Origin of the sequence: Kitasatospora sp. NPDC059462 (assembly GCF_042749955.1) — a bacterium.
In the GTDB taxonomy this organism is placed as follows: domain Bacteria; phylum Actinomycetota; class Actinomycetes; order Streptomycetales; family Streptomycetaceae; genus Kitasatospora.
In genome coordinates this window covers 1-52,705 of the sequence record NZ_JBHYUU010000037.1, presented here as the reverse complement: position 1 = coordinate 52,705, position 52,705 = coordinate 1, and the positions used below count along the sequence as shown (strand labels likewise).

Sequence of the window (52,705 nt, the reverse complement as noted above, 5' to 3'; positions counted from 1 at the left end):
GGGGCCCGCCCCGGGGCCCGGGGGGCCGGCGCCGGCCCCCGGGGGGGGGGGCCGCCCCCCCCCCGCCCGCCCCCCCCCCGGCCCGTACCGATCAGAGCCGACGAGTGGAAGGGAAGACTATGAACACGGCGATAGCCGTCGGTCGTGTGGTCGAGTTGATCGAGGCGCAGGTCGATGCCGCGCCGGAGGCGGTCGCGGTCGTCGCCGAGGGGGCCCGGCTGAGCTACGGCGAGCTGGACCGGCAGGCGAACCGGATCGCCCGGAGGCTGATCGCCCTGGGCGTGCGGCCGGACCGGCCGGTCGGGGTGCTGCTGCCGCGCGGCCCGGAGTTGCTTCCGGCGCTGCTCGGGGTGTGGAAGGCGGGCGCGGCGTACCTCCCGCTCGACCTGGGGCTGCCCGCCGGGCGGCTGGAGTTCATGCTGGCGGACAGCGGGGCGGCGGTACTGATCTGCCGGGCCGACGCCGCCGGGCGGGTGCCGGCGGGCTTCGCCGGGGCGGTGCTCGAACTCGGGGAGGACGGTCCGGCCGTGGAGTCGGACGACAGCTCCCGGCCGGAACGGGCCTCGGACCCCGAGCAGTTGGCGTATGTGATCTACACCTCGGGTTCGACCGGCACTCCCAAGGGCGTGATGGTCACCCATCGTTCGCTGCTGAACGTGGTGCGCTCGGTCACCGAGGACGTGGGGGCCGGCCCGGCGGGCACCTGGCTCGCGGCCACCTCGGTCTCCTTCGACATCTCGGCGCTGGAGCTCTACTCGGCGCTGCTGGACGGCGGCCGGGTGGTGCTGGCGCCGGACGCGGAGGCGCGCAATCCCGCGGCGCTGCTGCGGCTGGTCGCCGACCGGGGCGTCAGCCACGTGCAGGCCACGCCCTCGGGCTGGCGGCTGCTGCTGGCCGCCGGGTTCGACCGGCCGGATGTCCACGCGCTGGTCGGCGGGGAGGCCCTGCCGGTCGCGCTGGCCGGTGAACTGCGGCGCAGGGTGCGCCGGTTGACCAATGTGTACGGCCCGACGGAGACGACCGTCTGGTCCTCGTTCTGGGAGGTTCCGCAGCGGCCGGCGGAGGTGCTCCTCGGCGGCCCGCTGGCCAACACCCGGCTGCACGTGCTGGACGGCGCGGGCCGCGCGGCGGGTGACGGCGGGACCGGCGAACTCTGTATCGCCGGGGACGGGTTGGCCCGTGGCTACGCCAACCGGCCGGATCTCACCGCGGAGCGCTTCGTCCCCGATCCATGGGGCGAGCCGGGGGCCCGGATGTACCGCACGGGTGATCTGGTGCGGCGCGGGCCCGGCGGCGCGCTGGTCTTCCTCGGGCGGATCGACACCCAGGTCAAGATCAGCGGCTACCGGATCGAACTGGGCGAGATCCAGGCCAGGTTGATCGATCACCCCGGGGTCCGCGACGCCGTCGTCACGGTGTGGGAGCCGAGCGAGGGCGACCTCCGTCTGGTCGCCTACCTGGTGCCCGTGGACCGGGCGCCGGAGGTGGCCGCGCTGCGGGCGCACCTGGCCGTGAGCCTGCCGGACTACATGATCCCGAGCACCTTCCTGGCGATCGCCCGGATTCCGCTCAGCATCAGCGGGAAGGTCGACCTCCAGGCGCTCCCGGCGCCGGCCCGGGCGTCCCGCCGGCCCGCGGGACGCGCCCGATGAGCCCTGCCGCGGGCACCGCGGGCACCGCAGGCACCGCCGAGACCCCCGACGCCCAGAACGCCCCCGACACCCCGGACACCCCGGACACCCCCGACGCCCGCGCCGCCGCGGACGCCCCCGACCCCGCGGACGCCCGGCAGGCCCCGCCCTCCGACCATCCGCCGCTGCACCGCAACCGGGACTTCACCCGGCTCTGGCTGAGCGCGGGCATCTCCCGGTTCGGCTCCTGCATCGCCATGGTGGCCTTCCCGCTGCTGGCGCTCTACCACACGGGGTCGGCGGCCCACGCCGGGCTGGTGGGCTTCGCGGCGGCGCTGCCGAACCTGGTCGTCCAGCTGCCGGCCGGCGCCTTCGTGGACCGCTGGGACCGCCGTCGGGTGATGCTCTGGTGTGACGTCATCGGGCTCCTGACGGTGGCCAGTGTCGCGGTCGCCGTCGCCCGGGACGAGGTGTGGCTGCCGCACCTGATGCTGGCCGCGTTCGTGGAGATGAGCCTGGCCACCTTCTACGACCTCGCGGAGCGCGCCGCGGTGCGCAGCGTCGTCTCCACCGAGCAGTTGCCGACCGCGATGTCGCGCAACGAGGCGCGCGGTTCGGCCATCGGTCTGCTCGGCCAGCCGGCCAGCGGTCTGCTGCTGTCGGCCGCCCACTGGCTGCCGTTCGGCTTCATGGCGGCGGCGAACCTGCTGGCGCTGGGCATGCTGGCGCGACTGAGGCGCGACCTCCGGGCGGTGGTGGGCGAGCGGTCCGGCCGGCGGCTGTACACGGACATCAGGGACGGGGTCAGCTGGCTGTGGCGGCGGAAGTTCGCCCGGTTCCTGGTCGGGTTCTTCGCCGGCAGCAATCTGATCTTCCAGGTGCTCGCGCTGACCGTGATGGTGATCATCCAGCGCAACGGCGGTTCACCGGCCGACTTCGGGATCGTGGCGGCCGCCCGCGGGATCGGCGGGATCGCCGGCTCGCTCGTCGAGCCGCACCTGTCGCGGCGCTACCGGCTGCACACCGTGCTGGTGATCGTGACGACGCTGTGGGTGGTCCTGATGCCGTTCGTGGCGCTGCTCCACCGGCCGGTGGCGCTGGCGCTGGTCCTGGGCGGTCTGAGCTTCGCCTCCGGGATCCTGAACGTGGCCGCCTGGGTGTTCCAGGTGCAGAACACGCCGGACGAGATGCAGGGCCGGGTCAACGGCACCGCGCGGTTCCTCGGCGCGGGCTTCAACTCCCTCGGTGCGCTGGGCTGCGGCTACCTGCTCGACGCGATCGGGACGACCCGGACCTCGATGCTGCTGTGGGCGGCGGTCGCGGCCCTCGCCGCCGTGGTCGGCTTCAGCCGGACCGCGCGCACCGAGAAGGATGTGGATTGATCCGCATATGACTCATATAGCTGATGTATAGGCATTCTTCGCATCATCGTTCAGTGCATTCATCTCGTCCTTCGACCGGTTGTCCCGGAGGGATCCCCATGACGCAAACGGGCGGCAAGTGGTTTCAGGGGTACGGCGCCGCGGCCCGTCCCGCTCTGCGGCTGGTGTGCTTTCCGCACGCGGGCGGCGTACCGACGTTCTTCCACGGCTGGGCGGCGCACCTGCCGGAGGACATCGAGCTCCGGGCGGCCTGCTACCCGGGGCGCCAGAGCCGCATCCACGAGCGGCCGGTGGAGTCCATGACGGCGCTCGCCGACGAGGCCGCGCAGGCGCTGGCCCCCCTGCTGGACACCCCGGTGGCCTTCTTCGGGCACAGCATGGGCGCGGCGCTGGCCTACGAGGTCGCCCGCCGGCTCGACGAGCTCCACGGGGTCCAGCCGGTGCGGCTGTTCCTGTCGGGCCAGCCGGCGCCGCACCGCAGGGAGCCGAGCCGGCTGCACCTGGAGGACGACGCGACGCTGGTCGCGGCGGTGCGCCGGCTCGGGCTGTCCTCGGCCGACGCGATGGCCGATCCGGAGCTGCTGACCCTGACGCTGCCGGCGCTGCGGGCGGACTTCCGGGCCGTCGAGACCTATGCGCCGGAGCCGGCCAAGGTCCGCTGCCCGGTGGTGGCCTACAACGGCGACCAGGACCGGGACTGCCCGCCCGGGACGGTCCGCGCCTGGTCGGAGCTGACCAGCGGCCGGTTCGAGTACCGGGCCTTCCCCGGCGGGCACTTCTACCTGGAGGCGCACACCGCCGCGCTGCTGCGGCACCTGGTGGGCCACCTCAGGGACGATCTGCGGCTGGCCCGGGCGGTCCGGGCCGCCGGGTCGCCGGTGCGGGCGGGGGGCGCGTGATGGCGCAGCAGGTCCTCCCCCTCTCGCACACCCAGGAAGCGCAGTGGTTCCTGTACCGGCTGGCGCCGCACAGCGGGGCGTACAACACCGGGCTCGCCGTGCGGATCCGCTCGGCGGTCGACCTCGCCCGGCTGCGGCACGCCGTCGCGGCGCTGGGCGAGCGGCACACGATGCTGCGCTCGCGCTTCGACGTGGTCGGCGGCCGGCCGGTGCGGATCGAGGAACCGCTGGGCGAGCCGGTGCTGACGGTGCGCGAGCTGCCCGGCGCGGACGACCCGGCGCTGCGGGCGGCGGTCCGCGAGGAGCTCGGCCGGCCGTTCGTGCCGGAGTCGGGCGCGCCGTTCCGGTTCGTCCTGCTGACCCGGGGGCCCGCCGACGCGGTGCTGCTGGTCGCGGGGCACCACATCGCCACCGACGCGGCGTCCAACGCGCTGCTGCTGGGCGATCTGCTCAAGGGGTACGAGCACCCGGCCCCGGCCGGACCGCCGCCGGCGGGCCGCTACCACGACCACGTCGACAAGGAGCGCCGGCTGCTCGCCTCGGCCCGCGGCACGGCGATGGGCGGCCACTGGCGCGAGGTCTGCGCCGAGGTCCCGGCGGCCGAGCTGCCCGCCGACCACCGGCGGCCGGACAGCCAGTCCTTCGCCGGTGACACCCTGCGGGTGACCGTGCCGCCCGAGCTGGCGGGGCCGGCGCTGTCGGCGGCCGCCGAGTGGGGGGTCACGCCGTACGCCTTCCTGCTGGCCGCCTTCCAGGTGGTGCTGCACCGCTCCACCCGGCAGCGCGAGTTCCTGATCGGTGCCCCGGTCACCACCCGGCTGAGCAGCCGGATGCGCGAGGTGGTCGGCAACTTCATGAACACCATCGTGCTGAAGGCGGCGTTCGCCGACGGGGCGACGTTCCGGGACACCGCCGTCGCCGCCAACGAGCAGATCCGCGGCGGCATGGACGCGGGGCGCTACCCGTTCCCGCTGGTCGCCCGCGAGTCGCGCAGCCGGCGGGCCGCCGGGCGGTCGGCGCTGTTCCAGATCACCTTCAACATGCTGTCCACCGCCCATGCCGCGGCCGGGCTGCGCCCGCTGCTGGACACCGGGGACGAGGACCGGGTCACCCGGTGCTCCGGGCTGCTGCTGAGCCCCTGGCACCTGCCCCAGCAGGAGGGGCAGGTCGACCTGGCGGTCGACGTGCTGCAGAGCGCCGAGGCGTTCGCGGTCGACTTCCGCTACGACACCCGGCTGTACGAGCGGGCGACGGTCGAGCGGCTGGCCGGTCACTATCTGCGCGCGGTCGAGCTGGCGGCCCGCACCCCGGACGCCCGGGTCGCCACGGCACCGCTGTGGCACCCGGTGGGCACGGGACGGCCGGCCGGTCTCGCCGGCCTCACGACGACGAGGTGAACCGCTCCCGTACCGGGTCCGCGGCAACCATGGAGAAAGGAATTGCGGGATGGGCGACTACCTGGTCGACCGGCTCAGGCGGTACGCACAGGACCGGCCGGAGCGGGACGCGGTCAGCTTCGTGCAGGTCAGCGGGTCCAGCCGGACGACTCTGACGCTGGGCTTCGCCGAGCTGGACCGCCGGGCGCGCTCGGTCGCGGCCCGGCTGCGCACCCGGTGCGCCGAGGGTGACCGGGTCCTGCTGCTGTACCCCACCGGGCTGGACTTCGTCGAGGCGCTGGTCGGCTGCATGTACGCCGGCCTGGTGGCGGTGCCGGCGCCGCTGCCGGTGAACAACGGGCGCCGGGGGCCGCGCACGGCCGCGATCCTGCGCAACGCCGGGCCCGCCGTGGTGCTGACCGACAGCCGGTCGCTGGCGGACGTCGTCGAGGCCGTCGCGGAGGCGGGCGCGCCGGAGCTCGACTGCGTCGCCACCGACACCTTCGAGCCGGACGCGGACGCCGCCGGGCCGCAGCCGTGGATCGGCGCCGACACCCCGGCCTTCCTCCAGTACACCTCGGGCTCCACCAGCGACCCCAAGGGCGTCGTGGTGACCCACCGCTCGCTGGCCGACAACATCCGGTACATGGAGCGGACGTTCGGCCTCGACGAGTCGATCACCTCCTGCAGCTGGCTGCCGCTCTACCACGACATGGGCCTGGTCGGGATGCTGCTGGCCCCGCTGTTCCTGGGGACCGGTACGGTGCTGCTGTCGCCCGGCGACTTCCTGCGCCGGCCGTACCTGTGGCTGCAGCTGATCGACGAGCACCGGGTGACCAACACGGCGGCCCCGAACTTCGCCTACGAGCTGTGCGCGCGGCAGGTGACGGCGGAGAAGGCGGCGGCGCTGGACCTCTCCAGCCTGCGGACGGCGGTGAACGGCGCGGAGCCGATCAACCCCGGTACGCTGGCCCGCTTCAACGAGCGCTTCGCGGTCTCGGGGCTCCGGCCGGACGCCGTCGCGCCCTGCTTCGGCATGGCCGAGGCGACGCTGCTGATCACCGCCACGCCGCGCGGCCGGCGGGCGCCGGTCATCGAGGCGGACCGGGCGGCCCTCGAACGGCACCTCCTGGTCCGCGCGGGAAGCGGCGCCGCCGGTGCCGACGACGCCGACGGCCCGGACGCCACGCACGGCCCGGACGGCACGCAGGGCCCGGACGGCACGCACGCCCCGGCGGAGGCGGACCGGCTGCCGCTGGTGAGCAGCGGCCGGGCCGACTGGATGGACGTGCGGATCGTGCACCCGGAGAGCCGGGTCACCCTGCCCGAGGGCGCGGTCGGCGAGATCTGGGTGCGCGGCGAGAGCGTGTCACCGGGCTACTGGAACAACCCGGAGGAGTCCGCGCGGGCCTTCGGGGCCGTCACCGCCGAGGGGGAGGCCGGATTCCTGCGCACCGGCGACCTCGGGGCCTTCGAGGACGGCGAGCTCTACGTGACCGGCCGGATCAAGGACATGCTCATCATCCACGGCCGCAACCTCTACCCGCACGACATCGAGCGCGAGGTCGCCGCGATGCACCCGGCCTTCCGGGGTCTGTCGGGCAGCGTCTGCTCGGTCCCCACGGACCAGGAGGACCTCGTGGTGATGCAGGAGCTGCGCATCCCGCGCGGCGAGGAGGTCGACCCGGGCGAGCTGGCGCGCCGGATCCAGGAGGAGCTGGCGGGCTCGCTCGGGGTGCGGCTGCCCAGCGTGGTGCTGCTGCGCCCGGGGCACGTGCACCGCACCACCAGCGGCAAGGTGCAGCGCTCCCTGATGCGGGAGCTGTTCCTGAGCGGCGGGCTGAAGCCCGTCCACGAGGAGCTGAGCCGGCCGGTCGGGCGGCGCTACCGGGCGGCGGCCGTGGCGGGGGGTGCCGCGTGAGGGCGCCGGACACCACCGTGGCGGCCGCGTTCGACCGGCTGCTGGGCGACCCGCACGACGCCGGGCGGCTGTTCTCCTACCCGCGGTGCGCCGAGCTGGACGAGCGGGAGGAGTTCCCGCTGGAGATCTGCCGCGAGCTCGACGTCCTGGGTCTGCCCGCCCAGTACGTGCCCGCCGGGTACGGCGGGGCGCTGGACAGCTTCCCGGAGGCGGTGCAGCTGGTCCGCGCCCTGGCCCGGCGCGACCTCACGGTCGCCGTCGCCCACGCCAAGACCTTCCTCGGCGCGGTCTCGGTCTGGGTCGGGGGCAGCCCGGAGCAGGCCGCGGCGCTCGGCGCCGACGTCGCCCGGGGCACCGTGGTCTCCTGGGGCCTGACCGAACGCGAGCACGGCAGCGACCTGCTGGCCGGGGAGGTCCGGGCCGAGCGCGTCCCGGGCGGCTACCGGATCTCCGGGGAGAAGTGGCTGATCAACAACGCCACCCGGGGCGACCTGGTCAGCGTGCTCGCCCGGACCTCCCCGGAGGGCGGCCCGCGCGGCTTCAGCGTCCTGCTGGTCGACAAGCGCCGGCTCGGCCCGGCGCAGTACCGCCCGCTCCCGGCGGCGCGGCTGCACGGGATCCGCGGCGCGGACATCAGCGGCGTCGTGTTCTCCGGGGCCGAGGTGCCGGGGACGGCGCTGGTCGGCGCCGAGGGCGACGGCATCGAGACGGTGCTCAAGAGCCTCCAGCTGACCCGCACCCTGTGCGCGTCGCTGTCGCTCGGCGCGGGCGACCAGGCCCTCGGCATGGCCACCGGCTACGCGCTGACCCGGCTGAACCACGGGCGGCGGCTGATCGACCTGCCGCAGTCGCGCCGGCTGCTCGCGCAGTCCTACGCGGACCTGCTCGCGGCGGAGGCGCTGACCCTGGTGGCCGGCCGGTCCATCCACGCGCTCACCGAGGAGCTCGCGCTCGTCTCGGCGGCGACGAAGTACCTGGTCCCCACGCTGGTGGACCAGGCCCTCGGCCGGCTCGCCCGGCTGATCGGCACCCGTTCGCTGCTGCGCGGCGACACCTTCGCCGACGGCCGCTTCCAGAAGGTGCTGCGCGACCACCGGATCGTCGGGATCTTCGACGGCAACTCGGTGATCAACCTGCACGCGCTGGTCAACCTTTTCCCGCTGATCGCCCGCGGCCACCGGCGCGGCGCCGCGCCCGGCGCCGGGCTGCGGACGGCGACCACCCTCACCGAACCGCTGCCCGCGTTCGACCCGGGCCGGCTGGACCTGCTGCCCCGCGACGGCTGCGGGCTGCTGCGGGCGCTGCCCGCGGCGGTCGAGGAGCTGCGCGCCCTCGCCGACGCCGGCACCGTCCCCGCCTCGCTCGCCGCGTGCGCGGCCGACGTGGCCGGCGCCGCCGACGAGCTGATCGGCCGGATCACCGCGTACCGGCCCGTGCCGGCGGGGGCCCCCGCCGAGGCGTTCGAGCTCGCCGAGCGCTACGCCCGCTGCCTCGCCGCCGCCGCGGCGGTGCACCTGTGGCTCCGCAACCGGGAGTCGGACCTCGCCCTGGCGGGCCACGGGCTCTGGGACTCCGGGCTGTGGCTGGAGGGCTGCCTGGTGCGGCTGCTGCGCTCGCTGCGCCCGGTCCGCACCGCGTACCTCGCCGCCGACGGCGGACAGGACCCGGAGCAGGCCGTCGACCGGCTGGTGGAGCCGCTCGTCGACCAGTTCACCGCCGGGCGGCTGCCCTCGCTGCTGCCCTACCAGCTCACCGGAGCCGCCGTATGACCGCCCTCGACACCGCCTCCCCGGCCCGGCCCGCACCGGCGGGCCCGCTCGGCGACCTGGAGACCCCGGACCCGCTGGAGCTGCTGCTCGGCGACCCGACCGACCCCGGCAACCCGGTCGGCTACCAGGCGTTCGTCGACGCCGACGAGCACGGCGACTTCCTGCCCGCCGGCCGCAAGGCCATGGAGGCCTACGGGATCGGCGCGGAGTTCGTGCCGACGGCGCTCGGCGGCCGGCTCGTGCAGGCCGACCGGCTCGCCCGGGTGCTGCGCACGGTGTTCCGCCGGGACGGCGCCCTGGGCCTGGGGTTCGGCGCGATCAACCTGATCGCCTCCTCCACCGTCTGGGCGGCCGGTGACCAGGCGCAGCGCCGGTGGCTGGCCGACGTCCTGCTGGGCAACGGCCAGACCGCCGGTGCGATCACCGAACTCGCCCACGGCGACGACCTCGCCCGCACCCGGCTGACGGCCACCCCGCGCGGCGCCGAGCTGGTGCTCGACGGCCGCAAGGAGGTGATCAACAACATCGCCCGGGCGCACGCGATCACCGTCCTGGCCAGGACCAGCACCGAGCCCGGCAACCGCAGCCACTCGCTGCTGCTGGTGGACCCGGCCGCGGTGCCGCGCGACCGGCTGCGCTTCCTGCCCCGCTTCCGCACCTCCGGCATGCGCGCCACCCACCTGGGCGGGGTGGAGTTCCTGGAGTGCCCCGTGCCCGCCTCGGCGGTGGTCGGCGAGATCGGCGACGCCATGGAGACGGTGCTGCGCTGCTTCCAGGTCACCAAGTCGGTGGCGAGCAGTGCGATGGTCGGCGCGCTGGACACCATGCTGCGCACGGTCACCGACTTCACCCTGCGGCGCCGGCTGTACGACCGCACGGTGGCCGAACTGCCCCACGCCAGGGCGCAGCTGACCGCCGCCTTCACCGATCTGCTGGTCTGCGACAGCCTGGCGACCACGGTGTGCCGCTCGCTGCACGTGCTGCCCGGCCAGACCAGCGTCTACGCGGCGGCCGCCAAGTACCTGGTCCCGATGCTCGCGCAGAACGCGGCCGACGGCCTGGCGGTGCTGCTCAGCGCCCGGTCGTTCCTGCGCGAGGGCCCGCACGCGGTGTTCCAGAAGCACCTGCGGGACCTGCCGGTCGCGGCGCTGGCCCACTCCGGGGCCACCATCTGCCAGGCGACGATGATCCCGCAGCTGCCGAGGCTGGCCCGCAAGAGCTGGTTCTCCTCCGCCGCGCCGGACCCGGTCCTGTTCCGGTTCGGCGAGCCGCTGCCCGAGCTGGACTTCGGCCGGCTGGCGGCCGGCGCCGGGCCGGACGACCGGCTGATCGCGACCCTGCCGGCGGCCGACCTCTCGGGCGACCCGGCGCTGCGGGTGCTGCACGGACGGCTGCTGGAGGAGCTGCGGGCCCAGAAGAACGGCTGGACCGGGCTGCCGCCGCGCAACCGGACGCCGTTCGCCGGGCCGGTCGCCTTCGAGCTCGCGGAGCGCTACGCCGTCCTGCTGGCGGCCGCCGCCTGCGTGGGCGTGTGGCAGCACAACCAGGACCACCCCAGCGCGTTCGTCCGCGACCCGGCGTGGCTGGTCTGCGCCCTCGACCGGCTCACCGCGCGGCTGGGGTACGACCCCGTCGACGGCGCGCGGGAGGCCGGCCACAAGGTCTTCGCGGAGCTCACCGCCCGGTACGCGGCCAACACCGGCTTCGACCTGATCGGCCGCCGGCTCTGCTGAACCGGCGCCACCGCACCACCGCGCCACCGCCCTCCCCACCACCCGGAATCCCGAGAGAGGAACCCGATCATGACCGCCCCCGTCGAGGAAGCCGTCGACTGCCCCACCCCGGAGGAGATCCGCGCGCTGCTGATCCACCACGTGGTCTCCTTCCTGGAGTGTCCGGAGAGCGACATCGACCCGGACGTCCCCCTGATCCAGTACGGCCTGGACTCGATCTTCGCGCTCACCCTGTGCGGGGACATCGAGGACGAGTACGACATCGACATCAAGTCGACCCTGGTGTGGGACCACCCCACCGTCAACGGCATCACCGGCTACGTGCACGGGATCCTGAGCGAGAAGGCGCGGGAGATCTGATGGCCCTCGACACCGCCGTGACCACCGGGCCGCTGGACCTGGCCTCCTTCGGTCCGCGCATGCTCACCGACCCCTACCCGGTCTTCGCCGAGCTGCGCGAGCGCGGACCGGCCCACCGGGTGCGGCTGTTCGACGGCAGCGAGGCGTGGCTGATCGTCAGCTACCCCGAGGCCCGCGCCGCGCTCGCCGACCCCCGGTTCCGCAAGGACTGGTCGGCGGCCGACCCCGCGCTGCGCAAGGAGGTGATGGGCGACGGCAGCGAGGGCGGTTCGCGGCCCAAGGTCGGCCGGCACATGCTGTCCGCCGACCCGCCGGACCACACCCGGCTGCGGAACCTGGTCTCGCGGGCCTTCACGCCGCGCCGGATCGAGCTGCTGCGCCCGACGATCCAGCGGACCACCGACGAACTGCTCGACGCGATGCTGCCGCAGGGGCGCGCCGACCTGCTGGACGCGCTGGCCTACCCGCTGTCGATGGCGGTGATCTGCGAGCTGCTCGGCGTCCCGGTGCCGGACCAGGAGCAGTTCCGCCGCTGGTCGGGTTACCTGGTGGTGAACGACCGGAGCCCGGCCGCCGCCGAGGCCGCCCAGCGCTTCCACGCCTACCTCCGGGAGCTGGTCGCCGCCAAGCGGGAGTCCCCCGGCAGCGATGTGCTGAGCGCGCTGATCCAGGTCCAGGACGACGACGGCGACCGGCTGTCCGAGGAGGAGCTGCACGCGACGACCCTGCTGCTGCTCCTGGCCGGCCACGAGACCACCCTCAACATGATCGGCAACGCGGTGCTGTCGCTGCTGCGGCACCCGGACCAGCTGGCGGCGCTGCGCGCGGACTGGTCGCTGATCGACGGCGCCATCGCCGAGTCGCTGCGCTACCAGGGCCCGTTGAAGACCGCCAGCGTCCGCTTCGCCGCCGAGGAGGTGCGGGTCGGCGACACGGTGATCCCCGCCGACGGCAGCCCCGTGCTGGTGGCCCTGGCGGCGGCCGACCGGGACCCGAACCGGTACCAGGACCCGGACCGCTTCGACATCACCAGGAACACCAACGGGCACCTGGCGTTCGGGCACGGGGTGCACTACTGCCTCGGCGCGCCGCTGGCGCGGCTGGAGGGGGCGGTGGTGGTCCGGTCACTGCTGGAGCGCTGCCCGGACCTGGCGCTCGACGTGCCGGTCGAGGAGCTGGGCTGGCGCGGCGGCATCGCCCTGCGGGGCATGACCGAACTGCCGGTCCGCTTCACGCCCGTGCGCGGGTGACGACCGGTCCCGGGGCGGGGGCCCCGGGCACGGGGGCTGTAGCCAGTACCAGGGCGAGAACGGGCACCAGGGGGAGCGACCGCGCCCCGCGATTCGGGAATCGTGGGGGGTACGCCGCCGACCCGCCCGCGCAGAGCAGGAGAGATCCCCGTGACAGCCGTTCCGCCCGCCACCCCGTCCCGGCGCCGTAGCACCGTCGGGCGGGTCGTGGCGGGCACGGCGGCGGTGGTCTCGGCCGCGGCCCTGGCCGGCGCCGCCGCCCGGTGGCCGGCCGCCGCCGCGCCCGCCCCCTACGTGCGGCGCGGGCGCTTCGACCGGCCGCTGCCGCTGCTGTCGCTGCGCCGGCTGGACGGCCTGCTGCGGGCCCGGGCGGGCGAGCGGCTGCTGGAGATCGGCCCCGGTTCGGGGCGCCAGGCCCTGCACGTCGCCCCGCAGTTGGGCCGGGAGGGGCGGCTGGACATCGTCGACGTGCGGCACCGGGCGCTGGACCGGGTCGTGCGCAGGGCGGCGGGCAGCGGCATCGGCACCATCGTGCCGTGCCTGGCCGACGTCCACCACCTGCCGTTCGGCGACGCGGTCTTCGACGCCGCCTACCTGGTCACGGTGCTCGGCGAGCTCCCGGCCCCGACGGGGACGCTGGCCGAGCTGCGGCGGGTGCTCAAGCCGGGCGGCCGGCTGGTCGTGGGCGAGTGCTTCCACCGGCACCAGCTGCGGGTGCCCGCCCTGGCCGCGCACGCGGCCCGCGCCGGGCTGCGGGTGGAGGCGCTGAGCGGCCCGTCCTTCGCCTACTTCGCGCTCCTCCAGCCGCTCCCCGGCCGCCGCTGACGGCCGGGGCACCGTCAGCGGGCGCGGTTCGCGTAGGCCTGGGAGACGGCGACGAGCTCCCGGGCGTCGGCGCCGAGCCCGCTCGCCGAGGGGAACGCCACCCGGGTGGCGGACAGCGCGGCGTTGGGGTCCTCGACGGCCGGCTTCAGGGCGAGGGCCTCGGCGATGTGGCGGGCGAGGCGGTCGGCGGGCCCGCCGGCGAGGTCGTCGGCGGGGGCGACGCGCGCCAGGTAGGGGCTCAGCCGCACCAGCGCGTCACGGCACTCGATGAGGCGGCGGTAGAACCGGGCGTGGGTGTGGCGCAGCCCCAGCCGGCCGAAGCGGGTGCGCTCCGGCTCCCGGGTCAGGACGAGTTCGGGGTAGGCGTCGGCGAGGACGGTCCACAGCGGGGCGAGCCCCTCGTACATCCGGCGGTGGTGCAGCACCGAGCGGACGTAGGCAACCAGTTGGGCGCCGGCCGCGTAGCAGAGGCCGGCCAGCACCAGGCCCGTCCCCCAGTCGTCCGGCGACCAGCCGCCGGTGTCGAACGCGGGGTGCGGCCCCGGTCCGCCGGTCCGCAGGCCCGCCCGGACCATCCGCGCCGCCGAGGCGAGCGCGACCACGCCGAGCCCGAGCGTCACCGTGCGCAGGCCGAGCGCCAGGTGCCGCCCGGCCGGGCGGGCGTAGCGCCCCGCCCACAGCGCCGAGGCCAGGCAGGCGTACAGCAGGTAGCCGTTGCCGATCACGGCGAAGGCCGCGAGGGAGGTCCGCGCCGCCCCGGGGGTGCCCGGCGGGTGGCCGCGCAGGGCCTCGGGGGTGGCGAGGGTGCACAGCGCCAGGGCGGCCACCACGGCGCCGAGCAGTGCCGCCTCGAACCGCATCCGGGCCCGGTTCTCCCGGTACCCGCCGCGCAGCGAGGAGACGAAGAAGACGGTCAGCGCCGCCAGTCCCGCCATGGAGGCCGCGCCGGAGGCGAGTTCGCCGACGCCGGCGGCGGTGACCGCGTCGGTGGCGCTCAGCACCGCCGGGAAGCCGAGGAGCTCACCGGCGGTCAGCAGGAGCAGCGAGGCCACCAGGACGCGCAGCGCGCGGTCGAACGGTGCGCGCGCCAGGTCGACCGCCTTCCACACCGATCCGGCGACCAGTACGACGGTGGCGGGTTCCCGGAGGATCACGTCCGCCCCCAGCGGGAGCCGAGGGCGGAGCGCAGCACCCCGGGCGCCGTGGCCTGCGGACCGCGGGGCGCGAGGTCGCCGGTGACCACGGCCCACTCCTGGAGGATCGTGGCGACCAGTTCGGCCTCGCGCTCGTTGTCCTCGTCGTAGCAGGTCCGCAGGAAGCCCCGGCGCCGGTGCTCCCAGGGGTACTCCGGGCCGAGGTCGGGGAAGGCCGCGGCCGCGGCCGCGGCCCCGGCCCCGGTCCCGTCGTCCTGGTGATCCGCGAGCAGGTGGCCGATCTCGTGCAGGATGATGTGGTCCTGGTGGACCCTGGTGGTCTCCTGCTGGTAGAAGATGCAGTCGTCGTCGTCCCGCGACATCCAGACCCCGAACGGTCCGGGGACCGGCAGCGGCCACGGGATCAGCCGGATCGGCTTGCCCCGGTACTCGCCCAGCCGTCGGCACAGCTCGTCGACCCGCAACGGGGGCTGGATCTCCAGCTTGCGCAGGAGACGCTTGCAGGAGCGGCGGAGATCGCGTTCGCGTACAGACACGCGTCCATGCTCACACCGCGGGGTCCGCCGCTCCAGCCTGGTCGAGACTTGCCATCATCTTTAGCAACTGTTCCCGCATCGCGGGCGTCATCGCCCCGGCCCGCATGGCGATCGCCCGCACCTGGTGGCTCGCGAGCCCGCGCTGCAGCAGCTCGTCCTCGGCCGAGGACTCGGCGACCAGCCACTGCACCGTGACCCGCGGGGCCCCCGGCTCGCGGTGGTCGTCGAAGAACTTGGCGAGCCCTTCCAGCACGCTCAGCGTGGGGTTCGTGTGCGAGCCGTTGCGCAGCATCGCCAGGTAGCTGCGCGACAGCGTCGCCGGGTGCGACGGGTCGTCGGTGACCGCCTTGGCCACCTGCGCCGTCGAGTACTCCCACTGCCGGCCGTGCGCGTCGGTCCGCCGTGTGCGCGCGAACAACGCATTCAGCCTCTCGGCGAGCGACCGCCCGCCTTCCCTTTCGTCCACCACCGTGTCCGCACCTCCCGGCCGGATCGCCGTCCGCCCGCCCTTGAACCGGATCCCCGGCTCGGCCTTGTTCCGGGCGCTCCCAGACTACTTGACCATGCAAACCGTCAGCTGCCAATATCTTGGCCATTCCGCCAATGAGAGAAGCGTGGGGTCGAAGATGTTCTCAGGGCGGGTGACAGCTCCATAGGGCAGTGCGGAGAGCCGCACATGACAGCGCATGGGGGCGACATGGAGTTCCGACTGCTCGGCCCGGTCGAGGCCGGCCGGTGTACCGGGCCGATCGAGATCCTGGGCACCAAGGAGAACACCCTGCTGGCGGCGCTGCTGCTGGCCCGGGGCAAGGTCGTGTCCGACGAGCGGCTGACCGAACTGCTGTGGGGCTGGGACCCGCCCAAGACGGTGAGCGCGCAGATCTACACCTACATCTCGCGGCTGCGCAAACGACTCGGCCCGGAGGTCGAGCTCGTCCGCCGCCAGCCCGGCTACCTGCTGGACGTCCGCGGCTCCCGGGTCGACGTCACCGAGTTCGAACGGCTGGCCCGGCTCGGCGCCGTCGCCCTCCAGGACGGGCGCCACGCCGACGCCGCCGAACTGCTGCGCGACGCGCTCGGCCTGTGGAGCGGTACCGCCCTGGCGAACGTCACCCCCCACCTCACCCAGGCCTACGGGCCGCAGCTGGAGGAGACCAGGGCGGCCACCCTGGAGCAACGCATCGAGGCCGACCTGGCGCTCGGCGCCCACCACGGCCTCATCGCCGAACTCACCGGACTGGTGGCCGAGTTCCCGGTCCGGGAACGGCTGAGGGCGCAGCTGATGACCGCCCTGTACCAGTGCGGGCGGCAGAGCGACGCGCTGGCCGTGTTCCACGAGGGCCGCCAGGTCCTCTCCGAGGAACTGGGCATCGACCCCTCGGCGGTCCTCACCGACACCTACCAGGCGGTGCTGACGGGCAGCCTCGACGCGGGCGTGCCGCTCCCCGACCCCGAGGCCTCCCCGGTGCCCGAGCCGCTCCCGTTCCCCGGCGCGCCGGTCACCCTGCCCCCGGACCTCCCCGACTTCGTCGGCCGCCGGCGGGAGTTCGAGCGGCTGTGCGCCCTGCTGCGGCCCGCGCCCGGCGCCGGGGGACCCGGCGGGCCGCGCCGGTTCCTGGTGGCCGGCATGGGCGGCGTCGGCAAGACCGCCCTCGCCCTGCACGCGGTGCACCACCTGCGGGAGTCCTTCCCCGACGGCCGCCTGCACGTCACCCTGTGCCGGGCCGACGGCGAGCCCAAGGACCCCCGGGAGGTCCTCACCGGCCTGCTGCGCGCCCTGGGCGAGCGGCCCGGCCCGCCCGGGGAGGACCTGGACGACCTGGTCCGGCGCTACCGCGCCGCCACCTACGACAAGCGCATGCTGATCCTGCTCGACAACGCCGTCGGCGACCGCCAGCTGGAACCTCTGCTGCCGAGCACCCCGGGACCCACCCTGCTGATCACCGGCCGCACCGTGCTGGCCGGGGTCCCCCGGGAGCACACCCTGCCGCTGGGACCGCTGGACGATGACGACGCACGCCTGCTGCTCTCCGCCGTCCTGGGCGCCGGCCGGGCCGCCGAGTCCCCGGCCGACCTCGACGACCTCGTCACCCACTGCGCCGGTCTGCCGCTGGCCCTGCGGATCGCGGGCGCCCGGTACGCCGCCCGCCCCCGGGGCTCCGCCACCCGGCTGGCCCGGCGGCTTGCGGACCGCACCGCCCGGCTCGACGAACTGCGCCTGGGCGACCTCGACGTGCGGCAGAGCCTGCTGCTGTCGGTGCGGCGGCTGGCCCCGGACAGCCAGGCCTTCCTGCGCCGCCTCGCCCGGGTCCGGCGGGGCTCCTTCTCCGCCGCGGAGGCCGCGACCGCCCTGGCGGTGCCGGCCGGGGCCGCCGAACGGATGATGGAGGGCCTGGTCGACGCGTCGCTGATGGACGTGGCCGGAGCCGACCGCGAGGAGCGGCTGCGGTACCGCTTCCACGAGCTGGTGCACCTGCTGGCCGCCGAACCCGCCCCCGAGCCGGCCCCGGTGGTGCGCCTGCCCGTCCAGGTCCGCTCGTTCGTGCAGGCCCCCCGGACCACCCGGCTCACCCCCAAGGGCGCCGTCCGCCCGCCGCTGGCCCTCGGCCGCACCGGCAGCACGCGCTGACGCGCGCGGCGGGCACCGGGGCCATCCGGTCGTATAGGGAAAATACAGGCCGGGCTGTGACGGTGACGGCCATGCAGATCAATCGGAACATCCTGAAGGCGGCCCTCACCGCAACGGTGACGGGCGCCGCGCTCCTGGTCCCGGTGATGCCCGCGGGCGCCACCACCACGGCCACCACCACGGCCACCACCGTCACCGCCGGTTCCGGCGTCGCGACCGAGCTGCCCTGCGGGGAGTCCCGCGACTCCAGCTACCGGTACTGGCGGAACTGCGAGACCCACCCCGTCAAGATCAGCGCGTACTACATCGACGGCTGGACCGACCGCTTCTGTGTGGCGGCCGGCGCCACCCAGACCATGTCCGACCCGGGCCTGCTCTGGGTCACCAAGCTCGGCGACAGCTGCTGAGACCGCGGGCCGGCCGCAGTCACCCCCGGGGCCCCAGGCCCGACCGCGGCCGGCCCGCTCCCTCCCCGGCGCGGGACCGGGAGCGGGCCGCCGGGGCGTCGCACAGCGGGAAGGTCCAAGGCCTTCCGGCCATGGGACGAGCCGACCAGGTGCCCGCCCCGCCGGCCCGCAGCGCCAGCGGTTGCCGCCGGCGGAGGGGGGCCTTAGGTTCGCACCCGGACGGCCTCCGCGGCGGTGACGCCCGCCCGGGCCGGGAGCGGAGGAGCCGAGGTGCGGATGCTGTCGAGCAGGTGGAGCCGGGCGGCGGCCGTCGGGGTGCTCGCCGGGGTGACGGCGACCGGCCCCCTCGGGCAGCCGGCCCGCGCGACGGCGCCGGACTCCCTGGTGACGCTGCGCCAGGCAGCCCGTCCGACGATGTTCCTCACCTCCACGGCGGAGGGCGACCAGGCCTACGCGAAGGCCGAGGCACCGGACCACACGGCCCAGCGGTGGCTGCTGCGCCCGGACGGGAACGGCGCCTACACCATCAGGGACCCGAGCGGCAGCTCGTGCCTGGCCACCAACAGCACGGAGGACTACAGCTGGGTCGCGCTGATGGCCTGTGACTCCGCCCAGTACTCCCATCGGCTGTGGAAGCTGGTGCGCGAGGGCACCGGATTCCTGATCGCCGACGCCGGGGGCACCTCGGCCCGTTTCGACACGTTGAGCAACGAGAGCGACCAGATCATCCTGTGGCTCTACGGCAACTACCCGGACGACCAGATCTGGCTGCCGGTCTTCGAGCCCCGATGAGGTGAAGCCCCGCGCGCCGCGCCGGGGACGACGACGGCGGCTCCTAGGCTCGGGCCCGTGACGACGGTAGTCCGCCGGTGGCTCGCCCTCTCCCTCGCCGCCGCACTCCCCCTCGCCGCGGCCGGCTGCCAGGCACCGGCCTCCGCCGATCCGGCCCCCACCGCCGACTGGGTCACCGTCCGGCCGGCCTCGGACCCCACCAAGGCCCTCACCGACCCCGGCGGCCCCCTGGTCGTGCGGGGCTTCGACGCGCAGCTCACCGGCCAGCGCTGGTTCATCGGCCGCCGGGCGGGCACGGGCCCGTACATCATCGGCGACGGCGGCATCCGCTGCGTCTCCGCCCCGGACGGCGGCCAGGGCACGCCGGTCGTGAGCGCCGACTGCGCCGGGTCGCAGATCACCCACTGGCGGTTCGTCCCCCGGGCGGGCGGCTTCCGGATCCGCAGCGACGAGACGCCGTTCTGCCTCGCTGCCCCCGACGCCACGAAGCCGGTGATGCTCTGGCCCTGCGACTCCGACGGCGCCGACGACGTGTGGCTGCCGGTGATCGAGCCCGCGTCACCGTCACCGTCCGCCCAGCCACCCGACAGGAGCCGTCCATGGCCGCGATGACACTGAAGGACCTGCGGGCCCGGCTCTCCGAAGCCCAGGGCGGGACCTTCACCCTGACCGGCACCGAACTCGGCGTGGGCGCGTCCGGCACGGTGTTCGGCAGGTACCTCACCGGCGGCACGCTCACCATCACCGGCGCGGCCACGGACCAGGACGAGCTGACGGCCTCCGGCGCCGTCACCCTGCCGGGCGAGCACGGCGCGACGACCGTGACAGCCGTGTTCACCGCCGCCTCCGACAGCGTCGGCGGCTACACCCTCACCTTCCCGCTCGCCTCCGGCTGGACCGTCACCACCGACGACGGAACGGTCCACGACTACGGCACGCTCCAGAAGGCCGGCACGCTCACCTCCCCCGCGCTGCTCCTCCAGGGCCAGGACTCCACCGGCAGCGGCGTCCTCACCGCCACGACGGACGGCACCCCCTACACCTTCGCCCTCGACGGCTCCGGCACGGTCACCACGCCCGGCGGCCTCACCCTCGCGAAGAGCGCCAAGGCGTTCGGGTTCGAGCTGGCGCAGGACCTCGACATCGCGCTCACCGACCTGTGGATCGGCAACGATCCGGCCAGGAAGGCGACGGTGATCACCGGCACCCTCCAACTCGCCAAGGGCCACCAGGTCGGCTGGGTGGCGGTGCTGCAGTGGATCGACCCCCTGCTGTGGGGAATCACCGTGGTCACCGCCGAACTGGGCTGGGACATCCCCTCGCTCTCCCCGCTGTCCCACCTGATCCCGTCCACGGCCGGGCTGGTGGTCTCCGACGCCGGGCTGACCTTCGTCCGCAGGAAGCTCGACCAGGACAAGCTCGGCGAGTTCCGCCAGATCCTGCGGGAGACCGTCGGCGCCACCGGGCGCCAGGTGCCCGGGCTCCCCGGAGCTCCGCTGGAGGCCGGCGCGATCGCGACGCTGGGCTACACGCTCGGCAGCGTCCGCACGGAGGCGTTGAAGGTCCAGCTCGGCGCGCTGTCCAAGGACACCGGGTCGGAGTTCCCGCCCGAGGCCGACGCCGAGCAGCACCCCCGGCCCGCCTCGGAGGGGCCGCTGCGGCTGGACACGGTGAGCCTGGGATACCAGGGCGGCACCCTCACGATCGCCGTCGACCTCACCCTCGCCCTGGGCCCGGTCGTCTTCCAGTTCCACCGGCTCGGGCTGGCCTACTGCCTCCTGGGGACCGGCCACGGCACGCAGAAGCCGACGATCGGCGGCCTGGGTGTGGAGGTCGAGGCCGGCCCGGTCGAGTTGCTGGCAGCCCTGCGCCACCGCTCCGACGCGCAGTTCGACCCGCTCGTCGAGGGCGCCGGGCTGCTGACCCTGCCCTCCCTGGCGGCCACCGTCGTCGGGGCCTACGCCCGCCCCACCAGCGACCCCTTCTCCTCCTTCTTCCTGTTCGGCAGCCTCTCCGTCGGCAAGGAGAGCGGGGGCCTGGGCCCACCGTGGTTCCGGGTCAAGGGCGTCTGCCTGGGCGGCGGCTACAACAGCCGGGTCCGGCTGCCCGGTGTCGCGGAGCTCGACAAGTTCCCGCTGCTGCGCGGCGTGGACGACCCGGCGGTGTTCGGCGGCCTCGATCCGCGCCCGATGGACGTGCTGAACGTCCTCACCGGCGGTGCGCCGCCCTGGGTGGCCCCGGAACGCGGCGAGTACTGGATCGCCGGCGGGCTGCGGGCGAGCATCGTCGAGTTCGTCGACCTGCGCGCCACCCTGCTCGTCGAGTTCGGCGACGACCTGGTGGTCTCGCTGTCCGCGCTGGGCATCTGCGACCTGCCCAGGAAGCCGGCCGACGCGGTCACCGGCGACGCCGGGGAAACCCCGAAGGTGGCGCACATCGAGCTCGCCGCCGCCGCGTCGTACGTGCACTCCCGGGGACTGCTGCAGCTCTCCGCCGAACTCGGCTCCAACTCCTGGGTCGTCTCCGAGTACGCCCGGCTCACCGGCGGCCTGGCGGTGTGCTCCTGGATCGATCCCAGCCCGTACCACGGGGACTTCGTCGTCAGCTTCGGCGGCTACCACCCGGCCTACGACAAGCCGGACCGGTACCCGGCCGTGCCGCGGCTGGGCCTCAACTGGACGATCGACGACAGGACCCACGTCCGGGGCGAGGCGTACGCGACCGTCACGCCCAACGGGCTGATGTTCGGCGCGTCCCTCGCCCTGGTGTACGAGTCGGGCTCCTTCAAGGCATGGCTGACCGCGCACCTCGACGGCCTCTTCGAGTGGAACCCCCTGTACGCCGAGATCACCGTCGGGGTCACCATCGGGGTGCAGGCCACCGTCTCGGTCGCCTTCGTGCACGTCACCGTCAGCGTGGAGGTCGGCGTCGACCTCGACTGGTGGTCGCCCCCGGCGGGCGGCCACGCCGACGTCCACCTCTGGTTCCTCTCCTGGGCCTTCGACTTCGGCGACCCGAGCCCCGACCACAAGGCGGTGTCCTGGACCGCCTTCCAGAGCCGGCTGCCGCCCCAGGCCTCCGCCAAGCGGACCTGGACCGAGATGAAGGAGATGCCGACCACCCCGGACGAGGACGAGCAGGCCCTCGCCGATCCGCAGGCCCCGCCGCCCTGGATCACCGGCAACCGCCGGTTCGTCTTCGGCACCTCCGCCGCCGTACCGGCGACCCGGCTCTTCCTCGGCGACCGCCTGATCACGGATCCGGGCGCGGACGCCGACGACAAGCTCTACATCCGCCCGCTCGACCGGGAGAGCGACTCGGTGCACACCGTCACGGTCACCGGCGCGGACGGCACGGCGGTCGACACCTCCGCCTGGCCCGCCACCGCCGTGCCGGGCACCGGCCCCGTCTCGCTGTGGGGCCGCGGCGACCTGACGCTCAACGGCTCCGGACTGGTCGGCCACTACGACGGTCTGCGCATCGCGTTCCCGGACCCGGCCCTGGCCCCCGACCCGTTCACCGCGCCCGCCGAGCGATTCGCCCGCGATCCCATGACCGGCCCGATGCCCTACGACGGCACCGACGTCCCCGACGGCCCCGCGCCCCGGCAGGTGGCCGACACGCCCCGGACGATCGCCGGCCAGATCGCCGACGACACCCGCACCGCACGGCGGTCCGGGCTCCGCACCCGGCTCGCCGCCCTCGGCTACGCCCCCGGCGACGACGACCCCCTCGTCCGCTACCCGGCGTTCGCGGGGCACGACCTGACAGCCGCTCCGCTGCTCCTCCCGGAAGGCACCTGACCCGCCGATGACCACGCTCCCCAGCACCGACTACGCCTTCCGGGACAACGCCGTCCCCCGGGTCGAGGCCGGCCTCTACCGGGTCACCGTCACCCACGACCTCCCCGACATCGACGACCCCGCCGCCAAGGCCTACTTCGGGGATCCCGTCGTCCGCACCCTGGACGTCCGCACCCCGCGCTTCCGCCTCCCGCCCGGCGCCGTGCACTCCGCCCACCCCGCGCACGGCTGCGTCGGCACCTTCGACGACGTCCTGCCGCACCTCACCCTCGACCACCCCGAACTGCCCTGGCAGACCGCGCTCGGCGGCACGGCCCCCCGAAAGACGCCGTTCCTCGCCCTGCTGCTGTTCGGCGCGGGGGAACTGCCCGGCGACCCGGAGGCGACCGGGCGCACCGACACCCGCAAGGTCAGGGACCTCCTCGCCACGCCCCCGGCCGAAGCCGTCGTCCCCGTGATCGATCCCGCGAGCATCGAGGCGGACGTCCTGGACAGCGACTGCGCCACGATCGACGTCCCAGCCGGGCTGTTCGCCCGGGTCGCGCCCCGCCTCGACGAACTGCACCTGCTGGCCCATCTGCGCCTGGGCGGCGACGAGCCGCAGTCCCTCCCGGCGCTGGCCGCCCGGGCCCGCTCCCGCTCCGTCCACGGCGTCGTGCGCGCCGCGCCCCGGCACGCCGGGCCGGTGGACGCGGACGACCCGCAGCAGCCCGGCCTGCACGGCGTCGTCCTCGCCAACCGCTTCCCCGATCCCGCCGGCGGGCAGTACGCCGTCCACCTGGTCTCGCTCGAAGGGCACGCCGAGCGGCTGCCCACCTCCGACACCGCCACCGGCGCGGGCGCTCCCCCGCTGCGCCTGGTCGCCCTGCACTCCTGGACCTTCCGCTCGCTCCCCGACGTCGGCCCGCACTTCGGCGCCGTCATGGCGCGGCTCGCCGCCGCCGGCTCGCCCCACCCCGAGGCCCTCACCCTGCGGCTGGACCCCAAGGACGCGGTCGGCGACCTCGGGGACCGGCTCACCCGCGGTTTCGTCCCGGTCTCCCACCAGCTGCCGACCGGCGAGCACAGCTACGCCTGGTACCGGGGGCCGCTCACCGCCACCCCCGCCGCCGTGCCGCCCACGCCCACCGCGCCCTACAGCGCCGACGCCTGGCTGGTCTACGACCAGCACGACGGCGTGTTCGACGTCGGCTACGCCGCCGCCTGGACCCTCGGCCGCTCCCTCGCGATGGCCGACGACGCCTTCACCACCGCGCTGATGACCTGGCGCGGCGCCGTGCGGCAGGCCCTCGGCCGGGCCCTGACCGCCCGTCCGGGCCGCCGCCACGGCAGCCTCAGCGGCACCGGCGCGGTGCTGGCCGGCAGGCGGGACGCCGCCGCGCTGCTCGACCCGCGCGCCGCCCGGGGCGTGTTCCAGGCCTCGGTGCCCGGTGGCCGGCTGGCCGGCCTCGTCCCCCAGGCGCGGCCTGCGCACGGCCCCGGCGCACTGGGAGACCACCCCGGGCCGCCGCCGGGCCCCGGCGACCACGGCCCGGCCTCCGACCGGCTGCGGGCCTGCCTCGCCGACGAGGGGTTCCGGCGGGCCCTCGGGGCGGTCGCCGCCACCTCGGAGGCCGCCGTCCTGGACTGGCTCGACCGGCTCGCCCTGCTCCGGCCCGTCCCCTTCGACCACCTGGTGCCCGACGGCCGGGCCCTGCCCGACGAGAGCCTGCGGCTGTTCCACGTCGACCCCGGCTGGCAGAGCGCCCTCGTGCACGGCGCCCTGAGCGTCGGCTCCGGCACCTCGCTGGACCTCGCCGCCAACGACCGGATCGCGGCGGCGGCGCTCGCCGGGCTGCCCCGGGCGGTGACCGGCTTCCTGGTCCGCTCCGCCCTGGTGCCCACCTGGCCCGCCCTGCGGGTCCGGGTCCGCGGCACGCTCCCCGGCGGCGGCAGCGGCGCGCTCACGGTGGTGCGCGCCGACGTCCTCGCGCCCGACGTCCTGCTGATCGCCGTCGACGGACTCCTCGACGCGATCGACGTCGCGGAGCCGCCGCAGGCCATGCACCTCGGCTACCGGTACGACGACGGCACGCACGGCGACCACCTGCAGCTGCGCGAGCTCGTCACCGGCGTCGGCACGCTGCTCGGCCTCTACCAGCCGCTCGCCGGCCACTTCCGCGAGTCCGGCGCGGGCCTGCCCCGGGTGCTGCGGACGGCGGACCTCGGCACGGACCTGCGGACGCTGCTCGGCGCCCACGCGCCCGACGGCCCGCTCGGTCCGGCCGGCTTCGCCCTGCAACTCCTCGCCGCGCCCCTCCAGATGACCTTCCAGCACCCCTCGTCGTGAAGGGACGCCACCCGGTGCACACCCCCTCGCCCGTCCCGCTCGTCGTCCCGATCGAGGTCGACGCCCTGCTGGTCAACCCGCCCATGCTGCAGAGCCGCACCTTCGAGCGGTGGCAACCGGACTACCGGCTGCTGCTCCAGGGCGAGTCGCCGGACAACTCCACGCTCACCTCCGACATCCGCCAAGGGGTGTACCTCCAGTGGCAGTTGCCGGGTGCGCTGCGCCACAGCCGGCTCGGCCCGGCGTCCGGGCACGCCGCCGAGTTCCCCCGCATCCCCAACCGGTGGCTGGTCGTGCGCGGCTGGGGTCCGGCCGACGGCCGCACGGCGCGCGGCTGGATCGTGGAGAGCGACCGCTACGGAGACGGCTGCACCACCCCGTTCCTGAACCCCGGCTGGACACCCGGTGCAGGTGCGGCCGCCGACGGGCCGGCCGGGCCGACCCGCTTCATCGGCCGCGCCGTCCCGCTGGAGAACTGGGACGGTGACCCGCACCCGGCCCCCTCGTTCGTCACCGCCGCCGGTCCCGGCCAGGTCGCCTTCACCACCTTCCAGCCGCACAACGAGAACGTGCTGTCCCTGCACGACCCCCTGGACGACGTGGAGCCGACCGCGGACCTCTGCTACCTGGTCACCGGATGGCACGCGGACCCCGACGACGACCCGCTCAGCGTGACGGCGGACCCGTCCGAGCTCCACTGGACGGTCGCCGGCGGCCGGCTCCCCGCGCCCCCGAACGCGGCGCTCTACACCGGACGGGTCCTCGGTCTCACCTGGGACCTCAACGGCGACCGCTGGACCGACACCGGCCGCATGCCGCCCTCGCCCCGGCCCGCCGGCGTCAACGTCGACGTCGGCGTGGGCAGCAGTTCCGCCGACGCCCTCACCGCGCTGCTCTGCGCCACCCGGGCGCCCCGGCCGGAGATCGCCGCGCTCGAAGCCCTCCAGTACGGCCTCCTGGACAGCCTGGACCACGACGGCCCCGCCGTCGTGGACGACGCCGTCCACAGCTCCTGGTTCGCCGCCGCACCCGGCGGCTGGTCCTGGGAGATCCGCGACCGCGACCGCGGCGACGACACCGGGCCGGTGGCGAGCACGGTCACGGCCGGGGAGGAAGAACTGCTCGACACCCTCGACCGGGCCCAGACCGCGCACGACCAGGGCGACCGCGCCCTCACCGCGCTCCGCCGACAGCTCTACGACGTCTGGCTGCTCATGTTCGACCCCGGTCTGCCGGACCAGTACGGCGACGCCTTCCCCGCCGCCGTGGACCCCGGCGTGCCGCAGAGCCTCGCCGCCCGCGTCGCCGCCGCGGCGGCGGACATCGAGCGCCGGCGCACCGCCACCGGGGACCCCGACCACGTGCCCTGGGGCGACACCCCCGCCACGCTCGCCGCGGCCGCGGACGCCTATCTGGCCCTGCACGGCGGGGACGTCAGGGCCCGCGTCCTGCGCCGCGTCCCGCTGCCCGGCTTCCACCGGGCCGCCGATCCGGTCGTGATGCTGCACGGCATCTCACCCGCGCCGCTGCCCGATCTGCGCACCGAGGTCGAGTGCCGGCTCGCCGCCTCCCTCGTCACCGCCGTCGCCGGCGCCGTTCCCGGGCCCGAGGCCGGCCTTCCCGGCACCCTGGACCACCACCCGCACGCCGACACGGTGCACCGGCTGCTCACCGAGTTCTGGATCCTCGACCGCGCCCTGACCGCCGGCGTGCTCGCCGCCGCCGTCGCCGACCCCACCAGGGTGACGGGCATCCTGCCGCAGTACGGCACCACCGCCTGGACCCAGCCGTGGAAGCCCCTCTTCCTCACCTACCGGGCGTTCCACTACTCCCTGCCCTACCAGGACTCCGATGGCACCCACTGGACCTTCGACGGGCACACCTACACCTGGAACGGTTCCCCGGTCCCGTCCCCCGAGGACTACCGGGAGGAGCACGCCCGCGTCCTGCTGACCCCCCACGCCGTGTTCAACCTCGCCGCGCAGGTGCGGCGCTACCGGGAGAACAACCCCGGCGTGCTGACGCCCGAACTCCTGGACCTGGAGGCCGAGGTGACCGGCTGGGACGTGATCAGCCAGGTCCTGGGCGGGATGACCCGGCGGATGGCCCTGCGCGATCCGGCCACCCGGATGCACCCGTACGACCCGAAGGCCGCCGCCGGCCCCGGGTCGCTGCCCGCACTCCTCGCGGGAGAGCACCACACCGCCCCGACACCCGGCCGGCCGCCCGCCGGCGACGTCTGGGCCCCGTCGCAGCTCCTCCAGACCCGCAGCGGCCAGTTCTACTTCTCGGAACTGCACGTCGTGGACCAGTTCGGCCAGGTCTGCAACGTCATCGACCCCGACACCACCACCGGCACGCCCGGCAAGGGCGACACCGCCCTGCGCAGCGCCGAGAAGCGGCTGTACGTGTCCGCCTCCGCCTCCCTGGACGACGGCCGTGCGGTCGTCCCGCCCGCGTTCCGCATGGTCTCCCTGCGCCCGCGCCTGCTCCAGGCCGCCCGGCTGTGCACCGACTGGCTCTCGGCCCGGTCCGACGACGTCGTGGTCGCCCCCCACTCCTCGGCCACGCAGATCTGCGGCTGGCTGCTGCCGAACCACCTGGACCGGGCCCTGGCCGCCCACGGCCCGGACGGCGGCCCGCTCGGCGAACTGCGGACCGCCGACGACGACAGCCTGTTCTGGGAGCCCGCCCCCGGCAGCGCCTTCCCGTCCCTGGACTCCCTGGCGGCCCCGTTCCCGCACCTGCACGGCTTCCTCACCGCGCTCGCCGCCCGCGCCGACGCCGGAGCCGCGTTCACGGCCCTGCTGGCCGCCGTCGACGAGACCCTCCACACGGTCACCCCCCTCGGCGGCTGGGACGACCGCACCATGACCGTCCTGGTCGGCCGCCCGCTCGCTCTCGTCCGGGGCCGGCTACGGTTCGAACTGGACGGCCCGCCGCTCCACGACCCCAGTTGGGAGGCCTGGCAGTACGTCGTCGGCCTCAAGCAGGGCCCGCCACCGCCACCGGACTTCCTCGGCTACCCGTGGAACGTACGGCTGGGCGCGGCCGACAACCTCCGGGACGGTCTGATCGGCTACTTCGAGGGCACCGACTACGGCCTGCTGCGCGCCGTCGCCGTTCCCGACCGGCCGACGACGACCTATCTGAGCCGGATCGGCACCGGCTTCACCCTCGACATCGCGGGAGCCGCACCGGTCCGGCACGTGACGATGCTCGTCGACCCGCGCGCCGCCGTCCACGCCGCCACCGACATCCTGCCCACCGTCGCCTGGCAGCTGCCCGCCGCGCGCGTCACCCCCGCCCTGGCACGGATGGAGGTCTCCTACCGGGTCGGTCCGCTGCTCGCGCGCACCGAGCCGGCCGCCGACGGCGACGAACGGCTCATCGCTCCCCGGCCGTCCACCCGGCACGGCAGTTGGACCTTCGCCCGGCCCCGGCGCGACGGTTCGCCCGGCTGGACCGAACTGCCCGTCGGCCCGGCCGACCCGGTGGCCCGGATCGCCCCCACGCCCCCCGTGGCCCGCAACGGCCGGATGGTGCTGCGCGGCGCGGTGTCCGAGCGCTCCGCCGGCCGCTCCGGCCGGGACCGCTGAGGGGGCCGCCGTGTTCATCGGCCGCACCGCCGGCTCGACCTGCGTCCTGGACTACGCGCTGTTCACCCGCCCCGTCCCGCTCCAGGTCAACTACGCGGGAACGGGGGCCGCCCCCACCGGCAACGGCCGGATCGTGGTGACCGTGTCCAACAGCACGGGGAACACGGTGAACATCGCCTCACTGACCTTCACCGTCGAGGTCGGCCCCGACCCGAAGGACCTGACCCGTCACCCCGAGGGCATCCGGCCGACGGCCGCGCCGGACGACTGGACCCTCTCCCCGGTCGGCGGGACGTTCACCGCCCTGCCGAAGGACGCGACGGCCGGCTACATCCCCTTCGGCGCCGGGACCAGTTACGCGTTCACCTTCGACACCATCGACGTCAACACCGCGGTCGGGGTCACCACCGTCACCATCGCCGAATCGCAGTACGACAAGCCGCCCGTCAAACACACCTCCTTTCTCGTCGGAAAGGCCCCCTACGGCTTCGAGTTCGGCAACTTCCGTCCACAGACCGTCGACCAGGCGGACGCGAAGGGCCATCACGCGGCCGTCCGGCCGGGCGACCGGGTGACCCTGCTGTGGGAAGGCTCGCAAGGGGCCACGTACGAGATCGTCCACGACCTCGAACCGCCCTGCGCCGTGGCCCCGGGAACGTACTCCTGGCAGTCCGGGCCGGTCTACCGGGACACCACGTTCCATTTGCGGGCCACCCTCACCACCCCCGGCGGAACGGTCCAGGTCAGCCACTACCTCGACACCACCGTCACCGTCCTGGGGCCCGTCACCCTCGGCACCCAGCAGGACCCGACCGACCTCCTGGTCACCGGGACCTCCACCACCTGGGGCGACTCCCGCACGGACGGCCGGCTGACGGTCTCGGGCGAAGCGGTCGTCGAAGGCGATCTGGCGGTCTCGGGCGTGGCGACCCTCGACCGGGACACGACCGTCCACGGCGACCTGACGGTCTCGGGCACGACGGTGCTCGAACAGGACACAGCCGTCCGGGGCCGCCTGACCGCCCGTCTCTCCGGGCTCCTCGGCCCGGCGGAGGACCTCTGGACACCCACCGACGAGGAGCTGGCGGCGGCCGCCAAGGACGGCAAGCCCAGGACGCGACCCGTCGACGCGAACTCCACGGACGGCTTCGTCCTGGGCGCGCTCACCGTTCCCCTGGTCGAGCAAGGGTCGGTGTACCTCGTGGCCCGGATCTCGTGTTCGGTCACCGGGCAGCCGGACGTCGGGGCACACGTCATCCAGCAATGGGGTCTGGGTTTCATGACGATGAACGACAGCTTCCTCCTGCCGGTACCGGCCGGCACCGGCTTCACCCTGGGCTTCGCCGCCCTGCACGTGCCCGAGACCGACAAGCCCGCTTTTTCGCTCTCCTTCCGCTGGATCCCGCTCGGAACCACGTAGCCGGCGGCGGCCGCCGATTCACGTGGCCCGGATCACAGGAACCCCGGCATTCCTGCGGGCAGGTCGGAACATGAGCGCAATTCCCCTCCCCCGCCGCAACGTCCTCCGGGCGCTGGCCGTCGCCGTCACCCTGGTCGGCGGCCTGACGCCCGCCTGGGGCGGCGCGGCCGTCGCCGCCGAACCGGAGACGTACACCCTCACCATCCGGCACCTGGACCGCACCGGCCACGCGCCGGAGAAGTACCGCACCACCGTCGCCGGCATCTCCGGCCCCGGCGCCGACCGCGCGGAGCGGCCGTACGACGCCTCGGGCGTGACCACCGTGCGGCTGCCCAGGGGCCGGTACCTGCTGGAGAGCGAGCTGTACACCAGCAGGGTGGCGGACGGCAGCGACTGGATCGTGCAGCCCCGGCTGGACCTCGACCGCGACACCACCGTCACCGTCGACGCGCGGACCACCGAGCCCGTCGACGTGCGGCCGCCCGACGGCTCGGCGCGCATGCTGAGCAGCGGGATGTTCATCGAGGTCACGCACGAGGGCCGGACCAGGACCGCCAGCACGGTCAAGGCGACGCCGACCCTGCGCGTCGCCCACCTGGGGCCCGAGGTCGAGGCCGGGTCGATGCGGCAGTGGTTCGACGCCTACTGGAGGGGTGACACCGCCGACCACGCACTCGGCGAGACCTTCTCCGGCACCCGGGCGCTGACCGGTCTCACCCGCCACTACACCCCGCAGGAGCTGGCCACCCTGCGGATCCACGGCGGCGCCCGGCCGGGTGCCGGGGGGACGGCGCTGCTCGATCTGGCACCGACCCCCGGACCGGCCGCCGGACCGACCGTCGGCGCCCCGCGGCCGCTGGAGGTCCCCGGCACCGCCACCTTCCTGGTCACGCCGGGGCGCGGCACCTGGGACGTCGGCTACGCGGCCCCCGACTCCGCCGGCGCGCCGGTGAACCGCTACTCCGCCGAAGCCCTCGCCCTGCGGGCCGGGACCACCACCACGCTCACCTTCGACAACCCGGCCTTCGGCCCCGCGCTCCCCGCCGGCGCCGGCGTCGTCCGCGACGGCGACACGATCACCGCGAACCTGCCGCTGCTCGCCGACGGCGACGGCCACGCGCCGTCGGCGCCGTCCTTCGACACCGCCTTCACCTCGCTGCACCGTGACGGCGTGCTGGTCGGCGCCCGCTCCGGCGCGGACAGCGCGGCCGGACGCGCCGCGTTCACCGTGCCCCCGGCGCCGGCCTCCTACCGGCTGGCCGCCACGGTGACCCGCAGGGCCGCGACCGGTGCGACCACCCGGGTGAACGCGTCCTGGACCTTCTCCTCCGCCGCGACCACCGGGCCGGCCCCGGTGCCGGTGAGCGTCGTCCGCTTCGCGCCCGCCCTGGACGCGGACGGCACCGCGCCGGCCGGGAGCGCGCTGCGCGTGCCGGTCACCGTGCAGGGCGCAGCCGCCGACGGCCGCGTCCGCTCGCTGACGGTCTCGGCCTCCACCGACGGCGGCGTCTCATGGACCCGGCTCCCCGTGGAGGACGGGGCCGTCACGGTCCGCAACCCGGCGGCGGGTACCGGGGTCTCGCTGCGCGCGGAGCTGACCGACGCCGACGGCAACACCCTCGACCAGAGCGTCCTGGACGCCTACCGGACCCGGTGAGCCCGGTGGCCGGGCCGGGCCGCCGGTGCGGTCCGGCCACCGCGCGTTCCCTTTCCCGGGGGACATTCGGAAATGCTCGGGAAAAGGGCCCGGGAAGATTAGGGGAAAGCGGTTGACGCGCGGTGGACACGGCGTACACGCGCACGACTCCGCGCCATATCGCCATGGCATTTCGGTCGTCCGGCCATTCTCCCGACGCTCCGTCCGGAAACGGGACGCACCATGGGTCGCGGGAAATCCCCGCTCTCACCTCCCGACTGGAGCAGATCGCCATGCGCTTTTCCGTTCGTCCGACGCCGACCCGGTACCTCGCCGTTGCCGCCCTCGCCGTGGCGGGTGTGGCCCTGGCGGCCGCGCCCGCCCAGGCCTACCCCGTCGCGATCGCCGCCCACGGCGCCGGCGTCGCGGACGCCGGCCGGACGCTGAACGTCTCCGTGACCTACAGCTGCCACGCGGAGTTCCAGTGGGCCGCGATCACCGTGCAGGGCACCCAGTCCGCCGTGTCGGGCACGGGCTCGGTCCGCGTCCCCTGCACCGGCGGCACGACGACCGCGACCGTCGCGGTGGGCGCCGCCCCGGCCGGCCGGGTGTGGACGACGTCCCCGGTGGACCTCGCGCTGTACATCGCCGACGCCGAGCTCAACCGCACCCGGGCCTGGGCCACGGTCGTCCCCGGGTGAACCGGGCGGCGCCTCAGCCCGCCCGCCGCCGGGCGGCGATGACCGCCGCGCCCAGGACGCACGCGACGGCGGCGGTGACGTAGGCGAGGTGGTAGCCCGCGAGCTGGTCGTCGCGGGTCGCGGCGACCAGCACCATCACCGCGACTCCCGCGCTGGCCCCGATCTGCTGCGTCACCACGTTCACCGCCCCGGCGACGGCGTGCCGCTCCGGGGGAACGCCGGTGAGCCCGGCGGAGGTCATCGAGGGGAAGTTGAGGCCCTGTCCGATGCCGCTGACCACCAGTCCGGGCAGCACGTGCAGCAGGTAGTCGCCGTCGTGCGGGGTGCCCAGCCACAGGCCGGTGCCGACACCGATCAGGACCAGGCCGATCGCCATCAGGGTGCGCGGGGCGTACCGGGCGAGCAGCCGGCCGGTGGCGAAGTTGGCGGTCAGGAAGACGGCCGCGGACATCGGCACCAGCGCCAGACCGGACTCGAAGGGCGAGTAGTCCAGCATGCCCTGCAGATACAGCGGCGCGAAGAACAGCATCCCGACCGAGCCCATGTACTGGAGGAACGCCGCCAGGCTCGCGGCCCGTACCGAGGCGAGCCGGAAGAGGCCGAGCGGCAGCACCGGATCGGCGGTGCGGTGCTCCCGGACGACGAACAGCGCCAGGCACAGCACCGCGGCGGTGAGCAGCGCCCACACCGTCGCGCCGTCACTGCTCACGCCGACCACGAGGAGGGTGAGCCCGAGGGTGCCGGTGATCGCGCCGGGCAGGTCCAGCCGGCCGCTGTGCCCGACGCCGCCCGGCAGGCCGGCCCGGGTCGCGGCCAGCACGGCGAGGCCCAGCAGCACCGAGAACCACAGCACCGAGCGCCAGCCGAGGAGTTGGGTGAGGACGCCGCCCAGCATCACCCCTCCGCTGAAGCTCGCGGCGCCGACCGCCGCGTACACGCTGAAGGCCCGGTTGCGGGCCGGACCGGCCGGGAAGGTCTCGGTGAGCAGGGCGAGTGCGGCCGGACCCGACAGGGCGGCGCCGATCCCCTGGACGGCGCGCGCGCCCAGCAGCACCGCGATGTCCGGGGCCACCGCCCCGACCAGCGCGGACACGGTGAACAGCGCGACCCCGGCCTCGAACACCCGCCGCCGTCCGAGGACGTCGGCGAGCCGGCCGCCCACCAGGAGGAAGCCGGCGAAGGTGACCGCGTAGGCGGTCATGACCCACTGGAGGGTGCTGTCGCCCAGTGCGAAGCGCTCCCCGACGGACGGCAGGGCGGCGTTGAGCACTCCGAGCCCGCTCACGTCCAGGGCGAGCGCCCCGGCCAGGACGCCGAGCGCCAGGCCCGGCCTGCGCACCGGCGAACCCTCGGACAAGGAGCCATCGACATCGACTGACGCAATATCAGATCCATCAACTGCCATGCCGGCCAGCTTGCATGGACCGATCATCTGGTGTCCAGCCCGCCTCGTGCCTATGATACCGGAGCGCGCCCTTCAGAAGGTCATGCTCCTGTCATCCATCGGGCAGTGACGACAGGACACCGGGCACCGCTGAACCGGACCACCCTCCCGTACCGCCAAGTCGATCCGATTCCGGCCGCGTGACGCCGGGTCGGCCTCCGTCCCTGCGCACCGCCGGAACCCGCGCGCCCCGTGCGCGGCCTGCATCTGTCATGCCCAGGTCGGCCCCCTCGCCGACCTCGGCCGCGCCGCGCCGGCGCCCCGCTCCGCCCTTTTTCCTTTCCTCCATCCGCCCTGCCGAGGGAGTCACCATGCCCCAGGAACACGCAGCGCGAGACCTGTCCGCCGTGACGGACTTCCTGGTGTCCCGTTTTGCCGAAATTTTGGACCTCTCCCCGTCCTCGGTGGACCGCCGGGCGCCCATGCACCGCTACGGGCTGGACTCACTGAGGTCGGTGAGCCTCGCGGCCGCGCTCTCCGCCTTCATCGGTTGGCAGGTACCTGCCACATGGATGTGGCAGTACCCGACCGTCGACGGTCTGGCCCGGGCCCTCGTCGACGGACCGCAGGCCGCCGCCCGGGCCCCGGGCACCGACCGCGGCGAGCGCCGGCCGTCCCCGCACGAGCCCGTCGCGGTCGTGGGGATCGGCTGCCGGTTCCCCGGCGGACCGGACCCCTCCGCCTTCTGGCGGCTGCTCACCGAGGGCGGCGACGCCGTCGGACCGGTCCCGGCCGCACGGCGCGAGCTGCTGAACGACCGGGTGCGCTGGGGCGGCTTCATCGACGGCATCGACCGCTTCGACCCGCTGTTCTTCGGCATCTCACCCCGCGAAGCCGTCCAGATGGACCCCCAGCAACGGCTGGTCCTGGAACTCTGCTGGGAGGCGCTGGAGGACGCGGGAATCCCGCCGCTGAGCCTGGTCGGCAGCGACACCGGCGTGTTCATGGCCTCCTGTTGGGGCGACTACGCCGCACTGGCCCACTACCGCGGGCCGGACGCGCAGATCACCCCGCACACCGCGACCGGCATGCATGACGGCATCATCGCCAACCGGGTCTCCTACCTGCTCGGCCTCCAGGGCCCGAGCATGGCCGTCGACGCCGCCTGCGCCGGCTCGCTGGTCTCGGTGCACGTCGGCTGCCAGTCGATCCAGCTCGGCGAGAGCGACCTGGTGCTGGCCGGCGGCGTCAACCTGAGTTTCGTCTCCGACTACTACACCGCCATGGACCAGATGGGCGCGCTCGCCCCGGACGGCCGCTGCAAGTCCTTCGACGCCCGCGCCGACGGCTACGTCCGCGGCGAGGGCGCCGGCGTGGTCGTGCTCGCCCCGCTGAGCGTGGCCCTGGAGCGCGACCTGCCGGTGTACTGCCTGATCAAGGGCAGCTCCTCGAACAACGACGGCCCGAGCAACGGCATGACGGCGCCGAACCCGCAGGCGCAGGAGAAGATGCTGCGCACCGCCTACCGGCGGGCCGGCATCGACCCGCACCTCGTGGACTACATCGAGTGCCACGGCTCCGCGACGCCCCTCGGCGACCCGATCGAGGCCAACGCCATCGGCGCGGTGCTGGGCGGCACCGACCGCGCGGAACCGCTGCGGCTGGGCTCCGTCAAGTCCAACGTGGGCCACCTGGAGGCCGCCGCCGGCATCGTCGGCCTGGTCAAACTCGCGCTGTCGATGCGCAACGGCGTGCTGCCGCCGAGCCTGCACTACAGCGCGCCCAACCCGCAGATCATGTTCGACGCCCACAACCTCACCGTCCAGGACCGGCTGACGCCGTGGCCGCGCCGCTCCGACGCCCGCCGCGGCGGCGTCAGTTCCTTCGGCTTCGGCGGCGCGATCTGTCACGTGGCCGTCGAGGAACTGCCCCGCCCCGAGAGCTCGCTGCTCCTGCTGGCCGCCGACTCCCGGGAGGAGCTGGCCGAACGGGCCCTGGCGCTGCGCGACGGGACCGACCTGCGGGCGCTGTGCCGCCGCACCCCCGGCGACGGCGCGTTCCGGCTGGCGGCCACCGCCCGCGACATGGCCGAGCTCAGGAGCAAGCTCGACGCCTTCGCCGCCGGTGGGGCGACCGCCGGGCTGAGCGTCGGCGAGTCCACCGGGCACGGCCCCCGGGTGGCGTTCCTGTTCTCCGGCAACGGCTCCCAGTGGGCCGGCATGGGCCGGCAACTGCTCGCCGGGCTGCCGGTGTTCCGGCGCTCCATGATGGCGTCCGACCGGCGGATGCGGGAGCTGCTGGGCTTCTCGATCGTCGAGCAGCTGCTCTCCCCCGAGGGCCGCCTCGACGACATGGACGTCTTCCAGCCGCTGCTGTTCTCGATGCAGGTCGCACTCGCCGAGGCCTGGCGCGCGCTGGGCGTGGAGCCGGACGTCGTGGTCGGGCAGAGCGTCGGCGAGTTCGCCGCCGCCCACGTCGCGGGCGCGCTCGACTTCGACGACGCCTCCCGGCTGGCCGCCCACCACGGGCGACTGCTCCAGCAGTTGGCCGTGGGGCGCGGCGAGGGCATCGTGGTGATGACCTCCGCGGCCCGGGTCGAGCCGTACCTGAGCGGCCGGCTCACCGTCTCCGGCCGCAACGGGCTGGGCTCCACCCTGGTCACCGGCACCCCGGAGGAGATCGACGCGCTCGTGGCGCGGCTGACCGACGAGGGTGTCACCAGCCACCGGGTGCGGATGGGCCACGCCCCGCACTCCCCGCTGGTCGACCAGGTGCTCGCGCCGCTGCGGGCCGCGCTCGACGGCATCCGGCCGCGCACCGCCCGGGTCCCGATGATCTCGTCGGTCACCGGTGAGCGGGTCGACGGCGCGGAACTCGGGCCGGACTACTGGGCGGACAACCTGCGCCGGGAGATCCGGATGGTCGACGCCCTGACCGGGCTGCGCGACCACGACGTCGACGCGGTGGTCGAGATCAGCCCGCACCCCGTCCTGCTCAAGTCGGCGGCAGAGCTGCTGACCGCGGCCACCCTGCCCTCGCTGCGGCGCGGCGCCGACGAGGCCGACGTGCTGCTCGGCTCGCTCGGCGCCCTGTACGCCGCCGGACTGCCCGTCGCCGCCCACCCGTTCCTGGCGGGCGACCGGGGGCGGCACGTCGCACCGGGCCACGGCGACGCCGTGCCCGACGGGCAGGTGCACCTCGTCACCGTCTCGGCCCGGACGGCGGGCGCGCTGAGCGACACCTGCCGCGAGCTGTCCAACCACGTCGAACGCGACCCCGGGCTGCGGGTCCGCGACCTCGCCTACACGCTCGCCGCCCGGCGCAGCCACCACGGCCACCGGGTCGCCCTGTTCGCCCGCGACCGGCAGGACGTCCTGGACGGGCTCGCCCGGGTCGCCGCCGGGCAGCCGCACCCCGACGTCGTCACGGGCACGGTCTCCGGCAGCGCCGACCGCCGGGTGGCGCTGGTGTTCTCGGGCGGCGGCACCCAGTGGGTCGGCATGGGCCGTGAACTCCTGCGCTCGCACGCCGGTTTCCGCGGCTGGATGCACGCCTGCGACGCCGCCGTGCGGGCGGCCGGCGGCCCCGCGGTGCTCGACCGGCTCGCCGCCCCGGCCGAGGAGGCGGGGTACGAGGAGATGGACGTCCAGCAGCCGGTGCTGTTCGCCCTCCAGGTGTCGCTGGCGAAGGTCTGGCTCTCGCTCGGCATCGAACCGGCCGCCGTGGTCGGGCACAGCCTGGGCGAGGTCGCGGCCGCCTGCGTGGCCGGTGCGCTGTCGCTGGAGGACGCCGCCCGCGTGGTGGTCACCCGTTCGCGGCTGCTCCAGCACCTGGCCGCCGAGGGTGCCATGATCTCGGTGGACCTGCCGGAGGCGGAGCTGCGGCCGTGGCTCGCCCGCCACGCCGCGCACGCGGCCGTCGCCGTGGTCAACAGCCCCACCAGCGCGGCGGTCTCCGGTTCGCCCGGGGCCGTCGACGCGCTGGAGGCCGAGCTGCGGGCGGCCGGGGTCTCGGTCCGGCGGATCCGGGTGGAACGGCCGGTGCACAGCCCCGGCATGGATCCGCTGATCCAGCCGCTGCGCGCGGGCATCGAGGGCATCGCCCCGCTGCCGCCCGGCATCGACTTCCACTCCACGGCGCTGGCCGGCGCGGTGAACCCGGTCGCCGACGAGGACTACTGGGTGCAGAACCTGCGCAACCAGGTCCGCTTCGCCGCGACGATCGGCGCGCTGGTCGACCGGGGGGTCGGCACCTTCATCGAGATCGGCCCGCACGAGACGCTGCGCGGCGCGGTCGGGGAGATCGCGCTCACCCGCGGCGCCCCGGTGCACGCGGTCAACTCGCTGCGGCGCGGCGAGAGCGACGTCCGCTGCCTGCTGGGCGCCGCCGCCTCGCTGTACGTCCGGGGCGTGCCGCTGGCCTTCGACGCGCTGTTCGCCGACGACGTCGAGCTGGTGGAGACCCCGCTCGTCCAGTGGCAGAAGGAGCGCTACTGGATCGACACCGAGCCCCGCCCCGTGGCCGCGCCCGCGCCGGCCCCGGCCGTCGCGGCCGTGACGGTGGCCGCGGCGGCGGAGTCGGCCGCTCCCGCGCCGACGGCGCAGCGGCGCCCCGTGGAGGAGGTGGTGCTCGCCGAACTCGCCGACGCGCTGGGCGTACCGGTCGCACGGTTCGAGGCCGACGCCGCGCTGCGGGACTTCGGTCTGGACTCCATGCTGGCGATCCGGCTGGTCAACCGGATGCAGTCGGTGCTCGGGCACCGGGTGTCGCCGGTGGTGTTCCTGGACGGCCGGAGCATCGCCGAGGTGGTCGCCCACTTCACCGGGCTCACCACCGGGGCACCGGCCGCGCCCGCCCCGGGCCCCCCCCGCCGGCCCCCCCCCCCCCCCCACCCCCGCCCCGGGCCCGGTCCCGGTCCCGGTCCCGGTCCTGCGGAACGAGCCCGTCCCGGACCGGAGCTTCCTCGACGAGCTGTCCGAACTGGACGCCGAGGAGCTGGTGGAGGAACTCGACGCGCGCGGGCTGCTGGAGGCCACCGACGCCCCGGCCCTGGAGCAGCTGCGCGCCGAGGGTTCCGGGCTCCTGCTCGCCCCGGCCTCGCACGGCCAGGCCTCGCTCTGGTTCATGCAGATGGTCGCGCCGGACGCCGTGCCCTACAACTTCATGGTGACCGCCCGGATCCGCGCCGCGGTCGACGAGAAGGTCCTCGAACACGCGGTCCGCGCCGTCATGGACCGCCACCCCGCCCTGCGCACGCTGTTCGTGGAGGCGGGCGGCCGCCCGTACCAGGTGGTGCTGGACGAGCCGGTGTACGAGTTCACCGTGGTCGACGGCTCCGCCCTGGACCCGGAGGAGGCCCGCGAGGAACTCGCCCGCCGCGGCCACGAACCGCTCGACCTGGACAACGGGCCACTGGTGCGGATCGTCCTCCTGACCCGGGAACCGGCCGACCACTATCTGCTGGTGCTCGTCCACCACATCGCCTCGGACGCGGCCTCGGCCGAGGTGATGATCCGCGAGATCCAGGAGTTCTACCAGGGCGCCGACCCGGCCGGGCGCGAACCCGCCGCCCCCTACACCGAGTTCGTCGCCCGCGAGCGGGAGTGGCTGGCGGGTCCGGCGGCCGGGGCGGCGCTGGACTGGTGGTCCCGGCAGCTGGAGGACCCGCCCGCCCGGCTCGACCTGTCCGACAAGGAGCGGCCGCCCGGCGTCACCTACGAGGGCCGCGACCTCGCGTTCCGCTGGAGCGCCGAGGAGACCCGTCTGCTGCGGGAGTTCGCGGTGCGCGAGGGCGTGTCGGTCAGCACGGTGGTGCTGGCCGGGTTCTTCGCCACGCTCAACCGCGCGGTCGGCACCGAGGACGCGGTGCTGGCCACCGCGATCGCCCAGCGCTCCGAGCCCGGCTGGGAGTCCGCCGTCGGCTACTACCTCAACACCGTGCTGGTCCGGGCGAACCCGGCCCCCGACCGCAGCTTCCGGGTGCTGCTGGGCGAGGTGCACGCCTTCTCGCTCGGCCTCCTGGAACACATGGACTACCCGCTCGACCTGCTGGCCTCCCAGCTGAAGCCGCCGCGCGCCGAGGGCCGTTCGCCGTGGTTCGACGTGGTGGTGAACTGGCTGTCCTCGGACGCCTTCCCCCGCGCCGTCAAGCTCTTCCACGGCGTCGGCGACACCCTGTCGCCGGACGGCGCGCTGCCGCTCGAACCGCTCCAGGTGCGCCGTCACCTCGCCAAGTTCGACCTGGAGATCTCGATGGCCGACATCGACGGCCGGGTGGCCGGCCACGTCCAGTTCAAGCCGGGCTACCTGGAACGGCACACCGTCACCGCGCTGCTCGCACTCTTCCGCACGGTGCTCTTCGACTCGATCGCCCACCCCGACCTGGCCCTCGGCGCCGTGGCGCCGGCCGGCCTCCCCGAGGAGACGGACCAATGACCGAGACCCTGCACTCCGAGTTCCTCGCCCAAGCGGTCAAGAACCCCGACGCGACCGCCGTCTGCTCCGACGCCGGCGTCCTGACGTACGGCGAACTGAACGAGCGCTCCCGGCTGCTGGCCGAGCGGCTGACCGCCGTCGGCGCGGGCCCCGGCATGCCGGTCGGCATCTGCGTCGAGCGCACCCCCGACCTGCTGGTCGCCGTCCTGGCGGCCCTGCGCACCGGGTCCTGCTACCTGCCGCTGGACCCGAACTACCCCGCCGACCGGCTGGGCTTCATGGTCGGCGACAGCGGGACCGGGCTGCTGCTGACCACGCCCGCCTCCCGCGCCGCCTGCCCGCCGGGGCCGACCGTGGTGGTGCTGGGCGACACCGTGACCGTCGAGCCCGGCGCCGAGCCCGCCGCGGTCGTGCCCGAGGACACCGCGTACATCATCTACACCTCCGGCTCCACCGGCCGGCCCAAGGGCGTGGCCGTGCACCACGGCGGCTGCGTGGCGATGCTCTCCGAGATGGACCGCGCCCTGGAGGGCTGCGACCTGAGCGGCGTGGCGGCGGCGAGCTCGGTGTGCTTCGACATGTCCGTGATGGAGATCTTCAACGCGCTCTGCCGCGGCGGCACCGTGGTGCTCGTCGAGAGCGCCGTGCACCTGGCGGAGAGCCGGTACGCCGACCGGATCACCCATCTGAACGTCGTGCCGTCGGTGATGAACGGCCTGCTGGACGCCGGGGCGCTGCCGCCGAACGTGCGCTCCGTCGTGTTCGGCGGCGAGGCGCTGCGCCGCAAGCTGGTGGACCGGACCTACCGCGAGACCACCGCCGAGCGGGTGTACAACGCCTACGGCCCCACCGAGGGCACCGTGTTCTGCTCCTTCGGCCCGGTGCCCGAGGGCGGGACCGAGGAGCCGACGATCGGCCCGCCGACGACCGCCGACCGGATCCACGTGCTGGACGGCGACCTGAAGCCGGTCCCGGCCGGTGAGCCCGGCGAGCTCTTCCTCGGCGGCCCCAAGGTGGCGCACGGCTACGTCAACCGGCCGCAGACCACGGCCGAGCGCTTCCTGCCGGACCCGTTCGCCGGCGGTGACGCGCGGATGTACCGCACCGGCGACCTGGTCGCGTTCACCCCCTCCGGCGAGCTGCGCTTCCTCGGCCGCACCGACCACCAGGTCAAACTGCGCGGCTACCGCATCGAGCTGGAGGAGGTCGAGGCCCGGCTGACCGCCTGCCCCGAGGTGCGGGAGGCGGCCGCCGCCGTCCGGGGCAACCGGCTGCTCGGCTACGTGGTGCCCGCGGGCGAGGGCGCCGCGCCGGACGGCCCGCGGCTGGACGCCGCGCTCCAGAGCGCCGTCACCGGGCGGCTCGCCGCCGAACTGCCCGACTACATGGTGCCCGCGACGCTGGTGTTCCTTCCCGCCCTGCCGCTGGGGCCGGGCGGGAAGCTCGACCGCTCCGCACTGCCCGAGCCGCCGGCCGGCACCGGCGCCCCGCTGACGGCCGCGAGCACGCCGACCGAGGTGGCCCTGGCGGAGATCTGGGGCCAGCTGCTCGACCTCGACCCCTCGGGCATCGACGTCCAGTCCGCCTTCTACGACCTGGGCGGCGACTCGCTGCTGCTGGTCCGCCTCGCCCGGCTGATGACCCGGCGCTTCGAGCGGCGCGTGCGGGTGCCCGACCTCTTCAGCTTCCGCGACATCGCCTCCCTCGCCCGCTGGCTCGACGACGAGAGCGGCGAAGCCCCCGAGGTGGTCCGGTCCGCCCGTGCTCGTGCCACCGCCCGCCGTGCCGCGCTGCGCGGGCGCGGTGGCGCCACCGGCCGCTGAGCCACCCTTCCCTCGACGACGAAGCAGGAGCCTTCCCATGACCGACAGCCCCGAGCAGGAGTACGACCCGGGCGACGTGGCCGTGATCGGCATGTCCCTGCGGGCGCCCGGAGCCCGCACCAAGGAGCAGTTCTGGGACAACCTGGTCCACGGCCGGGAGTCCATCAGCTTCCTGGCCAAGGACGACATCCATGTCGACGAGACGCTGATCCACAGCCCGTTCTACGTCCGGGCCTGCGGCGTGCTCGACACCTACGACCAGTTCGACCCCTCGGTGTTCGGCATCAGCGACCGGATGGCCGCCGCGATGACCCCGGAGAACCGGCTCTACCTGGAGAGCGCCTGGGAGACGCTGGAGGACGGCGGCTACGACCCCGACCGGCTGAAGGCCGAGGTCGGCATGTACGGCGCCAACAACCCGCAGACCGCCGCGCTCTACAGCTCCCCGCCGGACCGCGTGTCGGTCGGCCCCGAGGCGATCGAGGCCAGCCTGGCGTGGTCGCCGGACACCATGACCTCCAACGCGCTGTACTACATGGGGCTGACCGGTGAGGCCGTCACCGTCGCCGCCGTCTGCGCGGGCTTCCACTACGCGGTGCACCTGGCCTGCCAGTCGCTGCTGCTCGGCCAGACCGACCTGGCGATCGCCGGCGGCGCGATGGTCCGGCTGCCGCACCCCCGCGGCCACCTGTGGGAGGAGAACCGCATCCTGTCGAAGGACGGTCACTGCCGCCCGTTCGACGCCAACGGCACCGGCACCGCGCTGTCCAGCGGTGTGGTCACCGTGCTGCTGAAGCCGCTGGGCCGGGCCGTCGCCGACCGCGACCACATCTACGCCGTGGTCAAGGGATCGGCCGTCAACAACAACGGGGTCAGCGCGATGGCCTACGGCCTGGCGCAGCCCGAGCGGCTGAGCGCCTGCATCGCGAGCGCCATGGAGGTCGGCGGCGTCACCCCGGACACCGTGTCCATGTACGAGGCGAACGGGCTCGGCATGCCGGTCACCGACGAGCTGGAGGTGCATGCGGCGAGCATGGCGTTCGGCAAGCAGACCGCCGCCACCTCGATCGGCGGGGTCAAGGGCAACGTGGGCCACGGAGGCGTGGTGTCGGGCGGCTTCGGCGCGATCAAGGCCGCGCTGTCGCTGTACCACCGGACGCTGCCGGCGACGATCAACCTGACCGAGGTCAACCCCGACCTCGACCTGCCGGGCACCCCGTTCGTGCCGCAGCTCGAAGGGGCCGGCTGGGAGCCGGAGGCCGGCGTCCGCCGCGCCGGGATCACCTCGATCGGGGGCGGCGGCTACAACGCCCACCTGCTGCTGGAGGAGGCGCCGGCCACCGCCGCGCGGGCGCCCGAGGAGACGGGCCGGCCGCGGCTGGCCACCCTCTCCGCCCTGGACGACGAGGCGCTGGCCCGTCAGCGCGAGCGGCTCCGGGCGTGGCTGGAGGCCGACCCCGGGCTCCGGCTGGACGACGTCTGCTTCAGCCTCAACCTCGGCCGCAAGGTGATGGCCCGGCGGTGGGCGGCGGTGGTCCGCAGCCGCGCGGAGCTGCTCGCGGCGCTGTCCGGCGACGCCGGCGGGCCGGCCGCCGTCAGCACCGCCGACGCCCCGCAGCCGGGCCCCGACGACTTCACCCGCACGGAGCGGGGCATCGTGCCCTCCGCTCCCCACGCGCGGGCGCTGTCCGAGCTGGCCGCCGCCTGGGTGGGCGGCCGGCAGGTGGACTTCGAGGCCCTGCACCGCGGGGAGGCCAGCCACCGGGTGCCGCTGCCCACCTACCCGTTCCGGCCCCGCCGCTTCTGGCGGACGGACTGGTGACCGTGACCACCCCGGCACCGGACACGGTGGACCTGGGCGACCCGGCCACCTTCGCCGACCACGACCTCACCGGCTTCTGGCGCACCCTGCGCGACACCGCCCCGCTGCACTGGAACCCGCCGGCCGACGGGCGGCCCGGCTTCTGGGTGCTCTCGCGCCACGAGGACATCATGAACGCCTACCGGGACAACGTGAACCTCACGTCCCAGCGCGGCAATGTGCTCGTCACCCTGCTGGAGGGCGGTGACGCCGGCGCCGGCCGGATGCTGGCCATCACCGACGGACCCCGGCACCTGGAGCTGCGCAAGATCCTCCAGCGGGTGCTGTCCCCGCGGGTGCTCGACGAGGTCGCGCTGACCGTGCGGGCGAACACTCGGCGGTGGATCCGCGAGGCCGTGGAGTCGGGCGGCTGCGACTTCGCGGAGCGGATCGCGAGCCGGATCCCGATGACCACGATCTCGAACCTGCTCGGCGTGCCCGAGCAGGACCGGGAGTACCTGCTCGGCCTGACCAGGACCGCGCTCTCGGCCGAGGACGAGTCCGTCGACGAGCTCGACTCCGAGATGGCCCGCAACGAGATCCTGATGTACTTCATGGACGTCGTCGAGGAACGGCGCGAGAACCCGGGCGACGACGTGATCAGCATGCTGATCGACAGCGCCGTCGACGGCGTGCCGCTGTCCGACGAGGACGTCGTGCTCAACTGCTACAGCCTGATCATCGGCGGCGACGAGACCAGCCGGCTGACGATGATCGACTGCGTCCGCACCCTCGCCGCCCGGCCGGACCAGTGGCAGCGGCTCAAGCGCGGCGAGGTCGCCGTCGGGACCGCCGTCGAGGAGGTGCTGCGCTGGGCCTCGCCCACGATGCACTTCGGGCGCAGCGTCGAGCGGGAGACCGAACTGCACGGCGTGCGGCTGCGCCCGGGCGAGATCCTGACGCTCTGGCACGCCTCCGGCAACCGGGACGAGCGGGTCTTCGCCCGGCCCGGGGTGTTCGACCTCGGCCGCACCCCCAACAAGCACCTGGCCTTCGGCTACGGCCCGCACTTCTGCGTCGGCTCGTACCTGGCGAAGGTGGAGATCGCCGAACTGCTCACGGCGCTGCGGGACTTCACCACCGGCTTCGAGCAGAACGGCGAGGCCCTGCCGATCCGGTCCAACTTCCTGACCGGGTTCTCCACCATGCCGGTGCTGTTCCACCCCGACCGCTCCGGACTGAAGGCACCCGACCCGCGACCGCAGGAGGACCGGTGAACATCTACATCTCGGGACAGGGGGCGTTCGCGGTGCAGGTCGCGGAGGCCCTGCTGGACAAGGGGCACAAGATCACCGGGGCGGCCGCACCCCGGCTGCGCAAGGGGAGGTCCGACGAGGGCGACGCGATGTGCTGGGACCGCCTGCGCTCCTGGGCCTACCACCGGGACATCCCGTGGACGGACTCCGCCGAACTGCGGGCGCGGCACGTCCCGGACGGCGTGGACGTCATCATCGCCGCGCACTCGCACGCCTTCCTCGGCCGTCAGACCCGCGCCCGGGCCGGCATCGCGACGATCGGCTACCACCCCAGTCTGCTGCCGCTGCACCGCGGCCGGGACGCGATCCGGTGGACGATCCGCGACGGCGACAAGGTGACCGGCGGGAGCGTCTACCACCTCACCGAGCGCACCGACGCCGGCCCGCTCGCCGCCCAGGAGCACCTGTTCGTGCCCCCGGGCTCGACCGCGCAGAGCCTGTGGCGCGACCAGCTGGCACCGCTCGGGGTGCGCCTGCTGCTCCGGGTGGTCTCCGACCTCGCCGCCGGCCGGCACATCGAGGTCCCCCAGGACGAGAAGCTGGCGACCTGGGAGCCCGCGATGGGCGCTCCCCCGCTGTTCAAGCCCGAACTCATCGCGCTGCCCGGCTCGGTGAAGGTCGACAGCAGCGCGTGGGCGCTCCACGAGCGGTAGGCGGAACCCGGCGCACGGCGGGGCCCGGTGCCTCCGCCGGGCGCCGGGACGTCGGGCGTCGGGCGCCGGGCGCTGCGGCGCGGTCAGGCGAGGGCCTTCTCCAGGGCGGCGAGGTAGTTGCGCATCAGGTGGTCGCGGATGCCCTCGCCGTCCGGGGAGAACGCGGCGGCGCCCAGCCCCTTGGCGCGGTCGGCCAGGCCGCCCACCAGTCCGGTCCGCTCGCGCAGCCGGCCCGCCGAGTCGATGTGGTGCAGCGTCTCCACATGGGTGAAGGCGGGCTCCGGGGGCAGCTGCGGCACGATGTCGTTGGCGTGGACGAAGCGGTGGGTGCGGCCCTGGAGGCCCTGGTCGTAGGCGGCGGCCAGCAGGCGGTCGCAGGTGCGGGGCTGGCCGAAGGTGTAGACGCCGTCGGCCCGCAGCCGGGGGTCCTCCAGGCTCAGCCGGGCGGCGGTGAGCATCGCGAGCGCCCCGCCGAGGCTGTGCCCGGTGAACCAGACGCTCTGCCCGTCGGTGCGCAGTTCGGCGAGGGTCTTGGCGACGTCGGGGAAGACGGATTCGAGGGCCTCGGCGAAGCCGTAGTGGACGAAGCCGGTGCGGGCGGGACCGGGCCAGGGCGGCGTGGTGCTGTCGGTGAGCCAGTCGCGGATCTGCGCGGGCTCGGTGCCGCGGAACGCGGTGACGATCATGTGCTCGCCGGCCATCGTGAAGGCCTGGGTGTCCTGGAGCGGGAACGGCGGGGTGAAGCGGGTGCGGTGGTGGCGCACGGTGTCGAAGCCCCAGGCGCGGGCCTGCGCCTCGATGGTGGCCTCGTCCTGGTAGGCGAGCTCGGCGGCCTTCGCCAGGTTGTAGGCCAGCGGGAGGCCGAAGTCGGTGGCACGCTGGTCGAAGGTGGTGGGTACGGCCACGGTGGGACGCTCCTGTCGGGTCGGCGGGCGGGACGACGGGGCCACGGCGGACCTCGCCCGCGCCCCGTCCCGGGCAAGCGGTCCGCGACGGCCCGGTGACCATCAGTGACGCTACCCCGGCGGGAGTTCGTGGGCGACCGGACGGGCGGGGCCCCGGCGCGGGAGGTTCCACCGCGCCGGGGCCCGCTCGCGCCGGGAGCTAGCAGATCCTCGGCAGCTGCTCGCCCATCGGCAGGTCCACCACCCGGGTGCCGCCGAACGCCGTCCGGGCGACGACCGTGCCGGGGTGGTCGGCCACACACGCGCCGATCACCGCCGCGCCCGTGCCCCGGGGGTGCGCCCGCATGGCGGCGAGCACCGCGTCCGCCTCCTCGCGCGGCACGAAGGCGACCAGCTTGCCCTCGTTGGCGACGTACATCGGGTCGAGGCCCAGCACGGCGCAGGCGTTGGCCACTGCGGGCGGCACCGGGACGGCCCGCTCGTTCACCACCACGCCCACGCCGGCCGCCGTCGCGATCTCGTTGAGGGCCGCGCCCAGCCCGCCCCGGGTGGGGTCGCGCAGCGCGTGGAGGTCCGGGGTGACGGCGAGCATCGCCCCGACCAGGCCGCCGAGCGCGGCGCAGTCGCTCTCGACCGTGACCCCGAACTCCAGGCCCTCGCGCACGCTCATGATCGCGACGCCGTGCAGCCCGATGTCCCCGCTGACGATCACCACGTCGCCCGGCACCGCCCGCTGCGGCGCGATGCGCACGCCCTCCGGGACGAGCCCGATGCCGGCGGTGTTCAGGTAGACGCCGTCGCCGCGGCCCGCCTCCACCACCTTGGTGTCGCCGGTGACCACCTCCACCCCGGCCGCCCGGGCGGCGGCGCCGAGGGCCTTCGCCACGCGGTCCACCACGGCCATCTCCACCCCCTCCTCCAGGATGAAGCCGCAGGAGAGGTAGGCGGGCCGCGCCCCGCTCATCGCGAGGTCGTTGACCGTGCCGTTGACGGCGAGGTCGCCGATGCTGCCGCCGGGGAAGAACAGCGGCCGCACCACGTAGGAGTCGGTGGAGAACGCGAGGCGGGCGCCGCCGAGTTCCAGCACGGCGGAGTCCGCGAGGCCGGCGAGGGTCCGGTTGCCGTAGGCCGGGGCGAACAGGCCCGCCACCAGTTCGGCGGACATCGCCCCGCCTCCTCCGTGCCCCATCACCACCCGGGGGTGGTCGCGCAGCGGCAGCGGACAGCTCCAGCCGGAGAGGTCCGGTCCGGTCAGGGTCACGGTGTCAGCCAACGGGGCTCGCCTCCCGGGGGACGCCCGGCGTGCCGAGCCGCCGGTAGAGGTAGTACGCGGCGCAGGCGCCCTCGCTGGACACCATGGTGGCGCCCAGCGGGGTGCGCGGGGTGCAGACGGTGCCGAACGCCTCGCACCGGTCGGGCTTGAGCAGCCCCTGGAGCACCTCGCCGCTGCGGCAGGCCGCGGGCTCGCGGGTGGTGATCCCCGTGACGTCGAAGCGGTGCTCGGCGTCGTGGTCGCGGTAGCGCGGCGAGAGCCGCCAGCCGCTGCCCGGGATGACCCCGATCCCCCGCCAGGCCCGGTCGGTCACCTCGAAGACGTCCGCCAGCATCGCCCGGGCCGCCGGGTTGCCCTCCGGCCGGACGGCCCGCGGGTACGCGTTGTCGACGGTGTGCTCGCCGCGCTCCAACTGCCGTACGGTGCGCCGGATCCCCTCCAGGATGTCCAGCGGTTCGAAGCCGGTGACCACGATCGGCACCCGATGGCGCTCGGCCAGCTCCGGGTACTCCTCGACACCCATCACGCTGCACACGTGCCCGGCCGCGAGGAAGGCCTGCACCCGGCAGTCCGGCGCATTCATGATGGCCTCGACGGCCGGGGGCACCCGGACGTGCGAGACCAGCATGCTGAAGTTGCGCACGCCCTGCTTCCTGGCCTGGTGGACGGCCATCGCGTTGGGCGGCGCGGTGGTCTCGAAGCCGATGCCGAAGAACACCACCTCGCGGTCCGGGTTCTCCCGGGCGATCCGCAGCGCGTCCAGCGGCGAGTAGACCACCCGGACGTCACCGCCCTCGCCGCGGACCCGGAACAGGTCGCGGTCGGTGCCCGGCACCCGCAGCATGTCGCCGAAGGAGCAGAAGATCACCCCGGGCCGGGAGGCGATCGCCAGTGCCCGGTCGATCACCTCCAGCGGGGTCACACAGACCGGACAGCCCGGGCCGTGGATCAACTCGACACCCTCGGGAAGCAGTTGGTCGATCCCGTGCCGAATGATGCTGTGCGTCTGCCCGCCACACACCTCCATCAGCGCCCACGGCCTGGTCACCGCGGCCCGGATGTCGGCGAGCAGCCCGCCCGCCAGCTCCGGGTTCTGGAACTCCTCCAGGTACCTCAACTCCGCTCCTCCGTTCCGGCCGGCCCGGCCGCCGCCTCCCACGGGTCCCCGAACTCCTCCTGCAACAGCCCGAGTTCGGCGAACAGGTCGAGGGTCCGCCGGGCCGACTCCTCGTCCAGCCGCTGCAGGGCGAACCCCACGTGCACGATGGCGTACTCACCCACCGCCAGATCGGGGAGGTACTCCAGGCAGACGTCCTTGACGACGCCGCCGAAGTCGACGACCGCCATCCGCGTGCCGTCCCGCTCCGCGATCTCCATCACCCTGCCGGGCACCGCCAGACACATCCGCCCTCTCCTCTCAACCGGCGCCCGGGCCGCCGGCCCGGGCGGCCACCATCAGCTGGCCGAGCGCCAGTCCGCCGTCATTGGGGGGCACCCGGCGATGGCGCAGCACGGTGAAGCCGTCGGCCCGCAGGCCACGCCCGCAGTCGGCGGAGAGCAGCGCGTTGGCGAACACCCCGCCGCTCAGCGCGACCGTCTCCAGTCCGCAGCGCTCGCGGGCGGCCCGGCACAACGCGCGGACGAGGCCGGCCACCGCGGCGTGGAAGCGGGCGGCGACCAGGCCTGCCGGCGCGCCGGCGGCGAGGTCGGCGACCACTCCCGCCAGCACCGGTCCGGGGTCGCCGACCAGGACGCCGCCCTCCGGGCGCAGCGCGAAGGCGTAGCCGTCGGCCGGGCCGTGCTCCAGCGCCGCCGCCTCCAGTTCGACCGCCGCCTGCGCCTCGTAGCCGGCCAGCTGGCAGACCCCGGCCAGCGAGGAGACCGCGTCGAACAGCCGGCCCATGCTGGAGGTCGGCACGCAGTTCAGCGAGCGGGTCAACTGCCGCTCCAGTACGGCACGTTCGCCGTCAGGGCAGGCCCGGACGGCGGGCAGCGAGGCGGTCCAGGGCAGACCGGCGGCCCACAGATGGGCGAGCGCCATCCGGTAGGGGCGGCGCACCGCCGCGTCGCCGCCGGGCAGCGGCACGTACCCGAGGTGCCCGAACCGCCGGAAGCCGTCGTAGTCGGCGAGCAGCACCTCGCCGCCCCAGACCGCGCCGTCGTCGCCGTAGCCGGTGCCGTCGAAGGCGACGCCGATGACCGGGCGGCGGCCGTCGAGACCGTGCTCCGCCATGACCGAGGCGATGTGCGCGTGGTGGTGCTGCACCGTCCGCGGCTGCGCCGTCGGGTGGGTGCGCCGGGCGTGCCGGGCGGAGCGGTAGCCGGGGTGGCGGTCCACCACCAGCACCTCGGGCCGCACGGCGGTGACGGCCGCCAGCTGCGCCACCGCGCGGTCGAAGGCGCCGAGGGTGGCGAGGTCGTCCATGTCGCCGATGTGCCCGGACAGCCAGGCGTAGCCGCCGTCCGCCAGCGCGAAGGTGTTCTTGAGGTCCCCGCCGGCCGCCAGCGCGGGCCGGACCGGCACGGGCAGCGGCAGCGGCAGCGGCGCGTGGCCGCGCGAGCGCCGCAGCGGCAGCTGCTCCCCGTCGACGACCCGGACCACCGAGTCCTCGCAGGGGACGTGGATGGCCCGGTCGTGCGTCAGCCAGGCGTCGACCAGCGGGGCGAGCCGGGCGAGGGCCTCGGCGTCGTCGGTCACGATGGGCTCGCCGGACAGGTTGGCGCTGGTCATCACCAGCAGCCCGGGGCCGGGCGGGGCGAGCAGCAGGTGGTGCAGCGGGGTGTACGGCAGCATCACCCCGAGGTCGGGGCTGCCGGGCGCCACCGCGTCGAGCCCGTCCGCGGCCGGGCCCGGGCGGCGCAGCAGCACGATCGGCCGGGCCGGGCCGGTGAGCAGTTCCTCCTCGACCGGGCCGAGCCGGACGAGCGCGGCGAGCTCCGTGAGGTCGCGGGCCATCAGCGCGAAGGGCTTGGCGCCGCGGCGCTTGCGCCGGCGCAGCCGGGTGACGCTCGGCGCGTTGCGGGCGTCGCACGCCAGGTGGTAGCCGCCGAGGCCCTTGACGGCGAGGACCGCTCCCTCGCGCAGCAGCCGGCGGGCCCCGTCGAGGGCGGCCTCGCGCTCGACGGCGGGCCGGCCGGGGACGGTGAGGGCGAGCCGGGGCCCGCAGGCGTGGCAGCAGAGCGGCTGGGCGTGGAAGCGCCGGTCGGCGGGGTCGGTGTACTCCCGGGTGCAGTCCGGGCAGAGCGGGAAGCCGGCCATGGTGGTGTTGGCGCGGTCGTAGGGCAGCCCGGTGACGATGGTGTGGCGCGGTCCGCAGTTGGTGCAGCTGATGAACGGGTGGCGGTGGCGGCGGTCGGCCGGGTCGGCGAGTTCGGCGAGGCAGTCGGCGCAGGTGGCGGTGTCCGGCGGCACCAGGGTCCGGCGCGGGCCGCCGGCGCGGGACGGCGTGATGGCGAAGCCGCGGGCGCCGGTGGGGGTGAGCGGCGCGTGCTCCACGGCGGCGACCAGGGCGAGCGGCGGCGCGTCCCCGGCGATCCGGCGGCAGAACGCCTCGACCGCCTCCGGCCCGCCCTCGACCTCGGCCAGTACGCCCTCGCCGGTGTTGGTGACGGTGCCGGCGAGGCCCAGCTCGGTGGCGAGGGCGAAGACGAAGGGCCGGAAGCCGACGCCCTGGACGACCCCGCTGACGGCCACCCGGCGCCGTACCGTCACGACCGCTCCGCCGCCGCGCCCGCGTGCGTGGGCCCGTGCCCGTGCTCGTGCTCGTGCCCGTGGGAGTGGCCGTGCGTGTGCCCGTGCCCGTGCCCGTGCTGCGGCGCGCCCGCCATCACCGGCCGGTGGACCGGCGCGCCGTCCAGCACCGCGCAGGCCCGCTCCAGCAGCGTCCCCGTCCCCTGCCCGGTGCGGGCCGAGGTGCGGACCACCTCCACCCCCGGGTTGACCCGGGCGACGGCGGCCAGGAACGCGGCCTCGTCGAACTCCACCGCCGCCGCGAGGTCGGCCTTGGTCACCAGCACCAGGTTGGCCAGGCCGAAGGCGGTCGGGTACTTGAGCGGCTTGTCCTCCCCCTCGGTGACCGAGGCGAGCACCACCCGCAGCGACTCGCCGAGGTCGTAGGAGGCCGGGCAGACCAGGTTGCCGACGTTCTCCACGAACAGCAGCCTGGTGTCCCGCGGCAGCCAGCCGGCCAGCTGCGCGGTGAGCATCTCGGTCTCCAGGTGGCACAGCCCGTCGGTGAGCACCTGCTTCACCGGCACGCCCGAACGGGCCAGCCGCAGCGCGTCGTTCTCCGTCGCGAGGTCGGCGGTGAGCGCCGCGACCGCGATCCCGCGCTCGCGGGCCAGCGCGAGTTCGGCCTCCAGCAGTGCCGTCTTCCCGCTGCCCGGGCTGGAGAGCAGGTTCACCACGACGGTGCCCCGGGCGAGCAGCCGGGCGCGCAGTTCACGGGCGCCCTCGTCGTTGCGGGCGAGGACCGCCTGCCGGAGTTCCACCGTGCGACACATGGGTTTCAGCCTTCCTGTCCGGCACCGGTACCGGCGCCCGGCGGGCGTGCGGCCCACTCCACGCCGAGGATCTGCAGTTCGCGGCCCGCCAGCAGTTCGACCCGGCCGCCGGCGCAGTGCGGGCAGCCCAGGTCGGGCGGCATGCCGACGGCCCACTCGGCCGCGCACGGCACGCACCTGGCCCGCCCCGCCACCGCCTCGGTCTCCAGCACGGCGCCCGCCACCAGCGTTCCGGCGCAGGCCAGTTCGAAGCAGAAGCCGAGGGCCGCGGGCACCACCCCGGCCAGTTCGCCGATCTGCAGACGCACCCGCACGACCGCCCGGGCCCCGTGCCGGCGCGCCGCGGCGTCCACCTGTTCGACGACGGCCGTCGCGATCGACATCTCGTGCATGGGCCCCGTTCCCGGCTGGGAGGCAACAGGCCCCATTACAGGCCGCGGCGGCGGCAGCGGCCCGCAGC

Annotated in this window: 36 protein-coding genes and 1 pseudogene; 26 read left to right on the top strand and 11 right to left on the bottom strand. The window is 74.8% G+C overall.

Translation table 11 applies throughout. The features are described 5' to 3' along the window. The first annotated feature begins 119 nt into the window (after positions 1 to 119). The 10 genes from ACFXAM_RS12885 (at position 120) to ACFXAM_RS12840 (ending at position 13,146) form a co-directional block, all read left to right on the top strand. Positions 120 to 1,652, top strand: a complete 1,533-nt coding sequence (locus ACFXAM_RS12885; RefSeq protein WP_380290371.1) for an amino acid adenylation domain-containing protein — start codon at positions 120 to 122, stop codon at positions 1,650 to 1,652. Next, positions 1,649 to 3,013, top strand: coding sequence for an MFS transporter (locus ACFXAM_RS12880; protein WP_380290369.1), 1,365 nt, complete (start codon positions 1,649 to 1,651; stop codon positions 3,011 to 3,013). Before ACFXAM_RS12885 ends, ACFXAM_RS12880 begins: the two co-directional genes overlap by 4 nt. A gap of 98 nt (positions 3,014 to 3,111) precedes the next feature. Then, positions 3,112 to 3,912: a thioesterase II family protein gene (locus ACFXAM_RS12875; protein ID WP_380290367.1), complete on the top strand. Its 801-nt coding sequence runs from the start codon at positions 3,112 to 3,114 to the stop codon at positions 3,910 to 3,912. Further along, positions 3,912 to 5,309 (top strand): condensation domain-containing protein, encoded by a 1,398-nt coding sequence (locus tag ACFXAM_RS12870; protein WP_380290365.1) that lies wholly within the window; start codon positions 3,912 to 3,914, stop codon positions 5,307 to 5,309. The genes ACFXAM_RS12875 and ACFXAM_RS12870 overlap by 1 nt, the downstream gene beginning before the upstream one ends. A 49-nt stretch (positions 5,310 to 5,358) precedes the next feature. Beyond that, a complete protein-coding gene (locus ACFXAM_RS12865) occupies positions 5,359 to 7,209 on the top strand; it encodes a fatty acyl-AMP ligase (RefSeq protein ID WP_380290363.1) in 1,851 nt (616 codons plus the stop codon). Next, entirely contained in the window at positions 7,206 to 8,978 is a 1,773-nt protein-coding gene (locus ACFXAM_RS12860; protein WP_380290361.1) for an acyl-CoA dehydrogenase family protein, read from the top strand. The genes ACFXAM_RS12865 and ACFXAM_RS12860 overlap by 4 nt, the downstream gene beginning before the upstream one ends. Continuing rightward, positions 8,975 to 10,711: an acyl-CoA dehydrogenase gene (locus ACFXAM_RS12855; protein WP_380290359.1), complete on the top strand. Its 1,737-nt coding sequence runs from the start codon at positions 8,975 to 8,977 to the stop codon at positions 10,709 to 10,711. Before ACFXAM_RS12860 ends, ACFXAM_RS12855 begins: the two co-directional genes overlap by 4 nt. A 69-nt stretch (positions 10,712 to 10,780) precedes the next feature. Continuing rightward, positions 10,781 to 11,071: an acyl carrier protein gene (locus ACFXAM_RS12850; protein ID WP_380290357.1), complete on the top strand. Its 291-nt coding sequence runs from the start codon at positions 10,781 to 10,783 to the stop codon at positions 11,069 to 11,071. Beyond that, positions 11,071 to 12,321, top strand: a complete 1,251-nt coding sequence (locus ACFXAM_RS12845; protein WP_380290355.1) for a cytochrome P450 — start codon at positions 11,071 to 11,073, stop codon at positions 12,319 to 12,321. Before ACFXAM_RS12850 ends, ACFXAM_RS12845 begins: the two co-directional genes overlap by 1 nt. Positions 12,322 to 12,471: 150 nt before the next feature. After that, on the top strand, positions 12,472 to 13,146 hold the full coding sequence (locus ACFXAM_RS12840) for a class I SAM-dependent methyltransferase (RefSeq protein WP_380290353.1): 675 nt from the start codon (positions 12,472 to 12,474) through the stop codon (positions 13,144 to 13,146). Between the two features lie 14 nt (positions 13,147 to 13,160). Here the strand turns inward: ACFXAM_RS12840 and ACFXAM_RS12835 are convergent, their stop codons facing one another. Genes ACFXAM_RS12835 through ACFXAM_RS12825 form a run of 3 tightly spaced genes read right to left on the bottom strand, consistent with a single transcriptional unit; the run spans position 13,161 to position 15,254 of the window. Then, on the bottom strand, positions 13,161 to 14,300 hold the full coding sequence (locus ACFXAM_RS12835; protein WP_380290351.1) for an MAB_1171c family putative transporter: 1,140 nt from the start codon (positions 14,298 to 14,300) through the stop codon (positions 13,161 to 13,163). Beyond that, complete coding sequence (locus ACFXAM_RS12830; RefSeq protein WP_380290349.1) at positions 14,297 to 14,836, bottom strand: hypothetical protein; 540 nt, start codon at positions 14,834 to 14,836, stop codon at positions 14,297 to 14,299. The genes ACFXAM_RS12835 and ACFXAM_RS12830 overlap by 4 nt, the downstream gene beginning before the upstream one ends. 10 nt (positions 14,837 to 14,846) lie before the next feature. Beyond that, positions 14,847 to 15,254, bottom strand: coding sequence for a hypothetical protein (locus ACFXAM_RS12825; RefSeq protein ID WP_380290347.1), 408 nt, complete (start codon positions 15,252 to 15,254; stop codon positions 14,847 to 14,849). A gap of 258 nt (positions 15,255 to 15,512) precedes the next feature. Here ACFXAM_RS12825 and ACFXAM_RS12820 point away from each other — a divergent pair, with 258 nt between their 5' ends. The 10 genes from ACFXAM_RS12820 (at position 15,513) to ACFXAM_RS12775 (ending at position 32,152) form a co-directional block, all read left to right on the top strand. Continuing rightward, the gene (locus ACFXAM_RS12820) at positions 15,513 to 17,465 is read left to right on the top strand and encodes a BTAD domain-containing putative transcriptional regulator (RefSeq protein WP_380290345.1); all 1,953 of its coding nucleotides are present in this window, start codon (positions 15,513 to 15,515) and stop codon (positions 17,463 to 17,465) included. Between the two features lie 71 nt (positions 17,466 to 17,536). Then, positions 17,537 to 17,872: a hypothetical protein gene (locus ACFXAM_RS12815; protein WP_380290343.1), complete on the top strand. Its 336-nt coding sequence runs from the start codon at positions 17,537 to 17,539 to the stop codon at positions 17,870 to 17,872. A gap of 276 nt (positions 17,873 to 18,148) precedes the next feature. Then, complete coding sequence (locus ACFXAM_RS12810; protein ID WP_380290341.1) at positions 18,149 to 18,664, top strand: RICIN domain-containing protein; 516 nt, start codon at positions 18,149 to 18,151, stop codon at positions 18,662 to 18,664. Between the two features lie 57 nt (positions 18,665 to 18,721). Beyond that, positions 18,722 to 19,276 (top strand): RICIN domain-containing protein, encoded by a 555-nt coding sequence (locus ACFXAM_RS12805; protein ID WP_380290339.1) that lies wholly within the window; start codon positions 18,722 to 18,724, stop codon positions 19,274 to 19,276. Beyond that, positions 19,264 to 22,467: a DUF6603 domain-containing protein gene (locus ACFXAM_RS12800; protein WP_380290337.1), complete on the top strand. Its 3,204-nt coding sequence runs from the start codon at positions 19,264 to 19,266 to the stop codon at positions 22,465 to 22,467. The genes ACFXAM_RS12805 and ACFXAM_RS12800 overlap by 13 nt, the downstream gene beginning before the upstream one ends. Positions 22,468 to 22,474: 7 nt before the next feature. Next, positions 22,475 to 24,796 carry a hypothetical protein gene (locus tag ACFXAM_RS12795; RefSeq protein WP_380290335.1) on the top strand — a complete coding sequence of 774 codons (2,322 nt, stop codon included), beginning with the start codon at positions 22,475 to 22,477 and terminating at the stop codon, positions 24,794 to 24,796. Then, entirely contained in the window at positions 24,793 to 28,395 is a 3,603-nt protein-coding gene (locus tag ACFXAM_RS12790) for a hypothetical protein (RefSeq protein WP_380290333.1), read from the top strand. The genes ACFXAM_RS12795 and ACFXAM_RS12790 overlap by 4 nt, the downstream gene beginning before the upstream one ends. A gap of 10 nt (positions 28,396 to 28,405) precedes the next feature. Beyond that, positions 28,406 to 29,815 carry a hypothetical protein gene (locus tag ACFXAM_RS12785; protein ID WP_380290332.1) on the top strand — a complete coding sequence of 470 codons (1,410 nt, stop codon included), beginning with the start codon at positions 28,406 to 28,408 and terminating at the stop codon, positions 29,813 to 29,815. Positions 29,816 to 29,885: 70 nt separating this feature from the next. Beyond that, on the top strand, positions 29,886 to 31,472 hold the full coding sequence (locus tag ACFXAM_RS12780; protein ID WP_380290330.1) for a serine protease: 1,587 nt from the start codon (positions 29,886 to 29,888) through the stop codon (positions 31,470 to 31,472). A 272-nt stretch (positions 31,473 to 31,744) separates the two neighbouring features. After that, positions 31,745 to 32,152 (top strand): hypothetical protein, encoded by a 408-nt coding sequence (locus tag ACFXAM_RS12775; protein ID WP_380290328.1) that lies wholly within the window; start codon positions 31,745 to 31,747, stop codon positions 32,150 to 32,152. A gap of 13 nt (positions 32,153 to 32,165) precedes the next feature. Here the strand turns inward: ACFXAM_RS12775 and ACFXAM_RS12770 are convergent, their stop codons facing one another. Continuing rightward, entirely contained in the window at positions 32,166 to 33,491 is a 1,326-nt protein-coding gene (locus ACFXAM_RS12770) for an MFS transporter (RefSeq protein ID WP_380290326.1), read from the bottom strand. A 317-nt stretch (positions 33,492 to 33,808) separates the two neighbouring features. Between ACFXAM_RS12770 and ACFXAM_RS12765 the strand changes: the two are divergent. The 6 genes and pseudogenes from ACFXAM_RS12765 to ACFXAM_RS12740 form a co-directional block, all read left to right on the top strand. Continuing rightward, a pseudogene (locus ACFXAM_RS12765) lies at positions 33,809 to 38,293 on the top strand (acyltransferase domain-containing protein); the annotation flags it as partial. A 241-nt stretch (positions 38,294 to 38,534) separates the two neighbouring features. Then, positions 38,535 to 39,971 (top strand): condensation domain-containing protein, encoded by a 1,437-nt coding sequence (locus tag ACFXAM_RS12760; RefSeq protein WP_380290375.1) that lies wholly within the window; start codon positions 38,535 to 38,537, stop codon positions 39,969 to 39,971. Further along, the gene (locus tag ACFXAM_RS12755) at positions 39,968 to 41,794 is read left to right on the top strand and encodes an amino acid adenylation domain-containing protein (RefSeq protein ID WP_380290373.1); all 1,827 of its coding nucleotides are present in this window, start codon (positions 39,968 to 39,970) and stop codon (positions 41,792 to 41,794) included. Before ACFXAM_RS12760 ends, ACFXAM_RS12755 begins: the two co-directional genes overlap by 4 nt. Before the next feature lie 37 nt (positions 41,795 to 41,831). Further along, entirely contained in the window at positions 41,832 to 43,616 is a 1,785-nt protein-coding gene (locus ACFXAM_RS12750) for a beta-ketoacyl synthase N-terminal-like domain-containing protein (RefSeq protein ID WP_380290324.1), read from the top strand. Further along, positions 43,613 to 44,872: a cytochrome P450 gene (locus tag ACFXAM_RS12745; RefSeq protein WP_380290322.1), complete on the top strand. Its 1,260-nt coding sequence runs from the start codon at positions 43,613 to 43,615 to the stop codon at positions 44,870 to 44,872. Before ACFXAM_RS12750 ends, ACFXAM_RS12745 begins: the two co-directional genes overlap by 4 nt. Next, a complete protein-coding gene (locus tag ACFXAM_RS12740; protein WP_380290320.1) occupies positions 44,869 to 45,564 on the top strand; it encodes a formyltransferase family protein in 696 nt (231 codons plus the stop codon). The genes ACFXAM_RS12745 and ACFXAM_RS12740 overlap by 4 nt, the downstream gene beginning before the upstream one ends. Positions 45,565 to 45,647: 83 nt before the next feature. Here ACFXAM_RS12740 and ACFXAM_RS12735 read toward each other — a convergent pair whose 3' ends face one another. From ACFXAM_RS12735 to hypA, 7 genes are all read right to left on the bottom strand, one after another. After that, positions 45,648 to 46,469 carry a lipase family protein gene (locus ACFXAM_RS12735; protein WP_380290318.1) on the bottom strand — a complete coding sequence of 274 codons (822 nt, stop codon included), beginning with the start codon at positions 46,467 to 46,469 and terminating at the stop codon, positions 45,648 to 45,650. Between the two features lie 199 nt (positions 46,470 to 46,668). Beyond that, the gene (hypE, locus tag ACFXAM_RS12730; RefSeq protein WP_380290316.1) at positions 46,669 to 47,742 is read right to left on the bottom strand and encodes a hydrogenase expression/formation protein HypE; all 1,074 of its coding nucleotides are present in this window, start codon (positions 47,740 to 47,742) and stop codon (positions 46,669 to 46,671) included. Next, on the bottom strand, positions 47,735 to 48,859 hold the full coding sequence (gene hypD / locus ACFXAM_RS12725; protein ID WP_380290314.1) for a hydrogenase formation protein HypD: 1,125 nt from the start codon (positions 48,857 to 48,859) through the stop codon (positions 47,735 to 47,737). Before hypD ends, hypE begins: the two co-directional genes overlap by 8 nt. Continuing rightward, entirely contained in the window at positions 48,856 to 49,146 is a 291-nt protein-coding gene (locus ACFXAM_RS12720) for a HypC/HybG/HupF family hydrogenase formation chaperone (RefSeq protein ID WP_380290313.1), read from the bottom strand. The genes hypD and ACFXAM_RS12720 overlap by 4 nt, the downstream gene beginning before the upstream one ends. Positions 49,147 to 49,159: 13 nt before the next feature. Further along, positions 49,160 to 51,454 carry a carbamoyltransferase HypF gene (gene hypF, locus ACFXAM_RS12715; RefSeq protein WP_380290311.1) on the bottom strand — a complete coding sequence of 765 codons (2,295 nt, stop codon included), beginning with the start codon at positions 51,452 to 51,454 and terminating at the stop codon, positions 49,160 to 49,162. After that, a complete protein-coding gene (gene hypB / locus ACFXAM_RS12710; protein WP_380290309.1) occupies positions 51,451 to 52,245 on the bottom strand; it encodes a hydrogenase nickel incorporation protein HypB in 795 nt (264 codons plus the stop codon). Before hypB ends, hypF begins: the two co-directional genes overlap by 4 nt. Positions 52,246 to 52,250: 5 nt before the next feature. After that, positions 52,251 to 52,637 (bottom strand): hydrogenase maturation nickel metallochaperone HypA, encoded by a 387-nt coding sequence (hypA, locus tag ACFXAM_RS12705; protein WP_380290307.1) that lies wholly within the window; start codon positions 52,635 to 52,637, stop codon positions 52,251 to 52,253. Positions 52,638 to 52,705 lie beyond the last annotated feature (68 nt).

Coding starts and splice junctions, on each gene's coding strand:
- ACFXAM_RS12885 (WP_380290371.1), top strand. CDS start 120: ATGAACACGGCGATAGCCGTCGGTCGTGTGGTCGAGTTGATCGAGGCG.
- ACFXAM_RS12880 (WP_380290369.1), top strand. CDS start 1,649: ATGAGCCCTGCCGCGGGCACCGCGGGCACCGCAGGCACCGCCGAGACC.
- ACFXAM_RS12875 (WP_380290367.1), top strand. CDS start 3,112: ATGACGCAAACGGGCGGCAAGTGGTTTCAGGGGTACGGCGCCGCGGCC.
- ACFXAM_RS12870 (WP_380290365.1), top strand. CDS start 3,912: ATGGCGCAGCAGGTCCTCCCCCTCTCGCACACCCAGGAAGCGCAGTGG.
- ACFXAM_RS12865 (WP_380290363.1), top strand. CDS start 5,359: ATGGGCGACTACCTGGTCGACCGGCTCAGGCGGTACGCACAGGACCGG.
- ACFXAM_RS12855 (WP_380290359.1), top strand. CDS start 8,975: ATGACCGCCCTCGACACCGCCTCCCCGGCCCGGCCCGCACCGGCGGGC.
- ACFXAM_RS12850 (WP_380290357.1), top strand. CDS start 10,781: ATGACCGCCCCCGTCGAGGAAGCCGTCGACTGCCCCACCCCGGAGGAG.
- ACFXAM_RS12845 (WP_380290355.1), top strand. CDS start 11,071: ATGGCCCTCGACACCGCCGTGACCACCGGGCCGCTGGACCTGGCCTCC.
- ACFXAM_RS12820 (WP_380290345.1), top strand. CDS start 15,513: ATGACAGCGCATGGGGGCGACATGGAGTTCCGACTGCTCGGCCCGGTC.
- ACFXAM_RS12815 (WP_380290343.1), top strand. CDS start 17,537: ATGCAGATCAATCGGAACATCCTGAAGGCGGCCCTCACCGCAACGGTG.
- ACFXAM_RS12810 (WP_380290341.1), top strand. CDS start 18,149: ATGCTGTCGAGCAGGTGGAGCCGGGCGGCGGCCGTCGGGGTGCTCGCC.
- ACFXAM_RS12800 (WP_380290337.1), top strand. CDS start 19,264: ATGGCCGCGATGACACTGAAGGACCTGCGGGCCCGGCTCTCCGAAGCC.
- ACFXAM_RS12795 (WP_380290335.1), top strand. CDS start 22,475: ATGACCACGCTCCCCAGCACCGACTACGCCTTCCGGGACAACGCCGTC.
- ACFXAM_RS12780 (WP_380290330.1), top strand. CDS start 29,886: ATGAGCGCAATTCCCCTCCCCCGCCGCAACGTCCTCCGGGCGCTGGCC.
- ACFXAM_RS12775 (WP_380290328.1), top strand. CDS start 31,745: ATGCGCTTTTCCGTTCGTCCGACGCCGACCCGGTACCTCGCCGTTGCC.
- ACFXAM_RS12755 (WP_380290373.1), top strand. CDS start 39,968: ATGACCGAGACCCTGCACTCCGAGTTCCTCGCCCAAGCGGTCAAGAAC.
- ACFXAM_RS12750 (WP_380290324.1), top strand. CDS start 41,832: ATGACCGACAGCCCCGAGCAGGAGTACGACCCGGGCGACGTGGCCGTG.
- ACFXAM_RS12720 (WP_380290313.1), bottom strand. CDS start 49,146: ATGTGTCTGGCGGTGCCCGGCAGGGTGATGGAGATCGCGGAGCGGGAC.
- hypB (WP_380290309.1), bottom strand. CDS start 52,245: ATGTGTCGCACGGTGGAACTCCGGCAGGCGGTCCTCGCCCGCAACGAC.
- hypA (WP_380290307.1), bottom strand. CDS start 52,637: ATGCACGAGATGTCGATCGCGACGGCCGTCGTCGAACAGGTGGACGCC.